General features: G+C 54.6%; 56 protein-coding genes, 3 pseudogenes and 1 riboswitch. Of the genes and pseudogenes, 25 read left to right on the forward strand and 34 right to left on the reverse strand.

Going from position 1 to position 53,080, the window contains the following annotated elements:
* The first annotated feature begins 561 nt into the window (after window positions 1–561).
* The 3 genes from ACIP1X_RS15210 (at window position 562) to ACIP1X_RS15220 (ending at window position 3,672) form a co-directional block, all read left to right on the forward strand.
* Window positions 562–1,668 (forward strand): diguanylate cyclase domain-containing protein, encoded by a 1,107-nt coding sequence (locus ACIP1X_RS15210; RefSeq protein WP_400753255.1) that lies wholly within the window; start codon window positions 562–564, stop codon window positions 1,666–1,668.
* On the forward strand, window positions 1,661–2,596 hold the full coding sequence (locus ACIP1X_RS15215; RefSeq protein WP_400753258.1) for an iron-sulfur-binding ferredoxin reductase: 936 nt from the start codon (window positions 1,661–1,663) through the stop codon (window positions 2,594–2,596). The genes ACIP1X_RS15210 and ACIP1X_RS15215 overlap by 8 nt, the downstream gene beginning before the upstream one ends.
* Before the next feature lie 326 nt (window positions 2,597–2,922).
* A complete protein-coding gene (locus tag ACIP1X_RS15220; RefSeq protein ID WP_400753260.1) occupies window positions 2,923–3,672 on the forward strand; it encodes an enoyl-CoA hydratase-related protein in 750 nt (249 codons plus the stop codon).
* A 121-nt stretch (window positions 3,673–3,793) separates the two neighbouring features.
* Here the strand turns inward: ACIP1X_RS15220 and pyk are convergent, their stop codons facing one another.
* Window positions 3,794–5,245 carry a pyruvate kinase gene (pyk, locus tag ACIP1X_RS15225; protein ID WP_008080434.1) on the reverse strand — a complete coding sequence of 484 codons (1,452 nt, stop codon included), beginning with the start codon at window positions 5,243–5,245 and terminating at the stop codon, window positions 3,794–3,796.
* A gap of 197 nt (window positions 5,246–5,442) precedes the next feature.
* On the opposite strand from pyk, the gene ACIP1X_RS15230 reads away from it, so the two are divergent.
* Complete coding sequence (locus ACIP1X_RS15230) at window positions 5,443–5,829, forward strand: tol-pal system YbgF family protein (protein WP_053123257.1); 387 nt, start codon at window positions 5,443–5,445, stop codon at window positions 5,827–5,829.
* Between the two features lie 230 nt (window positions 5,830–6,059).
* Window positions 6,060–6,419 (forward strand): PilZ domain-containing protein, encoded by a 360-nt coding sequence (locus tag ACIP1X_RS15235; protein WP_053123255.1) that lies wholly within the window; start codon window positions 6,060–6,062, stop codon window positions 6,417–6,419.
* A 70-nt stretch (window positions 6,420–6,489) separates the two neighbouring features.
* Here ACIP1X_RS15235 and ACIP1X_RS15240 read toward each other — a convergent pair whose 3' ends face one another.
* The 8 genes and pseudogenes from ACIP1X_RS15240 to ACIP1X_RS15275 form a co-directional block, all read right to left on the reverse strand.
* A complete protein-coding gene (locus ACIP1X_RS15240) occupies window positions 6,490–6,867 on the reverse strand; it encodes a DUF6124 family protein (RefSeq protein WP_053123253.1) in 378 nt (125 codons plus the stop codon).
* A gap of 496 nt (window positions 6,868–7,363) precedes the next feature.
* A complete protein-coding gene (locus tag ACIP1X_RS15245) occupies window positions 7,364–7,573 on the reverse strand; it encodes a hypothetical protein (protein ID WP_159812550.1) in 210 nt (69 codons plus the stop codon).
* Between the two features lie 143 nt (window positions 7,574–7,716).
* Entirely contained in the window at window positions 7,717–9,048 is a 1,332-nt protein-coding gene (locus tag ACIP1X_RS15250) for a DUF58 domain-containing protein (RefSeq protein WP_400753263.1), read from the reverse strand.
* A gap of 109 nt (window positions 9,049–9,157) precedes the next feature.
* On the reverse strand, window positions 9,158–10,159 hold the full coding sequence (locus ACIP1X_RS15255; RefSeq protein ID WP_053123333.1) for a MoxR family ATPase: 1,002 nt from the start codon (window positions 10,157–10,159) through the stop codon (window positions 9,158–9,160).
* A gap of 432 nt (window positions 10,160–10,591) precedes the next feature.
* Window positions 10,592–11,590, reverse strand: a complete 999-nt coding sequence (locus ACIP1X_RS15260) for a DUF4238 domain-containing protein (RefSeq protein ID WP_400753266.1) — start codon at window positions 11,588–11,590, stop codon at window positions 10,592–10,594.
* A 67-nt stretch (window positions 11,591–11,657) separates the two neighbouring features.
* Window positions 11,658–13,199 carry an LA2681 family HEPN domain-containing protein gene (locus tag ACIP1X_RS15265; RefSeq protein ID WP_400753268.1) on the reverse strand — a complete coding sequence of 514 codons (1,542 nt, stop codon included), beginning with the start codon at window positions 13,197–13,199 and terminating at the stop codon, window positions 11,658–11,660.
* 63 nt (window positions 13,200–13,262) lie between these two features.
* Window positions 13,263–13,559 carry a hypothetical protein gene (locus tag ACIP1X_RS15270; protein ID WP_053123246.1) on the reverse strand — a complete coding sequence of 99 codons (297 nt, stop codon included), beginning with the start codon at window positions 13,557–13,559 and terminating at the stop codon, window positions 13,263–13,265.
* Between the two features lie 304 nt (window positions 13,560–13,863).
* Window positions 13,864–14,119: pseudogene (locus tag ACIP1X_RS15275) on the reverse strand (hypothetical protein).
* 779 nt (window positions 14,120–14,898) lie between these two features.
* Here ACIP1X_RS15275 and ACIP1X_RS15280 point away from each other — a divergent pair.
* On the forward strand, window positions 14,899–15,720 hold the full coding sequence (locus ACIP1X_RS15280) for a hypothetical protein (protein ID WP_400753271.1): 822 nt from the start codon (window positions 14,899–14,901) through the stop codon (window positions 15,718–15,720).
* Window positions 15,721–15,866: 146 nt separating this feature from the next.
* Window positions 15,867–16,961 (forward strand): DUF3800 domain-containing protein, encoded by a 1,095-nt coding sequence (locus ACIP1X_RS15285; RefSeq protein WP_053123240.1) that lies wholly within the window; start codon window positions 15,867–15,869, stop codon window positions 16,959–16,961.
* 350 nt (window positions 16,962–17,311) lie between these two features.
* On the opposite strand, the gene ACIP1X_RS15290 is transcribed toward ACIP1X_RS15285, so the two are convergent.
* From ACIP1X_RS15290 to arsN2, 4 genes are all read right to left on the reverse strand, one after another.
* On the reverse strand, window positions 17,312–17,848 hold the full coding sequence (locus tag ACIP1X_RS15290; protein WP_053123232.1) for a hypothetical protein: 537 nt from the start codon (window positions 17,846–17,848) through the stop codon (window positions 17,312–17,314).
* Window positions 17,841–19,013, reverse strand: coding sequence for a DUF3800 domain-containing protein (locus ACIP1X_RS15295; protein ID WP_400753275.1), 1,173 nt, complete (start codon window positions 19,011–19,013; stop codon window positions 17,841–17,843). The genes ACIP1X_RS15290 and ACIP1X_RS15295 overlap by 8 nt, the downstream gene beginning before the upstream one ends.
* 61 nt (window positions 19,014–19,074) lie before the next feature.
* Window positions 19,075–19,443, reverse strand: coding sequence for a hypothetical protein (locus ACIP1X_RS15300; RefSeq protein ID WP_145256764.1), 369 nt, complete (start codon window positions 19,441–19,443; stop codon window positions 19,075–19,077).
* 72 nt (window positions 19,444–19,515) lie between these two features.
* The gene (arsN2, locus tag ACIP1X_RS15305) at window positions 19,516–19,980 is read right to left on the reverse strand and encodes an arsenic resistance N-acetyltransferase ArsN2 (protein WP_400753278.1); all 465 of its coding nucleotides are present in this window, start codon (window positions 19,978–19,980) and stop codon (window positions 19,516–19,518) included.
* Window positions 19,981–20,109: 129 nt separating this feature from the next.
* Between arsN2 and ACIP1X_RS15310 the strand changes: the two genes are divergently transcribed.
* From ACIP1X_RS15310 to ACIP1X_RS15340, 7 genes are read left to right on the forward strand one after another with little or no spacing between them, the layout of a single operon-like run.
* Window positions 20,110–20,532, forward strand: coding sequence for an arsenate reductase ArsC (locus ACIP1X_RS15310; protein ID WP_055135318.1), 423 nt, complete (start codon window positions 20,110–20,112; stop codon window positions 20,530–20,532).
* Entirely contained in the window at window positions 20,529–20,885 is a 357-nt protein-coding gene (locus ACIP1X_RS15315; RefSeq protein WP_400753281.1) for a metalloregulator ArsR/SmtB family transcription factor, read from the forward strand. Before ACIP1X_RS15310 ends, ACIP1X_RS15315 begins: the two co-directional genes overlap by 4 nt.
* 24 nt (window positions 20,886–20,909) lie before the next feature.
* Window positions 20,910–22,193, forward strand: coding sequence for an arsenic transporter (locus ACIP1X_RS15320; RefSeq protein WP_400753284.1), 1,284 nt, complete (start codon window positions 20,910–20,912; stop codon window positions 22,191–22,193).
* 16 nt (window positions 22,194–22,209) lie between these two features.
* Complete coding sequence (locus ACIP1X_RS15325; RefSeq protein ID WP_192062247.1) at window positions 22,210–22,680, forward strand: arsenate reductase ArsC; 471 nt, start codon at window positions 22,210–22,212, stop codon at window positions 22,678–22,680.
* Window positions 22,681–22,727: 47 nt separating this feature from the next.
* The gene (arsH, locus tag ACIP1X_RS15330) at window positions 22,728–23,441 is read left to right on the forward strand and encodes an arsenical resistance protein ArsH (RefSeq protein ID WP_096143209.1); all 714 of its coding nucleotides are present in this window, start codon (window positions 22,728–22,730) and stop codon (window positions 23,439–23,441) included.
* Window positions 23,442–23,461: 20 nt separating this feature from the next.
* Window positions 23,462–23,884: an arsenate reductase (glutaredoxin) gene (gene arsC / locus ACIP1X_RS15335; RefSeq protein ID WP_400753288.1), complete on the forward strand. Its 423-nt coding sequence runs from the start codon at window positions 23,462–23,464 to the stop codon at window positions 23,882–23,884.
* 29 nt (window positions 23,885–23,913) lie between these two features.
* Window positions 23,914–24,987 (forward strand): ArsO family NAD(P)H-dependent flavin-containing monooxygenase, encoded by a 1,074-nt coding sequence (locus ACIP1X_RS15340; protein ID WP_400753291.1) that lies wholly within the window; start codon window positions 23,914–23,916, stop codon window positions 24,985–24,987.
* A 33-nt stretch (window positions 24,988–25,020) separates the two neighbouring features.
* On the opposite strand, the gene ACIP1X_RS15345 is transcribed toward ACIP1X_RS15340, so the two are convergent.
* From ACIP1X_RS15345 to crcB, 3 genes and pseudogenes are all read right to left on the reverse strand, one after another.
* Window positions 25,021–25,572, reverse strand: a complete 552-nt coding sequence (locus ACIP1X_RS15345) for an arsinothricin resistance N-acetyltransferase ArsN1 family B (protein WP_400753293.1) — start codon at window positions 25,570–25,572, stop codon at window positions 25,021–25,023.
* A 330-nt stretch (window positions 25,573–25,902) separates the two neighbouring features.
* A pseudogene (locus ACIP1X_RS15350) lies at window positions 25,903–25,992 on the reverse strand (DUF190 domain-containing protein); the annotation flags it as partial.
* 10 nt (window positions 25,993–26,002) lie between these two features.
* Window positions 26,003–26,386, reverse strand: coding sequence for a fluoride efflux transporter CrcB (gene crcB / locus ACIP1X_RS15355; RefSeq protein ID WP_400753295.1), 384 nt, complete (start codon window positions 26,384–26,386; stop codon window positions 26,003–26,005).
* A gap of 137 nt (window positions 26,387–26,523) precedes the next feature.
* Window positions 26,524–26,585, reverse strand: a riboswitch (Fluoride riboswitch).
* A 314-nt stretch (window positions 26,586–26,899) separates the two neighbouring features.
* Here crcB and ACIP1X_RS15360 point away from each other — a divergent pair.
* Both ACIP1X_RS15360 and ACIP1X_RS15365 read left to right on the forward strand, forming a co-directional pair.
* Complete coding sequence (locus ACIP1X_RS15360; protein ID WP_400753324.1) at window positions 26,900–28,342, forward strand: ATPase domain-containing protein; 1,443 nt, start codon at window positions 26,900–26,902, stop codon at window positions 28,340–28,342.
* 23 nt (window positions 28,343–28,365) lie between these two features.
* Complete coding sequence (locus ACIP1X_RS15365) at window positions 28,366–28,728, forward strand: response regulator (RefSeq protein WP_053123225.1); 363 nt, start codon at window positions 28,366–28,368, stop codon at window positions 28,726–28,728.
* A gap of 203 nt (window positions 28,729–28,931) precedes the next feature.
* Here the strand turns inward: ACIP1X_RS15365 and ACIP1X_RS15370 are convergent, their stop codons facing one another.
* Window positions 28,932–29,264, reverse strand: a complete 333-nt coding sequence (locus ACIP1X_RS15370; protein WP_169873786.1) for a hypothetical protein — start codon at window positions 29,262–29,264, stop codon at window positions 28,932–28,934.
* Between the two features lie 468 nt (window positions 29,265–29,732).
* On the opposite strand from ACIP1X_RS15370, the gene ACIP1X_RS15375 reads away from it, so the two are divergent.
* Complete coding sequence (locus ACIP1X_RS15375; protein WP_400753297.1) at window positions 29,733–30,176, forward strand: hypothetical protein; 444 nt, start codon at window positions 29,733–29,735, stop codon at window positions 30,174–30,176.
* A 23-nt stretch (window positions 30,177–30,199) separates the two neighbouring features.
* On the opposite strand, the gene ACIP1X_RS15380 is transcribed toward ACIP1X_RS15375, so the two are convergent.
* Genes ACIP1X_RS15380 through ACIP1X_RS15390 form a run of 3 tightly spaced genes read right to left on the reverse strand, consistent with a single transcriptional unit; the run spans window position 30,200 to window position 31,498 of the window.
* Window positions 30,200–30,586, reverse strand: coding sequence for a hypothetical protein (locus tag ACIP1X_RS15380; RefSeq protein WP_400753300.1), 387 nt, complete (start codon window positions 30,584–30,586; stop codon window positions 30,200–30,202).
* A gap of 2 nt (window positions 30,587–30,588) precedes the next feature.
* The gene (locus ACIP1X_RS15385; RefSeq protein ID WP_400753303.1) at window positions 30,589–31,059 is read right to left on the reverse strand and encodes a hypothetical protein; all 471 of its coding nucleotides are present in this window, start codon (window positions 31,057–31,059) and stop codon (window positions 30,589–30,591) included.
* A 43-nt stretch (window positions 31,060–31,102) separates the two neighbouring features.
* The gene (locus tag ACIP1X_RS15390) at window positions 31,103–31,498 is read right to left on the reverse strand and encodes a DUF6957 family protein (protein ID WP_400753325.1); all 396 of its coding nucleotides are present in this window, start codon (window positions 31,496–31,498) and stop codon (window positions 31,103–31,105) included.
* Between the two features lie 161 nt (window positions 31,499–31,659).
* Here ACIP1X_RS15390 and ACIP1X_RS15395 point away from each other — a divergent pair, with 161 nt between their 5' ends.
* The gene (locus ACIP1X_RS15395) at window positions 31,660–32,115 is read left to right on the forward strand and encodes a helix-turn-helix domain-containing protein (protein WP_400753306.1); all 456 of its coding nucleotides are present in this window, start codon (window positions 31,660–31,662) and stop codon (window positions 32,113–32,115) included.
* A gap of 112 nt (window positions 32,116–32,227) precedes the next feature.
* Here the strand turns inward: ACIP1X_RS15395 and ACIP1X_RS15400 are convergent, their stop codons facing one another.
* The 6 genes from ACIP1X_RS15400 to ACIP1X_RS15425 all read right to left on the reverse strand — a co-directional run bounded on the left by ACIP1X_RS15400 (window position 32,228) and on the right by ACIP1X_RS15425 (window position 38,344).
* Window positions 32,228–32,962, reverse strand: a complete 735-nt coding sequence (locus tag ACIP1X_RS15400; protein WP_053123207.1) for an NADPH-dependent F420 reductase — start codon at window positions 32,960–32,962, stop codon at window positions 32,228–32,230.
* Between the two features lie 188 nt (window positions 32,963–33,150).
* The gene (locus ACIP1X_RS15405; protein WP_053123205.1) at window positions 33,151–33,582 is read right to left on the reverse strand and encodes a MarR family winged helix-turn-helix transcriptional regulator; all 432 of its coding nucleotides are present in this window, start codon (window positions 33,580–33,582) and stop codon (window positions 33,151–33,153) included.
* A 177-nt stretch (window positions 33,583–33,759) separates the two neighbouring features.
* On the reverse strand, window positions 33,760–34,746 hold the full coding sequence (locus ACIP1X_RS15410) for a D-glycerate dehydrogenase (RefSeq protein WP_053123203.1): 987 nt from the start codon (window positions 34,744–34,746) through the stop codon (window positions 33,760–33,762).
* Between the two features lie 26 nt (window positions 34,747–34,772).
* Window positions 34,773–35,645, reverse strand: coding sequence for an oxaloacetate decarboxylase (locus ACIP1X_RS15415; protein ID WP_053123201.1), 873 nt, complete (start codon window positions 35,643–35,645; stop codon window positions 34,773–34,775).
* Between the two features lie 119 nt (window positions 35,646–35,764).
* The gene (dctA, locus tag ACIP1X_RS15420) at window positions 35,765–37,072 is read right to left on the reverse strand and encodes a C4-dicarboxylate transporter DctA (RefSeq protein ID WP_053123199.1); all 1,308 of its coding nucleotides are present in this window, start codon (window positions 37,070–37,072) and stop codon (window positions 35,765–35,767) included.
* 102 nt (window positions 37,073–37,174) lie between these two features.
* Entirely contained in the window at window positions 37,175–38,344 is a 1,170-nt protein-coding gene (locus tag ACIP1X_RS15425) for a mandelate racemase/muconate lactonizing enzyme family protein (protein WP_053123197.1), read from the reverse strand.
* Window positions 38,345–38,443: 99 nt separating this feature from the next.
* Here ACIP1X_RS15425 and ACIP1X_RS15430 point away from each other — a divergent pair, with 99 nt between their 5' ends.
* Complete coding sequence (locus tag ACIP1X_RS15430; protein WP_053123195.1) at window positions 38,444–39,337, forward strand: LysR family transcriptional regulator; 894 nt, start codon at window positions 38,444–38,446, stop codon at window positions 39,335–39,337.
* 114 nt (window positions 39,338–39,451) lie between these two features.
* Window positions 39,452–39,817, forward strand: a complete 366-nt coding sequence (locus ACIP1X_RS15435) for a histone-like nucleoid-structuring protein, MvaT/MvaU family (protein ID WP_053123193.1) — start codon at window positions 39,452–39,454, stop codon at window positions 39,815–39,817.
* 215 nt (window positions 39,818–40,032) lie between these two features.
* On the opposite strand, the gene ACIP1X_RS15440 is transcribed toward ACIP1X_RS15435, so the two are convergent.
* The 8 genes from ACIP1X_RS15440 to galB form a co-directional block, all read right to left on the reverse strand.
* Complete coding sequence (locus ACIP1X_RS15440; protein ID WP_053123191.1) at window positions 40,033–41,262, reverse strand: OprD family porin; 1,230 nt, start codon at window positions 41,260–41,262, stop codon at window positions 40,033–40,035.
* A gap of 90 nt (window positions 41,263–41,352) precedes the next feature.
* Window positions 41,353–42,666 (reverse strand): dicarboxylate/amino acid:cation symporter, encoded by a 1,314-nt coding sequence (locus tag ACIP1X_RS15445; RefSeq protein WP_053123190.1) that lies wholly within the window; start codon window positions 42,664–42,666, stop codon window positions 41,353–41,355.
* Window positions 42,667–42,720: 54 nt separating this feature from the next.
* On the reverse strand, window positions 42,721–43,584 hold the full coding sequence (locus tag ACIP1X_RS15450; protein WP_322149311.1) for an amidohydrolase family protein: 864 nt from the start codon (window positions 43,582–43,584) through the stop codon (window positions 42,721–42,723).
* A 115-nt stretch (window positions 43,585–43,699) separates the two neighbouring features.
* A complete protein-coding gene (locus ACIP1X_RS15455) occupies window positions 43,700–44,584 on the reverse strand; it encodes a LysR family transcriptional regulator (RefSeq protein ID WP_053123186.1) in 885 nt (294 codons plus the stop codon).
* Between the two features lie 26 nt (window positions 44,585–44,610).
* Window positions 44,611–45,534, reverse strand: coding sequence for an NAD(P)-dependent oxidoreductase (locus tag ACIP1X_RS15460; RefSeq protein WP_053123184.1), 924 nt, complete (start codon window positions 45,532–45,534; stop codon window positions 44,611–44,613).
* Window positions 45,534–46,622 (reverse strand): 4-oxalomesaconate tautomerase, encoded by a 1,089-nt coding sequence (locus ACIP1X_RS15465; RefSeq protein ID WP_400753314.1) that lies wholly within the window; start codon window positions 46,620–46,622, stop codon window positions 45,534–45,536. Before ACIP1X_RS15465 ends, ACIP1X_RS15460 begins: the two co-directional genes overlap by 1 nt.
* A gap of 5 nt (window positions 46,623–46,627) precedes the next feature.
* Window positions 46,628–47,344, reverse strand: coding sequence for a 4-carboxy-4-hydroxy-2-oxoadipate aldolase/oxaloacetate decarboxylase (locus ACIP1X_RS15470; RefSeq protein ID WP_400753317.1), 717 nt, complete (start codon window positions 47,342–47,344; stop codon window positions 46,628–46,630).
* A complete protein-coding gene (gene galB, locus ACIP1X_RS15475; protein ID WP_053123179.1) occupies window positions 47,341–48,075 on the reverse strand; it encodes a 4-oxalmesaconate hydratase in 735 nt (244 codons plus the stop codon). Before galB ends, ACIP1X_RS15470 begins: the two co-directional genes overlap by 4 nt.
* A 154-nt stretch (window positions 48,076–48,229) precedes the next feature.
* Between galB and ACIP1X_RS15480 the strand changes: the two genes are divergently transcribed.
* The 5 genes and pseudogenes from ACIP1X_RS15480 to ACIP1X_RS15500 all read left to right on the forward strand — a co-directional run.
* The gene (locus ACIP1X_RS15480) at window positions 48,230–49,453 is read left to right on the forward strand and encodes a LysR family transcriptional regulator (RefSeq protein WP_053123322.1); all 1,224 of its coding nucleotides are present in this window, start codon (window positions 48,230–48,232) and stop codon (window positions 49,451–49,453) included.
* A 133-nt stretch (window positions 49,454–49,586) separates the two neighbouring features.
* Window positions 49,587–50,318, forward strand: coding sequence for a GntR family transcriptional regulator (locus ACIP1X_RS15485; RefSeq protein WP_053123177.1), 732 nt, complete (start codon window positions 49,587–49,589; stop codon window positions 50,316–50,318).
* A 135-nt stretch (window positions 50,319–50,453) separates the two neighbouring features.
* Window positions 50,454–51,743, forward strand: coding sequence for an MFS transporter (locus ACIP1X_RS15490; protein ID WP_053123175.1), 1,290 nt, complete (start codon window positions 50,454–50,456; stop codon window positions 51,741–51,743).
* Between the two features lie 28 nt (window positions 51,744–51,771).
* Window positions 51,772–52,617 (forward strand): amidohydrolase family protein, encoded by an 846-nt coding sequence (locus ACIP1X_RS15495; RefSeq protein ID WP_400753321.1) that lies wholly within the window; start codon window positions 51,772–51,774, stop codon window positions 52,615–52,617.
* Window positions 52,618–52,754: 137 nt separating this feature from the next.
* Window positions 52,755–53,080: pseudogene (locus ACIP1X_RS15500) on the forward strand (gluconate transporter); the annotation flags it as partial.

The following is a 53,080-nucleotide window of genomic DNA, read 5'->3' on the forward strand; positions in this document are numbered from 1 at the left end:
ATCGCTCTGAATCAGGTCGTCTTGCTTGATCTCGGTCATGAGTCGCGCTCCTCTAAAAGACGGGAACATTCAATAAGGTGCCTGCGGCTTGGGTGCATCGGTCGGTCGCAAACACCTTTCAAGGCACGCCGGGGCTGCTGGCGCGACGCTAAAAAGGCGCGGCAGTATACCGCGCATCAAAGGGGCATACACGCGCCGGCAGTCATTCGTTGGTCGCATGGATGGGCGAATATCGGACATCGGGTTAGCACTTCAGAATTTACCCCCTCACCCCAGCCCTCTCCCCCAGAGGGGGCGAGGGGGAAAGGGAGCCGATCTGCGCAGACTTCAAAACCTGAGTTCGGCTCGTTGGTTCAAGTCGGCGTATCTCGAACAGACAACACAGTCAGTCCCCTCTCCCTCCGGGAGAGGGCTAGGGTGAGGGGCTTTTAAGGTCAGGCATTTGACGTCAATTTTCGGGCCCGAAAATCGGTGGTCATTTATCGACTACGCCTCTAAAGTGGCAGCCGGTCTGTAGAGTAGGACACTCAGTCAGCCTCCTATCGCACGGTGAGTCAACGATTGACCCATAACGCCATACAACGTCTTTTGCTCAAACGTTTTGCCCTTGCTGCAGCCACCTATGGATTGGCTCTGCTGCTACTGTGGCTGGCGTTTTTTACCGGGCATTACCAACAATCCCTCAATACAGTGGCCGTCGGCAGCGCCCTCGTGGTGATCAGTCAGGCAACCCTGTTCGTGTTGTTCTGGACCGGGCGCAACCAGCGCTTCGACGATCCGAGCATGACCGAAGTGCAGGTGCTGCTCGGCCTCGGCTGGCAAACCTGGCTGATCGCCCATCTGGATGAGGCGCGTGGCGCCTTTCTGGTTTTTTACGTGCTGATCCTGCTGTTCGGGCTGTTCCATCTCAGTCGACGCGCGTTCATTCGAACGGCGCTGCTGGTGTTCTTCAGTTTCTGCGCCATCACCTTGTGGGACGGTTACAACTTCCGCTTGGCCGAGCCCGCACTGGCCGCGTTGCAAGTGTGCATTCTGGCGATGGTGCTGGCGTGGCTGGTGCTCTACGCACGCTTCGTTCAGGTCTCGCGACAACGCCAGCGCCAGCGCCGGTTTGCCTTGCAGGCGCACCAGGACACCCTGCGCGGGATGATGCGGCAGCTGGAAGATCTGGTCGCCACCGATGAGCTGACCGGGCTTTTCAACCGTCGTCATTTCCTGCGTCTGGCCTCGCGCGAGCTCAATGAAATGGACGAAGACGTGGCGCACGGCCTGGCGCTGATCGACCTCGATCACTTCAAACGCATCAACGACATGCACGGCCATGCCGCCGGCGATCAAGTGTTGCAGGCGTTCTCCGGCGTTGCTCAAGCGTGCTTGCGCGACGGTGATGTGCTGGCGCGCTACGGGGGTGAAGAGTTCGTGGTGTTGCTGCCCAACTGCGATGCCGAACAGTTGACCGCGTGCTGCGAACGTCTGCGCGTTGCGTTCGCCGATGTCGAACTGGTGGGCTTGAATGTGCGCAACCTGAGTCTTTCGGTCGGTATGACTTTGTTGGAAATGGGCGATGATCTGGACGACGCGTTGCATCGCGCCGATCAAGCGCTCTATCGGGCCAAGCGCGACGGGCGTAATCGCTGTGCGGCGGCGTGGGAGAACGTCGATGCCTGAACTTCGCGTCGGTGAACGGCAGTGGTCGGTGGCGTCGGGCACTAATCTGCTCGACGCTCTCAACCAGAATGGCGTTGCCGTGCCGTACAGCTGCCGCGCCGGCAGTTGCCATGCGTGTCTGGTGCAATGCGTGCAAGGCTTGCCTGCTGACAGTCGCCCGGATGCCTTGAGTGCCGAACAACGCCAAGAAGGCTGGAGACTGGCCTGCCAATGTCAGGTGATCGAAGACTTGCAGGTACACACCTTTGACCCGATTGCTGACGGTCGCCCGGCGGTGGTCGAAGCGCTGGACTGGCTCAGCGATAGCGTGCTGCGTCTGCGCCTGACCCCGCAACGTCCATTGCGCTACAGCGCCGGACAGCATCTGGTGCTGTGGGTCAATCACATCGCCCGACCGTATTCGCTGGCGAGCTTGCCGGAAGAAGACCGTTTTCTCGAATTCCACCTTGATTGCCGCCAGCCCGGCGAATTCAGCGACGCCGCCCGGCGTTTGCAGATTGGCGATGCAGTCCGCCTCGGCGAACTGCGCGGCGGCGCTTTGCATTACGACGCCGACTGGCATGACCGACCGCTGTGGCTGCTCGCGGCAGGCACTGGTTTAGGCCCGCTGTTCGGCGTGCTGCGTGAAGCGTTGCGCCAGGATCACCAAGGCGCAATCCGTGTCATTCACCTGGCCCATGACGATCGCGAACACTATCTGGCCAAACCCCTTGCGGCGCTTGCTGCGCAGCGTGAAAACCTTAGTGTCGAACTGTGGACGGCGGCCGAGTCAGCCGCCGCTTTGGCGCAACTGCGCCTTGTCTCCAGACAAACCCTGGCTTTAGTCTGCGGTTCGACGGCCAGTGTCGACGCCTTCGCCCGGCGCCTGTACCTGGCCGGACTGCCGCGCAATCAACTGCTGGCCGATGTGTTCCTGTCCCGCGGTTGAGCGCTAATGCTTATCGGGTTTCATAGGTTCTTTGTGGCCAAGTCTTTATGGTCAGAGGATTTTTTGTGGCAAGGGGATTTATGTGGCAAGGGGATTTTGTGGCCTGGGGATTATGTGGCCTAGGGATTATGTGGCGAGGGGATTTATCCCCGCTGGGCTGCGCAGCGGCCCCAAAATCTTGTGAGCGCTGCGCACTCAAACGGGGATAAATCCCCTCGCCACAAAAATCCCCCTCACCACACCCTTCTGGCCACAGAAGCCCCCTGGCCACAGTAGGCACTATCCCCATTTGACCTTCGCAAGCCCGACTACCGCCGAGACCCACCATGACCGAAGCCATCCTGCTGGAACGTGAACGCGGTTTGCTCACCCTGCGCCTCAACCGCCCGGACAAGAAAAACGCCCTCACTCGCGCCATGTACAGCCGCCTCGCCGAGGCCCTGAAGCGTGCCGATAGCGACCCCGAAATCAACGCCGTGCTGATCACCGGCAGCGCCGAGTGCTTCACCGCCGGCAACGACATCGCCGACTTCATCCAGCAACCGCCCTCCGACCTCGACAGCCCGGTGTTTCACTTCATGCTCAACCTGCTCGAATGCCGCAAACCGGTAATCGCCGCAGTGGCCGGCGCGGCGGTGGGCATCGGCACCACGTTGCTGCTGCATTGCGATCTGGTCTACGTGGCCCGCGATGCACGGTTGCGCATGCCGTTCGTCAACCTCGGTTTGTGCCCGGAGTTCGGCTCCAGCCTGATCCTTCCGCGCTTGCTCGGGCAAGCCAAAGCGTCGGAATTGCTGTTGCTGGGCGAAGGCTTTACCGGTGAACAAGCGGCGCAATGGGGCATTGCCACCGAGGCGCTGGACAATGGCGATACGGCGTTGAGCAAAGCGCGGGAAATGGCGCTACGTTTCGATGATTTGCCGGCAGATGCGGTACGCATCAGCAAGCAACTGATGAAGGCGCCGGACCGTGAGTTGATCCGCAAAGTGATCGAAGAGGAGGGCGTGTTGTTCACCCAGCGCCTGAAGTCGCCAGAGGCATTGGCGGCGTTGACAGGGTTTATCAAACGGCATTGAAATTGTCGGTGACCTGGCTTGCCAGCGATGAGGACCGAATAGGCACCACATCTTCAGGAGCAGAAAACAAAAAGCTCCGCCATTCACATGGCGGAGCTTTCGCTTTTCAACAACCGATCAATCAGACCTGTGGGTCGCCCACGTGCAGGATCTTCATGCCGTTGGTGCCGCCGGTGGTGTGGTAGCTGTCGCCCTTGGTCAGGATGACCCAGTCGCCTTTTTCCACAACGCCGCGTTTAACCAGCTCGTCGATCGCCTTCTGGCTGACTTCGTGCGGTTCCAGCGAAGCCGGATCGAACGGTACGGTGTACACGCCACGGAACATGGCTGCACGCGCCTGAGTTTCACGGTGCGGCGAGAACGCGTAGATCGGCACCGAGGAACGGATGCGCGACATGATCAGCGGGGTGTAGCCACTTTCGGTCAGCGCGATGATCGCTTTAACGCCCGGGAAGTGGTTGGCGGTGTACATGGTCGCCAGTGCGATGCTTTCGTCGCAACGGGTGAATTCCTTGCCGATACGGTGGCTGGAAGTCTTGCCGGTCGGGTGCTTTTCAGCGCCGACGCAGATGCGCGCCATCGCTTGAACCGCTTCCAGCGGATACAGACCTGCAGCGGATTCAGCAGACAACATCACGGCGTCGGTGTAGTCGAGCACGGCGTTGGCCACGTCGGACACTTCGGCGCGAGTCGGCATCGGGTTCTGGATCATCGACTCCATCATCTGGGTCGCGACGATCACAGCCTTGTTGTGGCGGCGTGCGTGCAGAATGATTTTCTTCTGAATGCCCACCAGCTCGGCGTCGCCGATTTCCACACCGAGGTCACCGCGGGCAACCATCACCGCATCGGAAGCCTTGATCAGGCCGTCGAGGGTTTCGTCGTCTGCGACGGCTTCAGCACGTTCGATCTTCGCCACCAGCCAAGCGGTGCCGCCGGCTTCGTCGCGCAGTTGACGGGCGTATTCCATGTCGGCAGCGTCACGCGGGAAGGATACCGCGAGGTAGTCGACTTCCATTTCAGCGGCGAGCTTGATGTCGGCCTTGTCTTTTTCAGTCAGAGCCGGAGCGGTCAGGCCGCCACCGCGACGGTTGATGCCTTTGTGGTCGGACAGCGGGCCGCCGATGGTCACGGTGCAATGCAATGCGTCGTCAGTTTGGGTATCAACGCGCATGACCACACGACCGTCGTCGAGCAGCAGCTCGTCGCCTACGCCGCAGTCTTTAACCAGATCCGGGTAGTCGATGCCGACCACTTGCTGGTTGCCTTCGGTCAGAGGATGGCTGGTGGAGAAGGTGAACTTGTCACCGATCTTCAGCTCGATCTTCTTGTTGGCGAATTTGGCGATACGGATTTTCGGGCCTTGCAGGTCACCCAGCAGGGCGACGAAGCGGCCGTGCTTGGCGGCAATGTCACGCACCAGTTTCGCGCGAGCCTTGTGCTCGTCGGGGGTGCCGTGGGAGAAGTTCAGACGGGCAACGTCCAGGCCAGCCAGAATCAGCTGTTCGAGAACTTCCGGCGAGTTACTGGCCGGGCCAAGGGTAGCGACGATTTTGGTACGACGGACGGACATGCAAAGACTCCTGAGTTCAAGCGCAAGCGAAGGCTACTATGCTCTTAGGGTGTAGTCATTGTTCGAATGCACTACTTTTTGTGAAGGGCTTTGTTAATAGTTTCTTTATTGAACGCCATGAACGCGACAATCGGCACAAACCGTTCTGAAGATTTTCGACGCAAGGTCGATACAGAGCACAAGACAGGAGAACCCCCATGCGATTGTTGCCCATTGCCGCCCTTGCCCTCAGCGTCCTCGCCGTCACGGGCTGCACCCGTTGGTCGATGAACCACCATTTGAACAATGCCTACAGCGCCTACGATCGCGGCAATTGCGAGCAGGTCATGCTTGAGCTGTCCAAGGTCGAACGCGCCAGCCGTGCCCGCCCGTACGTGTGGCCGGAAGTGTCGATGATGCGCGGTCAGTGCCTGGAACGGCAAAGTATGTTTGTCGATGCCGCGCAGACCTATCAGTTCATCATCGCCTCGTACCCCAACAGCGAATACGCCTACCGTGCCCGCGCCCGTTTGGAGACCCTGCAAAGCCTGGGTCATTACCCAACGCGCAGCGCCGCAGCCGTGGTACGTCCAACGCGTTTCTGATGACAGTTGTCATACAAAATCTGGCCGTGCGTACAGGCTGAGCTATAGTCGAATGATCCGGATTTAGAGCGCTGTCTCTGATCCGGGGCAACACCTGCGACTGGCAAGTGGTCAAGTGACGGCGACGTAGCGACCGTCACACCGGAAGCGGGGAGAGCGGGCCTGCCGAACAGGTTCGTTCCGAAGCAAAGGTGCGGCTCTGTGACGGAGCCCTGCATGGCGAACTGCGCATGTTTACCGACCGCCGGATTGAACGGCACCAACTGCCGTACTTCTTGAGAGTGTTCAACAGCGTCACCGACAAACCGATTGGCTTTCTCGGCAACGTTTCAGAAGACGGGCTGATGCTTATCAGCCAGTTACCGATGATGATCGGAGTTGATTTCGCGCTACGTCTGAAAATCCCCATGGGTGATGGTTGCCACCAGGTCATCGACTTTTCGGCGTGCTGTTTGTGGTGTCACGAGGATGCAACCCCGCAACATTACGATGCTGGTTTCAGTTTGCACCGACCGCCTGCCGAGTATGGGCAACTGGTGCGAGCGCTGAAGCAGTACTTCAGTTTTCAGCCGTTGCCGGCGTCTGCCTGATAATGGGGAAATTCAGCCTGCGGTAGCTCAGGGCAGTGCGCATAAATGTGGCTGCCGCAGACTGCAAATTCTAAGTTTTATTAGCAATCGCTCGTTCACTATCCAATGTTTTTTCAGCTAGCAACAATCCCATCTCGCTCAATTGATATATTGCCATTGCCAAATGGCGGGGCTTATCTTCCAAACTGTCCGCTAGATCCAGCAAAAGAATACTCACAGACGAAAACGTTTCATAGGTCTGGATAGCGATAGCTTCGGAATTGATTTCTGGAGAAACCATAAACATTTGCATACCTCGGTCTACGGAGTTACGGGAAGGTATATCAGGTTTTAAATAGTGGTCTAAAGCGCGTTCAGCTGCTTCGTGGAGTTTTCTTGAGTCTTGTGAAGCATACGGGGAAGTATCAGTAGGATCTATTTCAGGTGGATTTGGTGTAATTTTAAACATTGCCTTGTTTCCTTGTTTGATGACACCACACGCTTCGCGACTAAGGGAAGGGTGGCGGCTATGCGCAGGTTAGTCGACCGGTGGAAACAAGGCTTTTCCGGCGCGCCCTAGGGCGCCCTGCACATAGCCACCATCAAGTGCGGGTATGAAAACCCTACGAGATGATGTGATGCACCTTGTTAATCCACCGGGCGACTAAACCCGATCGCTGGTAGTCAGCGACATGCATCAATTTAATGGGCGGCACCTAGCGTGTAAGTCAGTCAGTTCTGATGGGAGTGTAGGGAACGGCGCCAAGCGTTGTAGTCCGAATCCCCCGGCAAGACATGCTCCGAATCATGGAGAGCTATGCTTTTTTAAATCAGTTCGGAAGTTTTAGGGAGGGTGCCAAGTAGCTGTATAGCTACTTGGTATTAAATTATTAGTGGCAGGTCTTGTTTGGGTGTGACTTGAGTGATTTTAAAAACCTTTCATGCTTCTGTTGCAATAAGCGTTGTCATTTTTTTCCTCTGAGTTTGGCGAAGCCCTGTTTAATGTAGCCGGCATTTTCACCAATTATACTCAGTGCACCTCGGATGTTTTCACCAACCTCATTTAAACCCTCCTTCTCTGCGTGCAGCGTCAATTCCATGATGGCGGCCTCTAGACCCAATTGATTCTGATACATCCTTTCCAATAAATCAGACAGCGAATATTCATCTGGCATTGGTTCGACTCCGTTCGAAAAAAGACAAGCATAGCAACGGTTTTCGGGTGCAGCGCTTTGAAAATTGTTTACGTCTTTCTATTGAACAGGCTGTAGATCGGATCAGTAGTCCGTTGAAAATGCTGCGTGGGAATAAACCACCTTCAAAACGTACCAGCCTTCTTCCAGCTCAAGTAACGCGTCACCAACTCAGTCCCTAACGACTGTGGCCGCACATCCAGCGTCTGAACGCCATGTGCGGTCAACCTTTCATGGCTTTCATTGCGCGCATTCAGATAGTCCACGGTGCCGCAATAGGTCAACGCTTCATCCAGTGTCTGAACGGCGCTCTGCTGCACTTGATCAAGTACGCCTTCACGCAGGCTCGCCACCAAAACTCGATGCTGCTGGCTCAAGCGTTTGACGGCGGTGAGCAGTTCCTCGTCGTCGTCATCGCGCAGGTTGGTGACCAGTATCACCAGCGCCCGACGCTTTTGCCGCGACAGCAGTTGGCTGACGGCCGCTTGATAGTCCGCCGTGCGCTGAGTGCTTTGCAGGTCGTAGACACTGTTGAGAACGATATTGAGCTGACCTGCACCTTTAACCGGTGCGAGGTAATGCGGCTGGGCATTGGCCAGGGTACACAAACCCATCGCATCGCCCTGACGCAGGGCCACGTAGCTGAGCAGTAAACAAGCATTCAGCGCATGGTCGAAGTGCGAGAGTTCGTCGTCCTGGCTACGCATGCGGCGGCCACAATCGAGCATGAAGATGATCTGCTGATCGCGTTCGTCCTGATATTCACGGGCAATCGGTGTGCGCTGGCGGGCGGTGGCTTTCCAGTCGATCTGGCGCAGGCTGTCGCCTTCGCGAAATTCGCGCAGTTGATGAAATTCAAGACCCTGACCACGGCGCTGCTTTTGCCGCACGCCGAGCTGACTGAGCCAGTTGTCCACGGCCAGCAGTTCACCGCCGTAGAGGCGGGCGAAGTCCGGGTAGACGCGGGTGTGATCGGTGACGTCGAGCAGGCGTTTGCCTGTCCATAAACCCAGCGGGCTGGGCAGGTTGATTTCGCAGCGTTCAAAGCTGAAATGACCGCGCTGGAGGGGGCGCAGGCGGTAGCCGACTTGGCTGATTTTGCCGGGCTGCAGTTCGACGCTGAGCGGCAGGTTTTCGAAGCTCAAGCCTTCCGGGACATGATCGAAGATGTGCAGGTGCAGTGGCTCGCTGAAGGCGTGTTCAACGTCCAGGCGGATTTCGCTCCAGCGACCAAGTGCGAGGCTGCCGGGCATGTACCGTTTGACGCGGATGGCGGGCAGGCGTTTGAGGCGCAGGGCATCGATGGCGGCCAGAGCCAGCAGGGCGAGGAGCAAGCCCCAATTGATCGCCGGCAGGCTAGGTGGGAGAGCGATTTGCAGTGCCTGCAAGGTGCCTAGGGCGATGCCGATGGCCATGAGCAGTGTTAGCCAGATTAGTAAGAGTTTTGATGGTTTCATGGCTTGGCACCGGGCTGTTTGTTGCAAAGATCGCAGCCTTCGGCAACGCCTACAAATGACCCATGTAGGAGCTGCCGGAGGCTGCGATCTTTTCTGCCCAACACGGATTTCACAGGCGCGGCGCCGGGATCTGGTCGAGCAGTTGCTGCAATACCTGATCGACTTGCAAGCCTTCGATGTCGAGTTCCGGGGCGATGCGTACGCGGTGGCGCAGCACGGCCAGCGCGCAGCCTTTGATGTCGTCGGGGATGACGAATTCGCCGCCGCGCAACAGGGCGCGGGCGCGGGCGCAGCGCACCAGGGCAATCGAGGCGCGCGGCCCGGCGCCGAGGGTCAGCCCCGGCCAGCTGCGCGTGCTGCGCGCCAGTCGTACGGCGTAATCGAGGACTTGATCGTCCAGCGGCAAATCACTGGCAATACGTTGCAGCGCTTGCACGTCTTTGGCTTGCAGCACGGTGCGCAACGGTTGCACATCAAGCATGTCGGCGCGGGTCGAGCGACTGACCTGACGCACCATGTTCAACTCCTGATCGGCGTCGGGGTAATCCATGCGCACCTTGAGCATGAAGCGGTCGAGTTCGGCTTCGGGCAGCGGGTAAGTGCCTTCCTGTTCAATCGGGTTTTGCGTGGCCAGCACCATGAACGGCTGAGCGATGGGCAGGGCGCGGCCTTCGAGGGTGACTTGCCTTTCTTGCATCGCTTCGAGCAGCGCCGCCTGGGTTTTCGCCGGGGCGCGGTTGATCTCGTCGGCCAGCAGCAAATTGGTGAACAGCGGGCCTTTGCGCAATTTGAACTGCTCGGTTTGCAGGTCATAGACGGCGTGACCGGTGACGTCGCTGGGCATCAGATCCGGGGTGAACTGGATACGCGCGAACTCGCCACCGAAGCAGCGCGCCAATGCGCGCACCAGCAAGGTTTTACCCAGCCCCGGCACACCTTCGAGCAGCACGTGGCCACCGGCGATCAGCGCGGTCAGCACGTCGTCGATAACCTGATTCTGGCCAATCAGGGCTTTCTGCAATTCGCTGCGAACCGCTTGCGCCAGTTGGCTGGCGCGCTGGCGTTGCTGGGCGGCGTGGCTGGCGCTGCCGGGCTCGGTCTGTTCACTCATAGCTTCCGGAGCCTCCCTAACTGTTAGTAACGAATTGTCTTCCATAAATCAATCGCTTACCTGATCTAACGGTTTTTTCTGTCCTTCTGGCCAATACGCATTCCTAGTACAGATGCTCATTGAACGAGCAGGCGATATATTGATCGGACGCTTCGTTTTTAGACGTTGGCGGATCGAATAGTGCAGGATTATGGCCGAGTCAATCTCCCACGAATAATCTCGAATCAGTGATGGTAGATGACCGGTGTCCTTCTGCATCGTACCTCCATCCTAATCCATCTCGCTGGCGTCTTTGGCCCATCGTGGGCCTGCGCGCTCCGCTTGCGCTCGATCTACATGTCAAAGATGTCTAAGCCCCACCCCAGTGAGTATGTTCATGGCTGATATCGCCGTGGCTTACCTACCTCGTGAAGCTGCGGCCACTGCTAGAGTTCAGGCTGATTCATCTTTAAGAGGGATCCACTTTGGCTTCGCTACTCGCGAGCCAAAAACGAACCGTCCCATTGAGACTGTCTCGGCGCCAAGTTCCAGTGATAAGTGGTCGAAAACCGGCGACAGCGCGCTATGCGCCTGAATAACTTCCTCCTGTCCTGGTTTTTGGGCAATGACAGCTCCATAGCCGAAGCGACATGTTTGGGTGTTTACATAATGTACCCATTCCAAGCTTGGTATCTCACCATGCATAAGCCCTTCCTTGCAGTATTGCTCTCGGTATTCTTTAACTCCAAATAACATCATATGTGGGCTGATGGGGAACTGGATTGCTATCGGCCCATCCGGGGAAATGGCATAGGGATTCTGGCTTTCGATTGGAATCGATGGGTCGTACCAAACGACTGGATTGTCGCTTGTGAGAAACGGCACGTTTGACGTGTTATGGATGATGGCCAAGCCAACAGTATCGAAAAGCTGGCCGATCTTCTTGATAAGACCAGGCATCGCATGAATGCTTTGATGAGGGTCGATAGACACTTCGACCTTGTCGAGAATGTCTTCAAAACCTAGGGGTGGTGGTGAGAGCTTTCCGTTCCTCACCAGCGCTTTCAACGTGTCCTTAACGGTTGCCGCCAACCCCGCCTCGAACGCATCTCGGGCCGCAGGCACACGAGCTCGCTGAAGCGCCACAAACTGGATGAAGGGCTCAATGTCGTCGTTTATGGAGTCTTTCCGAGCCAGCCTTTCAACAAGGGCTGGCCATGCGGACTCTACCTCACAGAAGATGTCTTCGAGGGTGTTATTGTCCTGACCACCTTCGGGTAGCGGTTGCGAGTAGTAATAGCGCTCGAACTGCGTTGTATCTGGTCTGGCAGGGAGTGCCCGTCCAGGGTTGTCTTTACGGTAAACGAGGACTTGGCCTCCCTGATTCGCGAACGCTTTCAGATACGCTTTGGGGACAAAGTGATGGCGTTTTTTTTGCTGAATAGAGTTCACTCCTCATCTGAATTTCAATAACAAACATGCACCGAGCTGATCATCCCGACTGCTCAATAGCATGGAATCAGAGTTCTTCGTCTTCACCACGAACCCAGTGATGATCAGGAACGACCAGGGTTCCAATCATGCCATTCGTTTGCTTTCTCAGGATTTCTTCGTGCTGAGAAATTGCCAGTGCGAGCATCTGGATCGCAGACCTCGCGACTCGCAGGGCACCGAGGGCCTCAGCGATAAAATCTGAGTGGTTGAGATGTTCGATTTCAGGAGCTTGCCTCGCTCGCAAAGGATCTCCAAAGTCATGAAGCACTACGAATCGGTGCGTACCCGAATTCCGCAGATCCTTTTGTGAGCGGAGAATCCCTTCGCTGCTATCGTAGTCATCAGCCAGTTCGGCCAAGCCGTACATCGCGTACACGCCTGCACGAATCAGTACCTCTACTTTTTTTGTAAGCGCAGTACCTGTTTTCTTGTCTGCGGAATCTCTCCATACCCTCCCAAAACTTACTTTGTTGGGAGCTAATCCCAGCTTGAAATAGTGGTTTGCCGTTACAGCCACCTTGTCGAGCAGATCAAGAGCTGTTCGATGCGCCAGTATGAGTGCCGAGGTATCAGGGCCGTACATTGCGTAGTCGAGCGTGTCCGCATACTGGCCTGTTTTCGGCCAAACGCTTTCATCTCTTGCACGCCATGCTAAATCACGTGCGAGAACAAAATCGCACTTCAGCATATTGAACATGGCAAACAATGCCGGCGGTCTGCTGCCCATTTCTGGTTCACGCTCCAAAATATCTGGAAGCGTAAGCCAATCGAGCTTACCCAAGGATGGATCGACGAGTTCTACCGCAGGGGCAAGCGTAAGACGTTCCTCTTCAACCCACTTGATAAATGGATTGAGGTGCTGGGAGCGCGAGGGAGGATCGCTTAGCTCACTGGCGAGCGCTTCAACCTGAGCTGCGACGCTTTCACTGGCATACTGAACAATCCGCTCTTTATGTCGAAGCGCCTGCCTGGCTAACATCACGGCTTCCAAGTGCGTAAGCTCTGAGCAGCCTCCACGCCTATAAAGCCACATCAGATCCAATGCTGCGCAGAATGCTGCGACGCCGTTTGTTGGATCAACCTTTAGTGCGGAAAGGCGGGCGTCATGAGCCTCAGAAAGCCGGTAGGTTTTTGCGAACAAATTAGCGAGGTTCGTCCAAGCTTTTGTACGTAATTCCACATCGGCATCTACGTCTTGCGCCACATTCCAATAGCATCGTCGGGCTTCGGATCTGTAGGCTCGAGCCTGTTCCTGCTGATCTAACCATTTCGAATCAGCACTCCCACAGTTTGCTGATTCGACTAGCCCGTTTGCCAAGTTGTAAGTGATCTCTACCGTCGGATAGAAGTTGTGAAGTTCGCGGTACAGTTCAACGCCCTCATCAATCGCATCCTTATGACCAAGCGAGGCGCCGGCATTGACCAGAGTGGCCGCACGCAGGGACATCATATTTAAACGATCCCGCCCATCTAGAACGAGGTCACGGGCTTCTTGTATCGCAAGGTTGGGGTCGGCATCCACCAGGTAATTGAGGTGTGATGAGAGCTCCGAAAATTTGCTCAACATACAAATCATCTACCTTCGTAATGGGCGTTATACCTGAGACCCCTTGATAGACATCTAGAGGATCTAAGTCGTCCCTGCGCCCCAAGCCCAATCACCGCCTACAACAACGAAGATCTCAGATTTGAAAAGTCGTGCTCGAAAGGCAGCTTGTACCGCGTTACGTACATCGTTCCGTACAGCCGCCACGCTGGTGCCGTTAAAGAATCCCATCGTAGAGGTGGTAGGAATGACCACATGCTGCCCTTCGTCTCCCTTGACGACCTTCGCTAGGCCGATGCGTTGAAGATCCGCATACGCATTTTCATAATCCTTGGAAGACGCGTTTTTCAGATCAAAAGTGCAATAAACCAAATAGCTCATCACTCAAACTCCTAGAAACCTCATCACCAACTAAATGGGGGCCAGCCCGATTATGTGGCTGGCTCCCTACCAGAGACCTAACGTCCAGCCTCTATCTATTGGGTGTGGCACACCGAGGAACACGTCCGGCAACCGTTCGATTGCCGGTAGGTGTTACGAGCCTGCCGAACAGCAGTCGCACAGGTCGTGTGGTAGCCAAGATCAAGGCGATTGTGAGCTGCCGGCAAATAGATGCACGTACTGGTATGCACTTCGTGGTCACCGTTGGTCTGTGCGTTGCGGTTCACATAATACTGAGCCATTTTTACTTACCCCGTTCTTTATTGGATTGGGCGAGTACCGAGGCCGCGAGGGTCTTGGTGGTGGCGTTGTACTTGTTGCTGTCGAGGACGTGGCTGGCCTTCGTCTCCATTTCCGCACCGGTTTGCTTACCACTAGAGGCCTGAGCCATTTGCCGAGCCTGCCAGTTCTTTCTGAATGGCCGAGGAGCTTTCGCTACGCAAGGTTTTGGAAGCCAGGCTGGCGACCGCAGTCGAGGTTTGTTTAGGGTTTTTAGGCACGATTAGGTGCTCCCGTAACTATATGAACATCAAGTAGGCAGGAACGACCCTTGAGCGGAAACCCGAGCTGAATGGTTGACATCCAAAGTCGGTTTTTCTCTAATACGCGTCCCACCAGTGTTTGCATTGGTTCAGGGATAGGCGGGTATGTGTGCTCGGCGACCAAACTTTGCACGCATATCCGCTGTGTTCACTGAAACCTCAGCCCCTCGCCAAAAAGCACAACATGTAGTGCTGGTGTCGAGATGACCTACAAGATAATGGGGTGAAAATGACATTGCAAGGCAACAGGCCTGTGGATAACTTGTCAGCAAATCATTGGTTGGATCCATTTAATCCCTGTATGTATGCCCAGCCCTTCTAAATCGCGGGTTACGATGGGTTGTCCATGAAACATTCTGAAACACACTCCTTTCGCATGTCCGTGTTCCCCTCTAAAACAGTCATCCTCAGCGTTTAAAAGTGACAATCCAGTGGCGTCACTTCTTCGTCAAATCTAGCTTGTTTAGCAGTCAGTTGCTGTTCCTGTACTCTGTCCACGGTCAGTGGGTGACGCAAAAAAAACATCCATTCAAAACGTGGGCGCGGGGTATTGCGGCGCTATTTACTCTGACCTATGATTCCAGCCAGGCGGTGATGGTCGCCTGGCGCCTGTTTCGCGAAGCAATAGCCCATCGTAGATACACCCTCTCGTTTTACATCGGCATGTCCCTAACTAGACGCTGCCCGGTGAACAGGCAATCGGTCACCTAAGCGTCGTAGATTTAGGAGCTATTGCCATGTCTGATTTTTCCCCGCTAAACATCTTCAAATCTCAAGCTAAACAGCTTGCTCGTGATCAGGGCCTGAAGCTTTCTGTCGCCCAAGAAGCCCTAGTGCAAAAAGCAGGCTTCGCTGATTACCATGAGTTTTATGTAGTCGCCCAAAGGAACCCAAAGGATCCGCGCCTGATGGTGGCTGTGTTTGGGATCAAAGACTTTCCCCAAGCGATCAATGAGGATGATGTCTACGCCGACCTGGATCTAGAGTTGGAGGATCAGCTCTCCGGCGCTATTGCGGATACCAATGCAAGTGGATTCACGATTGATACTCTTGAAGTGGAAGCCGCCGACTACAGCGATACAACCGGCAAGCTTACGTTAGAAGTCTCCTTGACCTACCAAGGGCAGCAAGATCAGGAGAGGATGTATCACGGTTCGGCGTTCTATCTTAAAGCCACGGTCGAATTGCTACGCCGTGATGGTATATGGCTGCTTGCTGAGGAAGGCGTGGTCATCTCCAGCAGTGAGTCTGATGCTGATCGCGACCGTAGGTCTGAATGGGAGCACTGGGCCCAAGTCGAAGAAGCTGAGCGCGGCAACCGCATAACCATGGCCCAAGCCTTGGCGAGCGAATTGGGCATATCTGTCGAAGATGCAGAGCTTCTGTCCGATGCGGAAGTCACGGCTAATGAATCGGATGAGGGGCTCGTATACAGCTACTGGATCAATCTTGAACCTGTAGCAGAGGGTAAGGTGAGAGCAGACCTCCTAGCGCGATTCGGCTCTCTGGAGTACGAGCTAGACCCAAACTTTTTCGATGATGTTGATCACGAGTTCTGAGATTGATGAGGTGGTGGCCAGCTTTACGCTGGCCATTCAAAAGGCTTCGAGATACCTAGACTTCCCAACATAGGCTGCTAGTCCATATTTCCCTCCCTTTGGCTTTAACCTGATACTCCACTAAGGCAGAAACGCAGGGTAGCGAAATGACAACAATCTACTTCGACGAATCAGGTAACACAGGACGTCAGCTGGCCGATCTCGACCAACCATTGTTTATCCTCGGCTCGTGTGACTTCAGCGCTGAAGAGTGCGAGCAGCTTCTCCACCCACTGCGCTCCAGGCAGGCGGCTGAAATCCACTTTAAAAAACTTCGAAAGTCTGGGCGAGGACAAGATCGGATCATTGAGCTATTCCAGTCCGACTTGGTGACGCCTGAGCGTTTCAAAGCACAGGTGTTTCACAAGCGGTTTATGCTGCTGACCAAGGTGATTGATGACCTACTGGAGCCCCTACTTTACTACCACTTCGACTTCAACCTCTATGAGAACGGCCAAAACATCGCTCTGAGCAACATGCTCTTCGCTTGTCTTCCCCTGGCAGTGGGGGATGCCTGCTTCGATCAATTCCTCTCCGTCTACTACGACATGTGTGGCGAAAAGAGCGAGGAAGCAATCACGGCGTTCTACGAGCATTTGGAGGTGATGAAAGAAGCTGCCGCACAGAGCACGCTGCCGATGGAATGGGAGCTCGAAGTGCTGTCCATGACCTCGGAGATTGTCCGGGATGCCCTCGAAGATTTGCCCAAGAGTACCTTCAACCCTGCGATACCGGCTTTCTTTTCGCTGTGTGTTGAGTGGGGAAGGCAGCACGCCCGGTTCGACGCGATATGCGATGACTCGGAGCCACTGGAGCGGCAGGCCGATTTTTTTACCGCAATCGCCGAGCTCGAAGAACAGGCTGAAGAGCAACAAGTGATTGGATTCGGAAACGCCCAGATTGAGTTGCCCCTGAGGCTGAATACTTTGGCCTTCAGTGCCTCACACGATTCTGATGGTATCCAACTTACCGACGTTCTCACCAGCGCGCTTTCGTACTACTACACCAAACGGCAGAAGGGCGAAACGAATGATGAGTTCTTCATGAAGCTAGACGGCCTAGGCTTTCTACATGATTTTGTCAGCGGTTGTGTCTGGCCCACGACAGATGTCACCCCAGAAGCACTTGGGAGGGGGGGGGATGAAGGTGGGCACAATCCTGCGAATGCCTTCGCTGACTTTTTAATGGAGCGAAACAGGTAAGCCTAAAGCGCCGAACGCTCAATGCGTCCGACTGAACCGTTTTCCAATGTCAGTGCTAATGCCTACCTTGGTATGTGCAGTATGAACTGAAATCTCGCTCTTCGATCTCAGTGGTTTAATCGCCCAGACCATCTGTTAGCGTGGAGCATTCAGCGCCAAATCCCTGAGCTAGGGCGCGAGTCAAATGACGCTTTCGTGCCCGTGCAGCAGCAATTGTCATTGGTCGGTGCAATCTGTCTCTCATCGTAATGTGCCCGAATGGGAACATTAAGCCTAAAAATGATGGTTAATGTGCCTTATTGGGGACATTAAATATGTATCTCAGAACGACGTACCAATAGCGCTCGATTCTAGGAGGGAAGTAGATTCTCTGATTCGCTGGGCGAATGGCGAGCCCAGCGCAACGTAGCTATCGACATGAATTGCCTAATCGCCAGCGCTCCCCGCTCATTTCTGGCTTTCGAGCCAGGCAGGGTCAGTGCTGCCTCTACCTTGGCACGACTCGCTTCGTACATTGCAAATGCGTTGAACTCAGAATCAAGCAGCACCAAGAGCACAGTATCGAAGGGTTGTCGTAGATCAATTGCACCCATACGGCCCTTAATCTTTTGCGGGTTCAGGATACATCGCCCCTTGATCTGGATTCTCGCGACGCCATCTTCCAGCATCTCTGTAGCGTCGTAACCTGCCTGCCTTGCAGGATGCAGTAACAGGCCGAGTCGAGTAGCAGCTTCGTACTCTGCCACCTCGCCGGTCACGCCCAGCGGCTTGCCGGTCAAGCGATAGAATCTACGCGCAAGCACCTTGGCTTCTTTCAAGATCTCTAGGATTTCATCCTGGATCATTGCAGCCTGCTGAGGTTCATGGGCATGACTGAGTTCAGTCATCTGCAAATGCCTCGAGCGCAGCGAGCAGCTTGGCTAGCTCAGTCAGGTTGGCTGCAGTCACGATGTCATATTCTCCTCGACTACTCAGCCGATATACCTCTCGAGCCTTTTTGACCCGTTCCAGTAGAGGAACAACAATGCCTGACGCTCTTTCAAGAAATTCGTTAATGTCTGCCCGTGTTTGAGGGATCTTGTAGCCTTTGGCCGCGCTTGTGATGATGACGTCCGCATCCCGAAGCTTGGCAATGCCACTGGATCGGATTCTCTGGTCGTTGACGTCACCGAAGCCGCTATCTTTTAGGTGGGCGACTATTTCTGCGGTCGGCACGTAGTCTTTGGTGATGAATTCGCTTTGGAATCTCAAGAACCGCAAGATGCGGAGCTGCAGGCGCTCATCCTCATCAGGGTGCTCATCAACGCGTTCGCTAAAAAGGTTTGCCTGGCGGAGAGCTTCTTGGTGTACCTGGTAGTCTGCATACCCAGACTCATCCGTCGGCGGTGGCAGAAGAGATTGGTACTTGGATGGCCACTCAAGCATTCCAAGAGTCAGGCTGCGTAGGATCTTTTTGTAGGCAAGAACTGCTTCTTCCGATGCTTTCTCTTCGTAGATCTGAGCGACTGATCCAGCAAAAAAATCTGCAACCTGAACCAAAACGTTGTCCTTACTGGCCATCGTCTGGAACGCATCCTTATCGCCAAATAGGTCGTCCACGAATCGTTCTGCAACGTAGCTTTTGAGGCTCTCCTGAAATTCCTGGCCACCATGCTCGTCAACGATCATCTGGAGGTCAGGGTATGCGCGGAACAAACGTTCATAGAGCAACCCGTTCACGTATTTTATGAACGAGGTCTTGATACGGAGGCCGCCGTCTTTGTGAATTCGGGACTTATCAACGACGGTGAAATAGAGCTTGAATGGCAGCTCGGCTAGCTCATTTAGGATCCGGGCGCGACGATCTGAATCCTTGGGCTTCAGATTGCTGGATTTGATCTCGCCCGTTTGAAAATGGCGCATGCGGAGTACTTCAGCTTGGGCATAAGCAGCTTCCAGGTCTTTCTCTGCCACCAGAATGGAGCACACGATGAAGAAGCCCGAGCTCCCTCCCTTTGACGTATCAAGGTCGGAATTCCCGGACTCATCCACGAAGGCATATGTTCTGTCCATGATCTTGCTCCATCAACAACGTACTGAGCGCGGTGGGTCGCCCAATGGCAAGGTGGCGAACTTAGTTCGTCGCAGTGGTAGTGCCTGGAGCGGGGCCTTCGCTGAACGTGTAATTGATTACCACGTCATTGCGGATCAAGACGTCGAGGGTTTTCTGAGTGCCCGTAGTCGTTACCTTCATGGTGACCACGTAGCTTTGGGCGTGGGCTGAGCCATTGGTGTAGGTGTAGATCCACTTCTCGTCAGTCTCGCTGACCGCGCTCTTGGCGTAGGGCTCGCCAAATAGCGACTTCAGTTCTGAAGTGGTGGTTTTACCTTTGGTGATGCTCGCTACACTAGCCGACGGAAAGTCTCGTCCTGCGGTGTAGTGGGACGTAGCGCAACCGCCAAGTGCGACACAGATCCCAATTACTGCGATGAGCTTTTTCATATCCATCCTTGATCGTAGAAAGTTCCAAATCTAGCTGGCATCGAGGCTAAAAGCCATCACCAAGGTGATCAGCTACTTTCGTGCATTCGCAGATAATGCCTTGCACATGTAGCAAGCCGAGCCAGGGCAAAGCCTCATGAACTGCTCCGTCTGAGAAATCAGAGGCGGCGCAGAGCCTCGTTGGTTTGCTGCATAGCCCTGCTGTTCAAAAAAGCCTGACGCAGTTGTTGTCAGCAAATGAAGTCGAGCGATTCCCAGCTCGGCGGCTTTCGCTTCAATGACCCGAAGCACCGTGACACCGACCCCTCTCGATCTGTGTGTCGAGACTACGACCAGGGAACGCAGCAACCCGTCCGTACCATGCGTTTCGAATCCACCCCATGCGACCGTCTCGCTGTCCAGTGTGAACTCAAAAAATGTTCGGCCCGGAAGATCAATATCGTCTGCAGGAAGGTCAGCAGATTTCAGTGCATCGCGAAAGAGCTGCCATTGCCCTCCGGCTATTTCCGTTGCCTGGATCATCATCTCATTGCCCATCCCCTTATCTCCTTTGTGCCGCTTTGTAGGAACTGTCACGGCTCAAGCCGAAGCAGCAGCCATCATATTCGCTTTACCGAATATTCGCCAAAGCGTATATTCGATTTTCCATATATATCGAGTTTAACCATGAGCCCTGCTATCAAAGTGCTTTTCGTGTGCGTTGCCAACTCAGCCCGATCCCTGCTTGCAGAGGCATTGCTGCGTCACACCGATCAGCGCTTCGAGGCCTTCAGCGCAGGGTCTGAACCGTCTGAGGTTGATCCTCGCACGACTCAAGCATTGGAGGCGGTTGGAGTCGATGCAACGGGCCTGCGCAGCAAATCCATCAGCGAGTTTCAAGCTGATCGATTCGATTACGTAATCACTCTTTGTGATAAATCCGCAAGCGAGTGCCTACCAATGCCCGGCGCAGGTGAAGTCATTGCTTGGGATTTTCCCGACCCAGTAACCAGCGATGATCCTGGCGCATTTCGCCACACGCTCCACGACATCCACGAGCGCATCAAGCTCTTCGTTTTGGTCAAGACCAAACACCTGGAGGATCTATGACAGAACCCTTGAACCCCACCACCTTATTCAAGTGCCTGGCGGATGACACCCGAGCAAAAATTTCGCTGCTTGTCGTGAGTGAAGGTGAGCTGTGTGTATGCGAGCTAACGGTAGCACTCGACCTGAGTCAGCCGAAGATTTCTCGTCATTTGGCGCTGCTGCGCTCTGCCGGTTTGTTGTTGGATCGTCGCCAAGGCCAATGGGTGTACTACCGGCTGAATCCTGATTTGCCCACATGGGTGACTGCAGTTTTGAAGGAAGTGGTAGACGCCAATCAGCAATGGCTGGAAACCGAGGCTAAGCGCCTCTGCGGCATGAACGACCGTCCGATCAATCAAGCCGTGTGTAGCTGATTCACGCCCAACCGGATTAATGAAATGCTGATTGCCGTATTGATCTTTATCGCCACCATCGTTCTTGTCATCTGGCAGCCCAAGGGGCTGGGGGTGGGCTGGAGTGCGATGTTCGGTGCCATCGTAGCGTTGCTGGCGGGTATCGTTACCCTTGCCGACATACCAGAGGTTTGGCGCATTGTCTGGAATGCCACTGGGACTTTCATCGCGGTCATCATCATTAGTCTGCTGCTTGATGAGACAGGTTTTTTCAAGTGGGCTGCGCTGCATGTGGCCCGATGGGGAGGCGGGAGCACCCGCAAGCTCTTCGCATTTATCGTCCTGCTGGGCGCAGCGGTGTCGGCCCTGTTCGCCAATGATGGAGCAGCATTGATCCTCACACCCATTGTGATCGCGATGTTGTTGGCGTTGCGTTTTTCTCCTGCGGCTACTTTGGCATTCGTCATGGCAGCCGGTTTTATCGCCGATACGGCGAGCTTACCGCTGGTGGTTTCCAACCTGGTCAACATCGTTTCTGCCGACTACTTCGATATCGGCTTCAACGAATATGCATCAATCATGGTGCCGGTAAACATCGTCAGCGTGGCAGCGACATTAGCCATGCTGCTGTGGTTTTTCCGCAAAGATTTACCAAAGACCTATGACCTCAACCAACTGGACAATCCGGACGAGGCAATCCACGACCGGGCCACTTTTGTAGCCGGCTGGTGGGTGTTGGCACTACTCCTGATCGGCTTCTTTGTCATTGAGCCACTGGGGGTGCCAATCAGCGCCATTGCAGCGGTCTGTGCATTCATTCTTTACGTCATCGCGGCTCGCGGTCACGCCATCAATACAAGCAAGGTGCTCAAAGAGGCGCCATGGCAGGTAGTGATCTTTTCTTTGGGTATGTACCTGGTTGTTTATGGCCTGAAGAACGCCGGCCTGACCGACCACATTGCGCAGATCCTGAACGTGTTCGCCGGTTATGGCGTTTGGGGCGCGTCCCTTGGTACAGGGCTGCTAACAGCGTTGCTGTCTTCGATCATGAACAACATGCCCACCGTTCTGGTAGGCGCCTTATCCATTCATGCTGCCGAAGTCGATGGTGTTGTCCAGCAAGCGATGGTTTACGCCAACATCATCGGCTGCGACCTGGGCCCGAAGATCACCCCAATTGGGAGCTTGGCAACTCTGTTGTGGCTGCACGTGCTCGCCCGGAAAAACATAACGATCAGCTGGGGTTACTACTTCAAGACCGGGATCGTGCTGACCGTGCCGATCCTCGTCGCCACATTGTCCGCCCTGGCACTGCGCCTCAGTTTTTGAATCAAGGAATCGTCTGATGAAAGTCTTGTTCATGTGCACCCACAACAGCTGCCGCAGCATTCTGTCCGAGGCGCTTTTCAACCACTTGGCGCCCAAGGGTGTAGAAGCCGTCAGCTCAGGAAGCTTTCCCAGTGGCCGGGTGAATCAACGGGCATTGCAAACGCTGGAGGCGGCGGGTATCTCCACGGCGGGCTTGAGCAGCAAGGCTTCGGATGCTTTTGAAGGCTCGCCTCCAGACATCGTGATCACTGTCTGTGACCGGGCAGCGGGTGAGGCATGCCCAATCTTCTTTGGGCCAGCTTTGAAGGCGCATTGGGGTCTGGCCGACCCGTCTGACGCTAGCGGTTCGGAAGCCGAGATCACCGCAGCTTTTGAAACCACACTCGCCAAAATTCACGAGCGCGTGAGCGCATTTCTTGCGCTGCCACTGAAGACCATCAGCGCTGAACAGTTGAAAGCTGAACTGAACCGCATCGGTTCGCTTTAAAGATCAACCGAGGCGGTGCCCAACCTGGCGCCGCCGTAGGAGTTTTTATGCAAGACACATTGCCGAACGTACACGCCGACCTGATCGACATTCCTTCGCTGGAGCAACTGTCGCCTCGTACGCCTTCGCTCCATAAACCTCGCATTCTTCTGCTGTATGGATCAACGCGAGAGCGCTCATTCAGCCGGTTAGTCACGCAAGAGGCGGCACGCCTGCTGAATGAGTTTGGTGCTGAAACCAAAATCTTTGACCCATCGGGTCTGCCGCTTCCGGATGACGCTCCCGATACACATCCAAAGGTCGCTGAGCTGCGCGAGCTGATGCAATGGTCTGAGGGACAGGTGTGGTGCTCCCCTGAGCGTCACGGCTCCATGAGCGCAGTATTCAAAGCCCAAATTGACTGGGTTCCGCTGGCGATAGGTGCTGTACGACCTACGCAAGGGAAGACCCTTGCAGTGATGCAGGTCTGCGGTGGCTCGCAATCTTTCAACGTGGTCAATCAGCTGCGCGTACTGGGCCGATGGATGCGGATGTTCACCATCCCAAACCAATCTTCGGTGGCCAAGGCATTTACCGAGTTCGACGAGGCAGGTCGTATGAAGCCGTCCTCGTACTACGACCGACTCGTGGACGTGATGGAAGAACTGATGAAGTTCACCCTGCTGTTGCGGGATCGCCAGGATTATTTGGTTGATCGGTACTCCGAGCGTAAAGAGTCCGCCGAAGAGCTTTCCAAGCGCGTCAACCAGCGCTCCATCTAACGTCAGCACGAGGAAGCGATATGAGCCAGATCACGATCTACCACAACCCCGAATGCGGCACTTCTCGCAATACCTTGGAGCTGATCCGTAACAGCGGGGAAGAACCGACGGTTATCGAGTACCTGAAGACCCCGCCTGATCGCACCACACTTGTCAGATTGATCAAGGATATGGGTATCGAGGTGCGGGCTCTTTTGCGTATCAAAGGCACTCCGTACGAAGAGCTTGGATTGGGCGATGCATCGCTGACGGACGAACACCTCATCGATGCCATTATGGCTCACCCTATCCTGATCAATCGCCCCATCGTCGTGACGCCTTTGGGGACGCGTTTGTGTCGTCCGTCAGAAGCTGTGCTCGATTTGTTACCGCAAGAACAGCGTGGGAGTTTCGCCAAAGAGGACGGCCAAGTGGTCATTGATGAGAATGGCCGCAGGGTTTAAACCGATGTAAAGCAGATGGGCCTGGAGGGATGCTGGTGAATCAAATCTCGAAATTCGATGTAGTGGTCATTGGCGGTGGCCAATCCGCGCTCACCGTAGCCTATTTTTTGAGGCGTACAGGCCTTTCCTACGTATTACTCGACGCCGAGTCAGCACCGGGAGGGGCCTGGCGGCATGGGTGGAACTCTCTGAGACTATTCTCTCCGTCTGTTTGGAGCTCAATTGCCGGCTGGCCCATGCCAGCAGTACCCGAGGGGACTCCTGGGCGGGACGATGTTGTCGACTATCTAACTCAGTACGAGCGCCGATATGACTTCCCCATCATCCGTTCCACGCGGGTGACCCATGTCGAGAACATCGAAGGCGGGTTGCGCGTTTTTTCCGGGGATACTTACTGGGATGCTAAAGCGGTCATCAGTGCAACAGGCACATGGAGCAGTCCGGTTATTCCAACCTATCCAGGGCAGGAGCTTTTCGAGGGGCAGCAAATCCATTCCGCCCATTACGTGGGGCCGAGAGAGTTCGAAGGGAAGGCAGTGCTGGTCGTTGGCGGTGGTAACTCGGGGGCCCAGATTTACGCCGAAGTTTCAAAGGTGGCTCACGCAACCTGGGTGACTCAGCAATCGCCAAAATATCTTCCAGATGAGGTCGATGGCCGCGTCCTGTTCGAGCGGGCCACTGCTAGATTGAAGGCGCAACAAGATGGGATTGAGCCTCAACAGCCCGTTGGAGGGCTGGGAGACATTGTAATGGTGCCACCGATAAAGGAAGCTCGCGAACGCGGCGTGCTGAACACGGTGCGGCCATTTACGCATTTCACCTCAACAGGTGTTGTATGGCCATCGGGGGCCGAGACGAAGATTGATGCCGTCATCTGGTGTACTGGATTTTCTCCAGCGCTCGACCACCTGAGCAACCTGGGTATCGTTGGCGATGACGGCAAAGTCGCCGTGAATGAAAACCGGAGTGTTGCTTCACCTAAACTGTGGCTGGTGGGCTACGGCGATTGGACGGGGCTTGCCTCTGCAACATTGATCGGAGTAACCCGCACCGCTCGAGATGTAGTCAACCAAGTCCAAAGCTATCTCACTAGCGAATCCTGAATCCTGATGGCTCGCGACGCAAATCGAGTGTGCCTACTGTGATGCGACTTCAAGCTCAGGAAAGAGAATAGGCTCCAGTGGAGGAGTTGCCGGGCACAACCCGAGTCGCCAGTAGCCGACGTCGTGCCATTTCCCAAGCTTGAAGCCTACCTCTGGATACGTCCCTATATGGGTGAATCCTAGCGACTTGTGCAGGCCCACGCTGCCTTCATTGGGCTGCGCAATTCCAGCGTAAGCCGCGCGAAACCGCTGTTTCTCAAGTATTGGAAGTAGAGTCTCGTAGAGTTCGCGGCCAACACCCTGGCGGCGAGCTGATTCAGCTATGTACACTGTCACGTCAACAGCCCATCGGTAGGCTGCACGTGCACGATGCTGGCTTGCGTATGCATATCCCTTGATCTCACCACCTTCTTCAGCCACAAGGTAGGGATATGTCTGAAGTGTCGTCGCTATCCGCTGAGCAATCTCCTCAACGCTTGGCGGGGCGTCTTCGAATGAGATCGCCGTGTTCGAAACTATGGGGGCATAAATGCACTGGATGGCTTCTGCATCTGCTACTGCCGCCGTACGGATTTTCAAAGCCATGTATGTCGTCCCTGATTCGAAAGTTGAACATTACCCTTTTTAGTTTAGCTTTGGACATGTTCGAAATATGAAGTCGTGGGCATTCTTGAAATCGTCGCAATCTCCATTTGGATCAGTGCTGATTAAGACCGTCAAATGTTTTAGCGACATCGCTGAGCATTCACTTTTCATCCATGTCAGGGCTTCTTGGCTATAACAAGTAGCCCTGCGACGATCAGGCCCCCGCCTGCAATCATGCGCAACGTGATGACCTCTCAAAGCACAAGACCGGCGAGCAGCATGGCAACGACCACGCTACCTTTATCAATCAGTGCCACCGTGGCGACATCCCCTAGCCACGTCGACGATCCATTCGCCTAGCATCTTTCCCTGATAACGACGGTTTTGTTGGGTGAAGAAAACGACCATATAGCCTTTCATTTCTATCTCCTCAGCGAGTACCAATCATTTGGTAGGACAGAAGCCCGGCAGCGGTCATCGCTAACGAGCCTGCAACGTGCAATGAAATTGAGCCAAGCGCCCAGACCAGTCTGCCTTCCTGAATCAAGGCAACCGTCTCGGCTGAAAATGTGGAAAAGGTGGTAAGCCCACCACAGAAACCCGTGATGATCAGGAGACGCCACTCTGGACTGAGGGTAGGAGAAGCGGCCAAGAAGGCGATGGCCAGGCCGATGATGTAGCCCCCAACCATGTTCGCGACCACAGTACCTGGAGGAATCGTAGGAAACAGAGCATTCAGTTTCATGCCCAATATCCAGCGCAACCAGGCTCCAAGTGAGGCGCCAATGGCAATGACGATTAATGACTTAAACACAGCAAGCTCTCCTCATCAGACCTGTGTGGTTTGACAGGTAGAGGGATGCATGAAAAGCGGGAGGGAAACAGCGGAGTAAAATCATATCCTGTCCTAAAATGGAGGACAGGGAGACACACCTACGCTCCCTGTCCAGGGTTCACGTAGGCATCATCAGCACGAAGGCGGTTAGAGGAGGAATGCCATCTCCTTTCTTCATCCTATAGCAGCGCCCAGCAATGATTCAAGCTGCTTAAGCAATCCCAGCCCGCTGCAGGCATCCAGCATGTTTTAAGTAAATGCACGCAGCCAGCCACTGCATTTGAATCACTGCGAGATTAGAGGGTCATCTGCTAGCAAGGTTGATTTCACAATAGCGTTAGCTGGATGAAGTTCGAGTAAAAGATAGCCTTGGAACGGGGCGGCCAACTTTCTTAGCCGGCCATGCTTTAGAGCCCAATGGCTCTAGAACGAAAATGGCGTTAGCATTCCGTCCACTAGGCTTAAACAGCCTGTTTTTCAGATCAGGGTCGCATTGTGGAAAAGCTAAAACGCCTCGAAAGTGGAATCGAAGGGCTTGACGCTCTGCTCAAGGGCGGACTGGTAGCAGGCTCTTCATACATAATCCAAGGGCGCCCAGGATCTGGAAAAACGATCCTCGCGAACCAGCTTGGATTTCATCATGCGAGCAATGGAGGCCGGGTACTGGTCGCCACGCTGCTGGCCGAATCGCACGACCGTCTCTTTCAGTTTCTTTCTACCCTGAGCTTTTTCGACTCTTCCAAGGTCGGTGCTGAAATCCAATTCGTCAGCGCATTTGACACTCTGGAAAACGAAGGCCTGGACGAGGTAGTAAAGCTGCTTCGACGCGAGATAAGCCGTCAGAAAGCCACTGTTATGGTTGTGGACGGTTTGCTCAATGCGCGCTCAAAAGCTGATTCACACATCGACACCAAGAAGTTCATCTCTGAACTTCAAGGGCATGCCGCTTTTGCTGGTTGCACGGTGCTGTTTCTTACCAGCTCCCGCCTCGACGACGGTAGTCCTGAGCACACCATGGTTGATGGCGTCATAGAGATGGGTGAAGAGCTGTATGGCACTCGCTCCGTGCGTCGAATTCAGCTGCGTAAAACTCGCGGCAGTGGGGCTATGACCGGTCTTCACGAGTGTGAAATTACCGACAATGGCTTGGTGGTTTATCCGCGACTCGAAAGTCTCTACAGCCACCCGTCTTCTCCCGACAGCGCTGACATGACGCGTATCGCCAGTGGCATTGAATCACTGGACGGCATATTAGGCGGAGGTCTGCACAGCTCTAGTGTATCTCTGGTCATAGGCCCCTCTGGGATTGGCAAAACGACGCTGGGCCTTAAGTTCCTGGCCGAGTCGACTGTGGAAGCGCCGGGACTACATTTTGGCTTCTACGAAAGCCCACAACGGCTGCGGCTCAAAGGCCAATCACTTGGTATCGATATCAAAGGCATGGAAGATAGCGGCGCGTTGAGCATTGCCTGGCAGCCCACCACGGAGGGTCTCCTGGATGGGCTTGGCGCCCGACTGCTGAGCATCGTTGAAGAAAAGGGCATCAAGCGTCTGTTCATCGATAGCCTGAGCGGCATGACGCGAGTCACGACAAATCCGGCGCGGATTACTGACTTCTTCAGTGCTCTGATGAACGAGCTGCGATCTAGGGGCGTTACAGTATTTGCATCCTGGGAAATGCGCGATCTGTTCGGTTCAGAGGTAAGCGCGCCTAACTCTGACCTGTCCAGCATCGTCGACAACCTGATGCTGATGCGATTCTATGAGAATCACTCTGAACTAAGCAGGACGCTTTCCATTCTTAAAGTGAGAGACAGCTCCTACGATCCTTCGCGATTTGAGGTCGTGATCCGTGATCAAGACGTTTTCCTGAAAAAGGCTTCAAGACATGAACCTTCAGTCCCCCCTGAGACATCGCCTGGTTCAAAATCTTAAGCCTTTGTGCGGGTTGAATTAAAATGACCACCATCTTGGTCGTCGACGACGAGTATTTGATCGCTGACATTCTCAGTTTCGCACTGGAGGATGAGGGGTTCATGGTGGTGACGGCCAGCAACGGTCAGAAAGGGCTTGAGGTGCTCGATAGAGAGCGGCCAGCCTTGATCATTACTGACTTTATGATGCCGGTGATGGACGGCCTAGAATTCGCTACAGCCGTCCGAGCGCTTCCATCCGCCCAGCATTTGCCGATCATCTTGATGAGCGGTGCTCAGGCCCATATCGGCATGGAAAGATCGGATCTGTTTGATGCAGTTTTGGCAAAGCCATTCAACATCGACTTGATCATTGCCGAAGTTAAAAAACTACTAGCCTCTGATTAGAAGTGCCCCACGTGCATACCCAGAGCAACCTCAATCCGGGCTCCCCTCTAGTCCGGCGGCAGCTTAGCGACTGGGATGAGCGCAATAGCTCATCTGCAACATAAGTGGCGTGACTGTGATGGTGCGACCGTCAAACGATTTAGATACGCGCAGCGTTGAAGCCACTTATAAGAGCCTTGGAGGGAGAGCGAACCTGGGCGTGGCTACATCGACTTTACCGAGACGACGTCCACATACTTGTACTTCTTCCTAGCGGCTTTCACGGCCTCTTGCTCAGCAAGCAACGAGCTCAACGTGTCAGCCTCGTGAATCAACTCGTGCATTTTTCCCTCAAATTCGTTTCCAACCCTGAGAGTGACCTTCAGCCTAGGCGTAAAAGCTTTTGCCGCTTTCTTCTTCACCTGGGGAGCTGCTGGCTTTGTAGGCAATACTTCTGGCACATGCTCCTGTACTTGAGGAGCAGACACATGCTCTTCGGGCTGAGGCGTACCGAATAGAGCACGACGCATTTCTTCTTCAGTTAATTCAGAGTTCATAGAACATTTCAGAGGGACGCATTTCGCTGGGCAAGTTCTAACAGGATTGTTGCTGACCGGTGTTCGGGGAGCCGGCGGGGACGTCAAATCCCCAATTCGATTTCAATACAAGAGCCTCGCAAGGCTCGCGAAAGCTGTGCCTTTGGCAGCAGTGTAATGAGCCCATCAACTAAGTTGCTAGCGTGACGAGCGTATAGCGTGACTGTGCCTGCATCAGGCGTTCGGCCTGGCACGATGGCACCTACCCGCTGCTGGGCAATTTTCAGTATGCTCAAGACGTCCTGACTCACCTCATTGGTGGACAGGTGTTCAACCAATGGTCTGGGCGGAGGGGCGGCGCGGCTCCACATTTCTATGACCGCTTGGAGGAGCCCGTCTGAACCAAGATGCTCGAGGGCCATTTCCCATAGTTGACCTTCCTGCGCCATATCCAGGCGAGCCCTAGCCATTGCGGAGTTCTAACAAAATATGAGGCTCTTTCTTGATTGCGAGTTTACCCATCTATCAGCAGCAGCGAAGCTGATATCACTCGCATTGGTGGCTGATGACGGGCGCGAATTCTACGTCGAATTGCTCGATACTTGGCAAGAAGAAGACTGCAGTGATTTCGTAAAGAAAATCGTGCTTCCGCAGCTGTGGGGTGGCAGCTACGCGCTGCCCATTGTTGAAGCCAGGATGGCGCTGCTCAGGTTTCTAACGTCGTTCAAAAATGAGGTCGAGATCGTCACGGATGCTCCCCAGTACGACTGGGAGCTTTTTTGCGATCTAGTCTATGACGGCGGGCGATGGCCCAGAATCGTTCGTAATTTCCCTACAGATGCAACGACCCTCTCTCCAACTAGCGAGGGTGAAGAGCTGCCTCACCACGCGCTGCTCGACGCCAGGATTATTGCCGGCATGTTTGCTCAGTGATGCCAGGGTACTGTTGCGGATCGCTACCTGTCTCCCGCTATGCGCATGAACTCTCGAAGACTACGCCGTCCGACATCACGCCTGAACGTCGCAAAGACGTACTTCGAGTTGACCGTGTTAATCACCGAAAACCTGCCTTCCTTCGTCACAGATTGAATGTCGGATGTCCTAATCAACCGACCATTGGCAAATCGTCGATAAGGCCCTGGGCAAATGTGACTGAATACAACGCCAACGCCAACGCCAACGCCAACGCCAACGGCACTGCATCCATGAATATGGACATTCACCAGGTAGGCCGTGACCAGCCCGTCGTAGTCTTGAGTCACTGCTTTGGCGATGCGAAGGAGATCGAAGTCCAAGTAGCGCTTTTCGTGTAAATCGACCGCGACGGTATTAATGTCATTCATGGCTACACAGGCTCCGACGCTGAGGCTACGCCCGTGGTCGCAGCACTGCGCCGATATAGCTCCCTGACCCCAACCAAGGCATCAACATCCAAGTCGCGTTGATGGGTATTGACATACACATCACCACTCTCGACCTCCAAGACGCAGATCGGCACCTCGGCCTGGTTGAATCCCATTGAGAGCGAAGTCAGCATCTCCATCCTCCAACTCGCCCCCTTGTTCATCCAGCCTGGGGTGACGACTTGAACATCCTCAACAATCACGCTCTCACTTTGAGAGATCAACAACTCAACCAGACGAGGCTCGTCATTGAACATCTCCTCGTAGGCTACATACCGGCCTTCGTGCCGGCGTTTCAGACTTACGTGATACCAATGGGTAGCTAGGGATCGCGACACTGCGTGGAAGTGAGCTAGGCCATCCCCGAACATACCTACGGGGCCGGATTGGTCTTGCATGCTAATACGGAACATCATGCATCTCGTATGAGGCAGGCCCGTCTGGTGGCACCTGCAATTAACATAAACCGAATATTGTCTTGAGCGAGGCTTTCATCTCGCGTCCCTGCCCCACCAAAACGTAGACCGTATTTCGCGTCTCGAACAAGCAAACGCCATCGAATGACTTGCATAGGGTCGAGCGCACCCAACCTCCTAGCGGAAACCGGCCATGCCCGTCATGGATAACGCAATGGGCATACATGAACATTGGCTCAAGGCCTGTTGCTCGCACTCGGGCAAGCGATTCAGCCGGTTCGTCCACGTGGAGGATGAGCCAATCCTCTACGGTGCAATACGCCTTGCCAGGGAAGCGCTCGGCCACTAATGCCTCTACCTCGGCGTGAGATAGCGACGTGCCTGCGGAGGATATCCGGCCTTCCTGGAGCAACTCATGCTCAGGACAATTACCCATAAATTGATGATCCTCACATGGCGCTAACAAAAGTTTCGGGTGCGCCGAACGCATTAATTATTCGATGATACAGCCAAAAATCCCACGACAATGACTATATACATTTGAATGGGATCGATCAAACCCTGCATACCGTCTTCTTTTTGGAGAGGACTGCCTGGATGTCTTTGCGCAAGGCATACGCAGCAACATTGCAGTGGCTAAGAATGAGGCGGGGCTTATCGCAAGCAGAGCTTCAAACCCAGACCGACCAAGCTCACATCAGCAGATTGGAAGCATCAAGTAGATCTGCCAGCGTCGACCTCAGTGCCGACCTCGCTCAGGCTCTGGGCGTAAAGCCATTGTCGTTTTTCACACTGGTGGCTGCCGCCCATGAAGGAAAGACTGCGCGCGCAGCATTGAATGAAACGCTCGCAGAATTGGAGCGACTGGGAGTTTTAGACGATGAGCTCCCAGGCGAACCTCAACAGCTCATTCCGCCAAGAAAACTTGCAGCGGACGAAAAGCTGAAGGCGATACGCAAGCTGAGGGAGAAGGGGGTTACTCAAAAGGAAGTTTCCCGACAGTTGGAATTGCCGACAAGCACTGTTGGGCGACTTTGGCACCTTGATGATTGATCAGAACGTACGCGGGCTCGTTATGACATGGGCCCGGTCTAGAACACTCGCCGGTAGCTACGCGATCAATAAGGGTGGGACACTAGATTCAGATCCCACCTAATCCGAAAAGTCAGGCCGTCATAGCCCGATTGGAGGCAACAATTTGCTCGTGAGTAAACTGACTCCCGGGAGTCATGAACGTAGCGATCAGTGCGTCGCGGTTTTGAGGCGCACGTGCCTTGTCTGCCGCTTTCAATGCCAATTTGAGTTCCGGCAAGGTCAGCTCAGTGCAGTAAGCAGGTGTACCTGGTTGCTGGCGCCACGAGTCTTCAAGGGGGCCTGAGGCAAGCGCTATAAAGCCCGTATCCTCAACAAGATCCTGCGCGATTGTTTCAGCCCTGGTATCTCCCCCAGCTACGGGAATGGCTATGCGTGCTAAAGAACCGGCTGGTTGACCTTTGTCGGCAAGGGTCGCAGCAAGGACTGCATTCCATGCCTTTACGACCGGGTGGCCGATCTGCCCGACGACCCAGACGCTCTCAGGCATCCCGTCGTCAACTTCCTTGATTGCCCCGTCGCGTCCCGGATAGTAATTGGACGTGTCAATGATGACGGTTGTCTCCGGCACATTGCTCAAGGTCTGTTTGAGATCAGGGTAGCTTGCGAAGGGGATCGAGAGGATAACTACGTCTACCTCCGACACCGCCTCTTCTTTAGTAACCGCTCTTGCGCCAATTTCATTGGCAAGGTTCTGAATGCTTTGCGGGCCCTTCGAGTTTGCTAGTTTAACTTCGTGGCCGCACGCCGCGAGCTTGCGGGCAAGGGTAGCGCCAATGTTACCTGCGCCGATAATTCCGATGTTCATAGAGATTCCTCATTTTTGGAGCTTAGGTGTGCATGACATGTGGATCAGCGCGGGGAGCTTCACGGCAAGGCGTTCCCCTTCGCTAACTCTTCTACAAGCGCATCGCGGCTCTGTGTGCTTGTGTCTAATCTGCAACTGCCAATCCGCTGATAAAGCTATGTCTTTGCTAGCCGCTTCTGGTGGAGGTACTAGGTGGTAGGCGGTCGCGCCAAGCCCTCAAGCGTGCACCGAAGCTCCTCAAGATCTTCCGTCGTGAGCTTGCACGCAGTTCTGATCTTGTCGGTGATGCTGCGAAGCTCATCCTCCATGGCACGGCTGCGCTCTGTGAGATCAATAAGCACTCGTCGTTCATCGGAGGAATCACGTGTGCGTGTAATCACTCCAGCAGCTTCAAGCCTCTTCAGTAGTGGCGTAAGCGTGCCGGTCTCCATGTCGAGGCGATCACATAAATCGCTCACAGAAAGAGGCGAACCGTTCAAAAGCTCCAGCGTGACCAGGTACTGCGAGAAGGTGAGGCCAAGCGGTTCGAGAAACGGTTTGTGTAATCGAACCATCCGGTTCGCAGCTGCGTTGAGCGCAAAGGACAGTTCTGTAGCCACGCTGCGTGATGCCGAATCCATATGTGTAGTCTACTATTGTATAGTGTGCTACATAAAGTATGTGTAGAGCCCCCTTGTGTCAACCTCTACCGAGGCTAGTAGTAGTTTTCGGATGAGGTACCACTACGCGGGAGATTGATAAATTATTTCCAGAAAAGACAAATCTGTGCGACGACCGCGCGGCCAGCGTCCTTGGCGTCACTGCGTCCATCTGTGTCCTAGCTCGTGAGTATTCACGAGGTCTCTCGGTTGCCGTCCTTCGAGACCCGTAAGCAAATTTTCCAGTGCACGCAGTGCCATCGCATTGCGTGTATCGCTTGTTGCAGAGCCGATATGAGGCACAGTGACAACATTCTTCAATTTGAAAAGACCTGAACTCACAAGCGGTTCTTTCACATAAACATCTAAACCCGCTGCTCGTATCGTTTTCTCCTCAAGCGCTTGAAGGAGTGCGTCCTGATCAACCACAGGGCCGCGAGAAACGTTAATCAAAATACTCTCCGGGCCCATCAACGCTAGCTCCTTACGTCCGATGAGGTTTCTCGTGCCGTCCGTCAACGGCACGACCGGACAGACAAAATGAGACTCGCTTAAAAGCTTCTCCTGCGGGACGAACTGCGCACCGAGTTCTTTCTCAAGTTGCGGTTTACGATTGTTGCCGCTGTAGAGGATGTTCATACCAAAACCGAAACGCCCTCTGCGTGCGATGGCCTCTCCAATTTTGCCTAAACCAATAATGCCCAAGGTCTTTCCATGCACATCGCATCCAAAGTGGGATGCTTCGATGGTCTTTGTCCAATCGCCGGCTTTCGTCCAAGCATCAAGCTCAGGGATGCGTCTCGCTGTGGCCAGGATCAGGGCGAAAGCCAGATCAGCGGTGGTTTCATTCAAGACATCTGGCGTGTTGGTCAACATGATCCCTCGGCCATTGAGATAGCTGAGGTCATAGTTGTCGTAGCCAACCGATATGCTCGAAATGATCTCAAGGTTTTTAGCCGATGAGAGCTCAGCTTCACCTAGGCGCCGATTCCCGCCGATCAATCCATGAGCGCTGGGAATGGCATCTTCGAACTGAGCATCCATGTCACCAAGCTCTGGACGCATGACGATGATGTTGTACGTATCTTTGTAAGGCTCAAGCAGCGTGGGTGAGACGCGGCTGAAGGCCAGGATTGTCTTTTTCATGACGCTTTATGGCACCTTTTTCAAACTCAATTCGAATCGTGTTCAGACTTCAAATAGGTCTTTGCCCACTCTCGGTAATTGTCCGAGAGCGTGTATTTAGAAAGCAGCTCAGGGAGGGATAACTCGCTCCCCTCTGTGCCGCTCTGTTCGCGCAGCGCCTCGTAAGTCGCTTTGATTGCGGACAGATAGGGTGCATGCCCATTGACCACAATCCGCACGTTGGCTGCACTCAGTTTCCCAACATCGCTCAGAGCAGGATTTCCATAATTGATCAGCATGATCGGCACGCTGAGGTGTGCTGTGAGTGCTTCCAAGTGTTGGAAATCTTTTACTCCGACGAGGCAAATCGCGTCGGCCCCGGCTTTTTCATAGGACGTAGTGCGTGCAATGGAATCTTCCAAGGTAGTAACGGCCACATTCGTTCGGGCGATGATGCTGAGCGCATCATCTGAACGGGCAAACCGCGCAGCGTAAATCTTGCTCGCGGCTTCTTCCCTCTCGATAAGCACATGCGACTGCTCGTCGTACTTGGCCGGGAGGTGGGTGTCTTCTAGGGTTAGGGCAGCGACACCGGCTTTCTGCAGCTCGGTCACTGTTCGCATTACATTCAGCGCGTTTCCGAATCCATGGTCAGCGTCACCAATGATTGGGATTTGGCTGGCCCGTCCGACTCTGGAAACCTGCTCGACATACTCATCCAGCGTAAGCAGTGCGATGTCCGGCGCCCCGAGTACCTGAAGCGAGGCGACGGAACCACCTTGAATGGCGACCTCAAAGCCAAGGTCGGAAGCCATACGAACCGAGATCGGGTCGAATACAGAAGCAGCAAATTTGCAGACGGTTCCCTGGAGTAAATCACCAAACGCCTTGCGCAGTTCATGATGTGATCGCTCAATCATTTTTGGCTCCATCAAATTCTTACAAGTAATTTGTTGGTCTCATTCGATTTGAACGAAACCTGGAAGGCACTACCGGTCACAACCTTTTCTAAGGCGAGATGACCGGCTCCCTTTGCAGATTATTTCTGCGCGAGCAATGCCTTCCTGGCCGCTTTTTCGTGTTTCATAGCGGCGATTTCACGCTCGCAGGCCTCGACATCGAACGAGTTGTCCCACTTGGCAATGGCGATGGTGCCGATGCCGTTACCAATCAGGTTGGTCACGGCCCGTGCTTCGTTCAGGAATCGGTCAATGCCCAGTAGCAAGACGAGGCCCACCAGAGGAATGGAGTGGATGGTTGTTAGCGTTGCCGCAAGGGTTATGAACCCGGCACCTGCGACGCCAGCGGAGCCTTTTGAGGTCAGCAGGAAGACGCCCAACAGAATCATCTGATCCATAAACGTCAGTGGCGTATTGGTTGCCTGTGCGATAAAAATCGCCGCCATGGTGAGGTAAATGCAGGTGCCATCTGCATTGAAGGCATATCCAGTGGGTAGCACCATGCCTACCACTGACTTCTTGCACCCCAGCTTTTCAAGTTTCACCATCATTCGCGGAAGCACGGCTTCGGTTGAGCAGGTGCCAAGCGTGATGAGAATTTCATCTTTGAAATAACGAAGAAATTGCATCAGCGGCATGCCCGACCATCTGGCAACCGTACCCAGCACTACCACGATGAAAATCAAGGTGGTGATGTAGAGCGCGACCAGCAACTGGCCGAGCGACAGCAAGGTACCAATGCCGTACTTGCCTATAGTGAAAGCCATCCCGGCGCCGGCACCAAGGGGAGCAAGGCGCATCACCATTGCCACGATCTTGAAAAGCCCTTGCAGAAACAAGTCGATGGTATTGATCAGCGGTTTGCTGGTTTCGCCCATCTGGACAAGGGCAACGCCCATCAATACCGAAATCAGAATGACCTGAAGCATGACGCCATTCGAGAATGCGCCAATGAAGGTGCTCGGGATGATGTTGAGAAAGAAATCGATAGTGCCGCCCTGTTCCGTGGCGGCTTGGCTGTACTTGGCGATAGCGCTGGAATCAAGCGTGGTAGCGTTGATATTCATCCCGGCGCCTGGCTTTGCGATGTTGACCACAATAAGGCCGATGACTAGCGCAATGGTTGAAAGGATTTCAAAGTAGAGCAGCGCCTTGACACCGATCCGCCCAACTTCCTTGATGCTGCCCATCTTGGCGATACCAACCACGACGGTACCGAAAATAATGGGCGCCAAGAGCATTTTGATGAGTTTGATAAAGCCATCGGCAAAAGGTTGAAGCTTGGCTCCAAATTGTGGTTCAAAGTGACCAATCGCAGCGCCGATGACGATGCCGATCAGCACCTGCACATATAGCTGGCTGTACCAGCGGGACTTGGAAATTTCCACGGAAGCACCTCATTTTATTTTTGTGATGGGCATGTGGTTTGGCGTCAACGGATGACGCCTGAGTCTGCGGTCTCTTTAAAAGAAACCGCAGATCGAGGTTGATCAGCCTTCGCCTAGCTCGCGCATAACTGCGTACAAGGCGGACTTGGCTTCGAAGCCAACACCTGGAATATCTGGCAGGCCGACATAACCATTTTCCACCTTGATTCCGTCGGCGAAGCCGCCGAAAGGCTGGAACACGTCAGGGTAAGATTCGTTGCCGCCGAGGTGCAGACCGGCTGCGATGTTCAGGGACATCTGGTGACCGCCGTGCGGTACTACGCGGCGGGAAGACCAGCCCATCTCTTCCATCACTTTCAAGGTGCGCATGTACTCCACGAGCCCGTACGACAGCGCACAGTCGAACTGGAGGAAGTCGCGATCCGGACGCATGCCGCCGTGACGCAGCAAGTTACGAGCGTCCTGGTGGGAAAACAGGTTTTCCCCGGTCGCCATGGGCAGTTCATAGTGATTGGCAAGCTCAGCCTGAAGTGCGTAATCGAGCGGGTCGCCGATCTCCTCGTACCAGAAGAGGTTGTACTTCTTGATGGCTTCCGCGTAAGCAATACCGGTCTGAAGATCGAAGCGTCCGTTGGCATCGACCGCCAGTCGACGACCGTCCCCAACTACTTCGAGCACTGCTTCGATGCGACGGATATCTTCGTCCAGTGGCACCGCACCGATCTTCATTTTGACAACGTCGTAGCCACGATCCAGGTAGCTCTGCATTTCTGCCTTGAGTTTGGTCTGGTCTTTACCTGGGTAGTAGTAGCCACCTGCTGCATAGACCCAGACTTTGTCATCGGCCACGCCGTTACGGTAACGATCAGCCAGCAGACGATAGAGAGGTTTGCCTTCGATCTTGGCGACGGCATCCCATACAGCCATGTCGATAGTGCCAACTGCTACTGAACGCTCACCGTGACCACCAGGTTTTTCGTTGGTCATCAGGGCTTTCCAGATGGCAAACGGATCCAGATTGTTGTTTTCGTGGTCGACGAGCGTATCTGGATCAGCTTCGGTGATACGCGCCAGGAAGCGATCACGCATCAGAGCGCCTTGACCATAACGACCGTTGGAGTTGAAACCGTAGCCGATGACAGGTTTACCATCGCGAATCACGTCCGTGATAACGGCTACGACCGAGCAGGTCATTTTGGAGAAATCGATATAGGCGTTGGCAATTGGGGAGGCAATAGAAACAGTTTTTTCACGGATGTCTACGATACGCATGACGGGTTCCTCTTGTTGTTTGTGGCCCCACGTTATGCTTTGCGTGGAAACCCGCCCAATGCTATTAATGCCGCGCCCTATGCACAGGAGGCATTGCCCTTGGAACTCGTTTGGCTTGAGGATTTTTCAGCGCTTGCGGAATACGGCAGCTTTGTTCGGGCGGCTGAAGCACGCCACGTAACTCAGCCTGCCTTCAGTCGCAGAGTCCGTTCTTTGGAGAATTGGATGGGGGTCGAATTGTTCGTACGCACCCCACAAGGAGCGACCTTAACCGAGGCTGGAAGACAGATTTTGCCAAGCGCTCAAGAGGCCGCCAGACGTTTGTACCGGATGCGGTCTGATGCTCAGGAAGTGGCAGGGATGGCCGCAAAAACACTGCAATTTGCAGCCACTCATTCCTTATCATTCACCTTCTTCCCAAGATGGTTGAGAAGCGCGGAAAATGGCGCACCGATAGATGCGGTACGTCTGCATTCCGACAGCATGGCTGTTTGCGAACAGATGCTAATTCATGGTCAGGTTGAGTTTCTGCTTTGCCACCGGCACCCAGATGTGCCGCCTTTGCTAGCCCCTGATCAGTTCACTGGAAAGAAGATTGGTGAGGATGTACTCGTTCCACTGGCGAGCCCCTCTGCCAATTTCGGCACATCCCCTGAAACACTGCCTTACTTGGCCTACACGCACGAATCGGGCCTTGGCCGAATAGTCGCTCACCGACTCCATGGCAAAGAAGACTATCTTCATCTCAAGCCTCTTTTCAGCAGCCATCTTGCTGCCGTTCTGATGTCTATGGCATTGGAGAGCAAGGGGGTCGCCTGGTTACCTAAGAGCCTGACGGAGCAGGAGATGACTGATGGACGTCTGGTTCGGGCGCTCGACGAAAGTTGGGATATTCCTCTAGAAATTCACCTCACTCGTCCAACTGCCCCCATTAGCCCGTCAGCTGAAGAATTCTGGGCCCGAGTAGGAAACGATAAGCCGCGTTCCTTATGACACGTTGCGTTGATACGCCCGGCGAGGCAAATAGCGGGTGCAATTAATTCATCCATGTAAATTCAGGGTATGATTTTGACATAACCTTCTCATACAAATCACATCGAGAATTTCATGTCCAAACTTGCCGAATTCCGCCAACTCGAAAAACATCTCGCCGAACAACTTCAAGCACTTGAAGCCCTCAAGGGCGACGCTGGCCTTAAGAAAGAAATCGAATTCGAAACTAAGCTGCGCGATTTGCTCGCAAAATACGGCTATAGCCTTAAGGACGTGGTCAATCTTCTTGATCCGCAAGCAGGTCGTCGCGCTCCAGCCGCCGAGTCCAAAACCGGTAGTCGCAAGCCTCGCCAGTTGAAGGTTTATAAAAATCCGCATACCGGCGAAGTCGTAGAAACCAAAGGTGGCAACCACAAGACGTTGAAAGATTGGAAAGCAGAGCACGGCTCCGCGACCGTTGAGTCCTGGCTGGCCAAGTGATTTTGCTTTGAATACAAAAGGGCCCTTCGAGGGCCCTTTTTTGGTTAGAGAATAGAGTATCTCTTGGCTGCGGACTGCGATCAAAATGCAGCTAATGACAAGGAAGTAGTCTATCGGTCATCGAAAGTGGGTCGCACCGCTGGAGTTAATCCAGGAGGCGTTTGTGAGGGTGTTACGCATCAAAAGGGTTTCTTCCAATGTCGCTCAATTGCTGTTTAGAAGGACGTGAACAAGTAGCTTGCGATCAAGCGTGTCTCGTCAATATCTCTGGCGGCGTCACTTCGATAGGTTGCGTTCCGTAGTCGCACAGAAAACCCCCTCAACGACCCCTGGAAGGCGTAGTTTACGTCCACATCACGCTCCCACTCTTTCTCGGCACCGACCGTCTTCAGACCATCCCCCCGGATATACGCAGTGAAAAAGCTCAAACCTGGAATACCCATGGCTGCGAAGTCGTAACCATACCGTAGCTGCCAGCTACGTTCGCCTGCGCTTCCGAAGTCGTGGTATTGAACGTAGTTGGGTAGGTAGGGGTTATTGATGTAAGGAAAACCCGTAGCACCGCCCATGACTTGGTAGGTCGCCATGACGCTATGCCCATTGTCCAAGACGTAGCCGAGCGCGGCAGCATAGGCGCGGTTATCAACTTCTCCTGCTTTGGCTGCGCCGACGTCACGACTTGAAAAGGTGCGCAGATCAGTGGTCAACATGCCTTTGCCGATACGCGTGTTGTGTATCAATCCAGCGAACTGCTGACGGTATACGTCATCAAGCTCGCCATAGAAGTACGTTGCACTCAACTGTGACGTTAGCTTGTATGTCCCACCGCCATATCGGTAGTTGTCGCCGACGCCCGTTGCACGGTAGCGACCGTCTTTCACTGCCAGGGAGATGTCCTGAAGGTCGGTAGAGTCCGGTGTAATCGTCTTGTCGAATTGAGCCAAGTTCAGAGTCAGGCGATCCACGTCGGTAGAGTTGATCTGCCAACCTTGGAACGTCTGAGGAAGCAATCGGCTGTTGTTGTACTGAAGCACTGGAACCTTTGGCAATGACATACCATAGCGCAGTGATGTGTGAGATATCCTGAGTTTGGCGCCATATCCCGCTTTTGAGTATTCATCAGCGGCCTCTCCGGAAGCCCGCTTTGGAAGCAGGCCACTTCCGGAACGATCCGGGCTCGAATCCAGTTTGTAACCTGCAAACACCATCGCGTCGGCGCCGAAGCCGATGATTCCCGGTGTGTATCCCGACTCGTAGTTGAGCAAAAAGCTTTGGGCCCATTCTTCCCTTTTGGATACGCCTGTCCCTTGGCGGAAATCTCCGTTGTAATAGAAGTTTCGGGCTTCCAGACGAATTTTACTGTCCGTTATAAACCCATCGGCCATGGACATGTCGATGGACATAAACACTGACGCGAGCAGAGCAATATATGAGGCGCGGTTCATTTTTATTATTTCCTGACGCAGGAAGCCGCTGTTCGGTACAACACCGAACAGAGACTTTTTAGATATATTGTGATGGGTGGAGCTGGGGTGTTACTGCTTGGTGCCAAGTTCCAGGGCGAGCTTGTCGCGATCCAGTTCTTTTTCCCACGCGGACACGACTAGCGCGGCGACACCGTTGCCCACTAGGTTAGTCATGGCAAGTCCGGTACCCATGAAGCGGTGGATGCCTAGAATCAGTACCATGCCAGCCACAGGTACAAGCGGCACCACCATTAAGGTGCTGGTCAACATGACAAAGGCTGCACCGGACACGCCGCTCGCGCCTTTAGAAGTGAGCATGGCCACGATGACTAATGTGAGTTGCTGCGAAAGTGACAGATCAATGTTTAGGGCTTGAGCGATGAATAGCACCGACATGGTCAGATAGATGTTGGTACCGTCGAGGTTGAAGGAATAGCCCGTGGGAATTACCAGCCCGACGACGGGTTTTGAGCAGCCCAGTCGTTCCATTTTTTCCATGATCTGAGGCAGTACCACCTCCGACGAACTGGTACCTAGTACGACCAACAACTCCTCTTTGATATAAGAGATAAAGCGCAGGATGCTGAATCCGCAAATTTTCGCGACTCCACCCAGCACCACAATCACGAACAACGCACACAGGATGTAGAAGCTGCCTACCAGTTTCATGAGAGGGAGGAGTGCGCCTACACCGTAAGTACCGACGGTGAAAGCGATGGCGCCGAATGCACCGATGGCGGAGAGCTTGGCGATGATGTGCACGATGCGAAAGAACACGCCGGATAGACCTTCGATCATGTCGTAAACCGGTTTGCCTTTTTCTCCCATGGCTGACAGGGCGCACCCGAAGAGCACGGAGACCAGCAATATGCAAAGCACGTTACCTTCGGCAAAGGCCTGCACAAACGTCGAGGGAATGATCCCCATCAGAAATTCGACCATGTGCATGTGCTGAGCCTTCTCAGCGAACCCGGTGACCGCCGACGCGTCCAGCGTATTGACGTCAATGTTGAAGCCCGCTCCTGGATTGAACAGGTGACCGCCGATAAGACCAATCAGCAGAGAAACGGTCGAAATGACTTCGAAGTAGAGCAGCGCTTTCCCACCGACTCGCCCCACCTTTTTCAGATCGCGCATCCCTGCGATGCCAGTGACGACGGTGCAAAAAACCACGGGCCCGATGATCATCTTGATCAGCTTGATGAAGGCATCGCCCAGTGGTTTGAGATCGGCGGCAAAGGTGGGCCAGAAGTGGCCGACGGCGACGCCTGCGATAATTCCCAGGAGCACTTGAAAGTACATTGCGCGATAGAAGGGTGGCTTGGTCTTCACCTTGATGGGAATGGATACTTCGACCTGAGCAGGTGCAGGACTGGAGTTCATAGCGGTCACTCACTGAAAGTCTTATTTTTGGAGGCGCAGCAAAGGTTGTAGCGGCTAGCGTCCGTAAAGCTTCATCGGGTTATCGATCAGCAGTTTTCGACGAAGCAGAGGATCGGTACAGAAGTCGAACATCAGATCAACCAACTCGCCGTCGTTGGGCATGTCTTTACTGATGTTCGGATGCGGCCAATCAGTGCCCCAGAGGACGCGATCTGGAGCAATCTCAATCAGTCTCTCTGCGAAAGGAGCGGCATCATTGAATGGTCGGCGGCCCGCTGATACTCGCTCTGCGCCACATACCTTCACCCACGCCAGCGGGTTTTCCATCAGTTGCTGTAACGCAAGGAAGGACTGCTGCTCAATGCCATCCTGAGCTTTAACCCTACCCATATGATCGATGATGAAAGGTACGGGTATACGGCTCAGTCTGTCCGCATAGGTAAGAATGTCTTGTGCATCAAGGTGCAGGACGACATGCCATCCCAAATCAGCAAGTCGATCCACAGTGCTGTCAAAGACGTCCAGATCTGGCGCGCCACCAAGATGTGCAACGAAGTTGAATCGCACGCCGCGAACGCCGCCAGCATCCATCTCAGCAAGTTGCTCGTCGGTTTCACTACCATCAACGATTGCTACGCCTCGATACCTACCTTCACTTCGCGCGATAGCATCCAGCATTGCGCGATTATCACTGCCGTGGCAGCTGGCCTGAACAATCACACCTCGAGTGAACCCCAAGTGGTCGTGCAATGACCGCAAAGTTTCAAAGGGAGCGTCAGGTGGTGTGTAGCTACGATCTTCGGCATAAGGAAATTCAGCCGCAGGGCCAAATACATGGCAGTGAGCATCCCAAGCACCCACAGGAAGTATCTGCGTGGGTTTTGTAGGATTAGAGTCAGGTGCGAGGCAGGTTTTCATCTCGTGTCCTTTAGTCATTGTTAGTGGAAGCGATAGCCCCGATGGTGGCCGTCTCTACGCACTACAACAACCGGATGCAGGCTCTAGCAGTTATGCTCATTTTGCATGCATATCTTCAGGCTATGCAGATCTCGCGAACCAATAGCATTGTCTGTTCTGCCAGACGAGACAGCGGACGCTGCTCATATGTGGCTATAAATAGGTGTGTCTGAATCGATGGGTCAACGATTTGGGCAGCTTTCAAACCTTCCATTTTTCCGTCGGAATTTGCCAAGGCCGAGCGAAAAAGTACGCCGTATCCCATGTCTAGATTGATGAGTTCCAGTAGGGACGGGATGCTATCGATCTCCAGACAAACGTTCAGATGCACGTCATGCCGAGACGCTTCACTTTCGATGAGACGGCGTATGGAGTGAGGTTCGCTAGGAGTGATCAAGGGGTAGTGCCCCAAGTCTTTCATGGCTACCTGGGAGGAGAGATTAGAGTGCTGGCTACCGATGAGCATCAGCGGCTCTGAGTGGATGTGCTCATATTGTAGTTGTGCGCTGTGACCGGGATTGAAGAGCAAAGCAAAATCCAGGCGACCCAGCAGCAACCATTCACGCATCGAATGTGTGAGACCTTCCTTGATCCCTAATATGCAGTTGGGAAAACGCTCACGAAAGGTAGAGACCAGGGCCACGGTGTGACGTCGGGAAATACTAGGGGGGAGTCCGATGACGACTTTGCCAGACAATGTATCGCGTTGTTCGCGCAGATCTTCACGAGCCACTTGCACCTGTCGCAAGATGCCTTTGCCATGATCGAACAAGCGTTGCCCGGAAGTGGTCAGCAAGACCCCCCGGCCATTTCGCAGTAGCAGATGCTCCTGCAGTTCGACCTCAAGCTGCCTGACTTGGCGGCTGACGACCGATTGAGAAATGTTCAGTACAGCGGCAGCTTTGGTGAAGCTTCCGAACTCGGCCACCCTGACGAAACATTCGAGCTGTTTTAGATCCATGAGTGCGACTCTGGGAAAAGGCTATGTTACCGCTTTTCCTCTATAGTGCTTTCCCGAGCAATTGGACTGCCATACAACGTGTCTATCAGGTTTAACCAGTCGAATGGCTCAAGGTTTGGGTAATCAATATCGGCATCAAGCATGGCATCGACAAGCCCTAGCTGAGCGCTGACGATGGCTTGGCTCATGTTAGGAACAACGTCAACATCGCGAGCGGTTTTTGCCACTTCCTTCATTTCCTCTGAACGACGCCGACCGTGCTCTGCTACGCGGCTTATCAAGTAGTTGGGGAGTGCACCATCCCAACCCATCTGCGGAAAACTCTGGTGCAATGATGCCAGCACCTCGTCTTCAGCATGGTATTGGCGAGCGGTGCTCAAGCATTCGGTGGTTAGTGCTTCCAGGCCTTTGATCATGATGCTCCGACACATCTTAATCGCCGACGCTACGCCAATCACCTCAGCCACTACCCGCACGTTCATTCCGAGCCCACTTAATCGTTCGGCAACCAGGTTAGCGTGTTGGCCACCTAACAGAATCGGTGTTTTCAAGCGTTGTGGTGGAACCGGCGCCATGACTGCCGCATCGATGTAATCAACGCCATACTGTTGCATCGCTGTAGCTGCCGCACGCTTAGTAGAGGGGGCGACGGAGTTGATATCGATGAACAGTTGACCACGCCTCATCAGTGGCGCCGCGTTCAGTGCGACCTCGAGTGCGTTATCCGCTGTGACTGCTGAAATGATCCACTCGCCAAGCGCTATTGCTTGAGCCGCACTCTCGCATAGCTGAACGCCACACCTGAGAGCGCGCTCCTGCAGTGCTGCTCGTTTGGTGGGGTCTTCAAGGAGTCGATCATAGGCGAAGATCTTCACGTCCAGCGCGGCAAGATCCTGGCCCAGAATGGCACCTGCTTCGCCGAATCCGATCAGAGAAAAGGTAGTGCTCATTAGGGTTTCACCGTGTTTTGCCAGACATCCCCAGGAATGAGCACGTTGCCTTCGAACAATAAACGTGTCGTGCGTACCAGCCCGCAACCGGATAACTGACCGTCACTCAAACGCAGCTCGACCGTAAACTCTCCGGTTGGATGCTCGACAGACAGCCGTATTCGTTCACCCGTGTCCACTTGGGCCAAACTGCTCGCTACTGTCCCTTTAACCTGGCAGGCCGAGGCGACACTGACAGCGCCGAACACCCCAATCGATGTGTGACAGCGGTGAGGAATGAAGGTACGACTGCAAATTGCGCCTCCATTGCGGGGTGCTGCTATCAGAGATATTTTCGGTACCGTGCGCTCGCGGACATCCCCAAGATTCATCAAGGGGCCAGCCTGCAGCCGGATCGATTCCAACAACGCTTTGAGGTCGATGTTGGCGTCCAGTTGCGCAGGGGTTTCATCGCCCGTGCACCCCACATCAGTAGCCCTGATCAGCACTACAGGCATACCATTGTCGATACACGTCACTTCAATGCCATCGAAGCGGTCAATGGCATTTCCGGTAGGCAAGAGCGCTCCGCAACTGGAGCCGGCAATGTCTTCGAACTCGACAATCAATGGAGCGCTGGTGCCCGGAACGCCATCAATGCGGGTATCACCAGCGTACTCGACGATGCGACCTGGTGTAGGAACGTTAGCCACAGCAATCTGGCCAGTATTCATCATGAAAATCCGCACGGTCGTCAGCGATTCGTCTGCGCTGATCAGCTCCCGCTCAAGTGAAAAGGGGCCGACACCTGCGAGGATGTTTCCACAATTCTGGCCGTAATCCACTTGAGCGTGTTCGACTGAAACCTGAGCAAACAGATAATCGACATCAGCGTCTGGGCGATTTGAACGACTGATAATGGCGACTTTACTGGTCAGCGAGTTCGCACCACCGATGCCATCTATCTGGCGCGCATCGGGTGATCCCATAACGGCCAGTAATACTTGATCACGCAGCTTGCCTTCGGGCGGCAGGTCGTCGGCCAGAAAGTAAGCGCCCTTGGATGTTCCTCCACGCATCATAAGACACGGAATTCGGGTCTGGCGCATGAAAGTCATCCTTGCACGTCAGTGAGGCTGTCGTAATAAGTGAGGCCCCGGTCGATAAGCTTTTGACGCATCTCGTAGATATCGAGGCCCAACTCGCCAGCAGCCAGGCGAACGCGTTTCTCCTCTTCGATGCGAGCGCGTTTTCGGCTTGTTTCAAACACGCCGGGTAGTTCTTCGCGGCGAACAATGACCACGCCGTCATCGTCAGCGACTACGACATCCCCGGGCTCGACCAACTGGCCAGCGCAGATGATGGGCACGTTGACTGAACCCAGCGTTTCCTTGACGGTGCCTTGGGCATGAACCGCCCGCGACCATACCTTGAAGCCCATGTCCCTCAGCGTTCGGGTATCGCGTACCCCCGCGTCAATAATCAGGGCGCGTACCCCTCGGGCCATCAACGAGGTGGCGAGTAAGTCGCCGAAGTAGCCATCGGTGCAGGGCGACGATGTCGCGACCACGAGGATGTCGTCCGGTTGGCATTGTTCGACTGCCACGTGAAACATCCAGTTGTCGCCCGGCGCGACCAGCACGGTCACCGCCGTTCCGCTGATGCTCTGGTTCTGCTGAATGGGACGAATGGCAGAATTCAACAGACCTTTACGCCCTTGCGCTTCATGCACGGTAGCCACGCCAAAGCGATCCAGTTCGTCGATCAACGCCGCGTCAGCACGCGGGATGTTGCGCACGACAATGCCGGTTTTTCCGATCAGTGTGCTCATGCCAGGTTCTCCGTCACCCGTGGGAAGATGCTTTGATAGCCCTCGGCATAAACGATGTTGCGGGTGGAGGCGATACCCACATTGCGCTTTGCCTGAACGCCGCGTTGCAGTGCGACGCGTGTGTAGTATTCCCAAAGATGCTCTTGGCCTGCCATGCACTGGATGGCGGCGTATTTCTTGTCCCAGACCTCGGTGATATCCAACAGTACATCCGGGCGCCATTCGCATTGCTCAGGCTGATGGGGTTCGAAGCTGTAAACGGGAGGGGCACCCACAATTTTTTCGCCAGGCTTGTAGCCCTCAGCTTGGGCGATGATGCGCGCTTCCTGGGTCAGGTTCATCGCTAACGGGTGATCGTAGTTGTACGGATCTTTAATCGAGTGGCTGAGGACGAACTCCGGCTGTACTCGACGAAACACATCGGCCAGGCGGAACAGCGTCTCTTTGTCGGCACGCATCGGGTAATCACCGATGTCGAAGAATTCCACGCTCGCGCCAAGGATCTCCGCTGCGTCTTCAGCCTCGCTGCGACGCGCGGTTTTGACCTTGTCTTCAGACATCTCGCCTTTGCGCCAGAGCTTGGCCGACTCACCTCTTTCTCCGTAGGAAAGGCACACGATGTGAACGGCGTGACCTTGTTGGGCGTGCAGGGCGATGGCACCACCTGCGCGCCAGACGAAATCGGCAGAGTGGGCGCTGACTACAAGTGCAGTTTTTGTTTTATTGATCATGGGAGGGCTCTTCTTGCGGCTGTTTGATAGAGCCCACATTCGCATTTGAGGTGAGTGATGAATAATGCGTTTGGCGGAAGGAGGTATGCGTTTTACTTATCGGGATGGGTTCTGCATGCTGTACGGTCAGTTCCTAAAAAGCCGACAGTTGAATATGCAAAGTCCTGAGTTGCCCAATCTGATGCAGGTTCGAGCATTCCTTCGTGTTGTCGAACACGGCAGTGTATCTAGGGCCTCCGCCGTGCTTTTCCGGGCTCAGCCCGTTGTGACTCGCGCCATCCTGTCCTTGGAGAAGCGCCTCGGCGTGGCGTTGTTTGAACGCAACGTCAATGGTATGCGTCTGACCGATTATGGTGAGAGAGCACTGCCTCGGGCTCGTCGGGCCATGGATGAGTTGCTCGCCTTACCGCCTTTATTCGGGCAGGCGTTGGGTCAGGCCGCCGAGCCGCTTTACTTATTTCAGACCAGGCGGCTGGAAGCGTTTGCGAAGCTCTGCGAAACCCACCATATGCAAACGACCGCCAGCATCCTGGAGGTCACCCAGCCAGCGATCAGCGCCGCTATCAAAATACTTGAGCAGGGTAGCGGCTGCAGCCTGTTTGAACGCACCCCCCACGGCTTGCTGCCGACTCGTCTATGCCTGGCAATGTTGGTGCGGGTACGCCGAGCCCTGAATGAGCTGCGTCACATCGATGCGGACATCGCTGCGCAGGGTGGTTCCCTTCAAGGCGTCGTGCATGTAGGGGCCCTGCCTCTTGGGCGCACGGGGATATTGCCTGAAGCCATAGTGCGCCTGACCCTGGAACACCCTCATGTACGAATCGTCACCAACGAAAGTCCGTTCGACTTGTTGGCCAGCGAACTGCGCGCAGGCGATGTGGATTTTGTGCTGGGCGCTCTACGTCCGTCGGCCTACGCCAGCGACCTGCATGGCGAGGCGTTGCTGCAGGAAGAAATGGCGATCCTTGTACGCCACGACCACCCTTGGTTGAAACGGAAGCCAGTCTATGAAGACTTGAGTGCCGCCCGCTGGATCCTGCCTCGTGCCGGTTCCCCGGCGCGACAACTGCTGGAAGCATTTTTTTTTCACATCGGTATCGCCGCACCCAGCCCCGTGATTGAAACGGGCGACCTCGCAATTTTGCGCGGTGTGTTGCTTCGCTCAGACATGCTCGCCGCTGTTTCAGCACACCAGTTGGAGTACGAAATGCTCAGCGGTGATCTTGTTCAGCTGCCGCTTTCCCTAAGCCATACCACGCGGCCAATTGGTTTTATCTCAAGGACGGGAGCGCTTCAATCACCGGCTGCGCAGGCGTTGATGGACAAGATTCGGGAGGTGGTAGGGGAGACAGCGACGAGAATGATACAGTCGACCTGACGCAGATTGGCTGCGGCTTGGCGCCACCATTCGTCAGCAAAGTGCCTTAACTCTTATTGACAGCCAAGCTGTCTGGGCAAATACTCGATTCAATATTCATATAGATGACTAGATAACAAGGTGAATAAAGTCGATGAATTCTCTATCCAGTGATGTTCGCCTGCCGCTTTATCAACGCCTGCGTGACCACTTGGCTGAGCAAATCGCCAACAATCGCTGGCGCCCGGGAGAGGCCATTCCCACCGAAGCGGCGCTTTCAGCGGAGTACCAACTGTCCACTGGCACCGTCCGCAAAGCAGTCGACGCATTGGTCAGTGAGGGCATTCTGGAGCGTCAGCAAGGCCGAGGAACTTTCATTCGCCGTCCTCAGTTTCAATCGTCGCTGTTCCGTTTCTTCCGTTTTCAAACCGCTGCCGGCGAACGCCAGGTGCCGGAGAGTCGCATCCTGTCCATAGAGCCGGTGTCCGCGCCCTCGGCGGTAGCCCAAGCGTTGGGGCTGCCACTCGACGCGCCGGTGATTCGCATTGTTCGTGTGCGTCTGCTCGATGTTCAGCCGGTGCTCGCCGAAGAAATCTGGTTGCCGCGCAACCGCTTTCAACCGCTATTGGAGATCGACCTGAGTCGCGAAGGGCCGCTGTTGTATCCGATCTACGAAGAGGTCTGCGGTCAGGTCGTCGCCTCGGCCGAAGAAACGCTTACTGCTGAATCGGTGAATGACGTGCACGCGCGATTACTGCAACTCCCGATCAACAGCCCGGTGGTGGTGATCGAGAGGCTGGCGCGTGATTACGCCGGCACGCCGCTGGAGTGGCGTCGTTCTCGTGGGCATGCCGAGCACTTCCGTTACAGCGTGGATATTCGCTAACCCGTGCCAGGGTAGCGGATCGTCAAGCGGTGAGGCGCTCGCCGCTGGTTTCAGCGTCTTGTTTTTCATGACTGGCCCCGTAGCGGTGCGGTTCGCTCTCGGCTGCCTCACGTTCCACTTATAAGGATAAGAATCATGTTTAGCTGGTATCGCCAAGTCACTCCTCGGGAGCGCAAAACGTTTTGGGCCTGCTTCGGCGGATGGTCGCTCGACGCGCTGGAAGTACAAATGTTTGGCTTGGCGATTCCGGCTTTGATCGCCGCGTTTGCCCTTACCAAGGGAGACGCGGGGCTGATCAGCGGAGTGACTCTGGTCACTTCAGCCATCGGTGGCTGGGTAGGGGGGACGTTATCCGACCGCTACGGCCGAGTGCGTACGCTGCAGTGGATGATTTTGTGGTTCTCCTTTTTTACTTTTCTCTCCGCGTTTGTGAGCGGCTTCAACCAGCTCTTGATCGTCAAGGCGCTCCAGGGTTTCGGCATCGGCGGCGAGTGGGCGGCAGGTGCCGTATTGATGGCCGAAACCATCAATCCGCAGTATCGCGGCAAAGTGATGGGCACCGTACAAAGTGCCTGGGCCGTGGGTTGGGGGCTGGCCGTCGGAGTGTTCACACTGATTTATTCTTTAGTGCCGCAGGACATGGCTTGGCGGGTGATGTTCCTGGTCGGATTGCTACCGTCGTTCCTCATCATCTGGGTACGTCGCAATGTCGAGGAGCCCGACAGCTTTCAGCGTCTGCAAAAAGAAAACGCCATCCCGCAAAGTTTTTTCAAATCCTTGGCCGGCATCTTCCGTCCCGAGTTGATCCGCGTGACGCTGTTTGGCGGTCTGTTGGGCTTGGGTGCGCATGGCGGTTACCACGCGGTGATGACCTGGCTACCGACGTTCCTCAAGACTGAGCGCAATCTGTCCGTACTGAACTCGGGCGGCTACCTGGCGGTGATCATCTTCGCGTTCTGGTGTGGGTGCGTGGTCAGCGGCTTTTTGATCGACCGTATTGGTCGTCGCAAAAACATCGTGCTGTTCGCGCTGTGCTGTGTCGTCACGGTGCAGTGTTACGTGTTCCTGCCGCTGACCAATACCCAGATGCTGTTCCTGGGGTTCCCGCTAGGTTTTTTCGCGGCCGGTATTCCCGCGAGCCTTGGCGCACTGTTCAACGAGCTGTACCCGGCGGATGTACGCGGTGCCGGTGTCGGTTTCTGCTACAACTTTGGCCGGGTGCTCTCTGCAGTATTCCCGTTCCTGGTCGGTCACATGAGCGACTCCATGTCCTTGGGTTCGGCGATTGGCATCGACGCAGGGATTGCCTACGGCGTGGCGGTGATCGCGGCACTTTGTCTGCCGGAAACCCGTGGACGCGGTCTCGAAGCTTCGAGTGCATCGATGCCAGCAACGATCAACGGCAACGAAAGTGCGCGGGCCTGATGCCCTTTACCTTCTATAGATGAACGCTATGACTGACACCTGTTCTACGCCGATCACTGGCATCGACTCCCATGCTCATGTGTTTAGCCGTGATCTAAATCTGGTCGGTGCACGGCGCTATACCCCTGATTACGACGCCACGCTTGAGCAGTATCTGACGCACCTGCACGCTCATGGTCTGAGTCATGGCGTACTGGTGCAACCGAGCTTTCTCGGCACCGACAATAGCTACTTGCTGGCGGCGTTGATGCAAGCGCCGGGTCAGTTGCGAGGCGTGGTCGTGCTGGAACCAGGCATCAGTCGCGCCATGTTGAATGACATGAATCACCTGGGCGTGGTTGGCGTTCGCTTGAACCTGATGGGTAAGGCATTACCTGATTTTCGTCAAAGTGCCTGGAAAGCGTTTTTCAGCCACATTGCTGATCTGGACTGGCATGTCGAGTTGCATCGGGAGGTAAAGGATCTGCCGGGACTGATCCATCAATTGACGCCGTATGGTTTGAAGTTGGTGATTGACCACTTTGGTCGGCCAGATGCCAATTCGGGCGTCGATCAGCCCGGGTTTTGCGAGTTACTGGAGTTGGGATCGAAAGGTTCGATCTGGATCAAGGTATCGGGAATCTATCGTTTAGGAGGTACGCCGCAACAGAACATCCATTTCGCTCGAATGGCATTACCGCTGCTGGAACAAAGTTTCGGCCTTCGCCAGTTGGTGTGGGGCAGCGACTGGCCGCATACGCAGCATGAGCAAAGCATTGGTTTCAGCACCGTAGTCGATCAGTTGCAAGCTCTGGAGTGTTCGACGCAGGTTAGCTATTCATTGCTGGTGCAAGCCCCTAGAAGGTTATTCGGTTTTGCAACAGGCGAAAGCTGAAATTTACGCCTGCATTTGCAGATGACCATTTATCTCACCCATTTAACGTTATCGCGTGCGCCGACCGGCATTACGGTTTCAAACTTCTCTTTCAAATATGAGTGCAGTTTGAGCGCCAGCCCAACCGAGATCCTTTCATGACTCCCTTAGATATAGACCTCTTACTGACCGCATTGGTGAGCGTTCTGGTGCTGGTGGCGCTCATCGTGTCGCGTCTCAAAATGCACCCGCTCCTGGCCTTGTTAGTCGTTTCCGTTGGCGTTGGCTTTGCAACCAGTATGGAGCCGGAAAACATCGTCTCCCACTTGATGACCGGCGCCGGGAAGACACTGGGGGCAGTGGGGGTCGTAATTGCGCTTGGAGCGATGCTAGGCAAAATTCTTGCTGACGCAGGCGTCACAGAGCAGGTCGCCGAGGTCATCCTCAAGCGAACATCGGATCGGATGATTCCTTGGGCCATGAT

The organism is Pseudomonas sp. NPDC088885 (genome assembly GCF_044750025.1).
GTDB lineage: Bacteria > Pseudomonadota > Gammaproteobacteria > Pseudomonadales > Pseudomonadaceae > Aquipseudomonas > Aquipseudomonas rustica.

Bases quoted from the DNA above. Each gene is read 5' to 3' on its own strand.
- ACIP1X_RS15215 (WP_400753258.1), top strand. From the start codon at position 1,661: ATGCCTGAACTTCGCGTCGGTGAACGGCAGTGGTCGGTGGCGTCGGGC.
- ACIP1X_RS15220 (WP_400753260.1), top strand. From the start codon at position 2,923: ATGACCGAAGCCATCCTGCTGGAACGTGAACGCGGTTTGCTCACCCTG.
- pyk (WP_008080434.1), bottom strand. From the start codon at position 5,245: ATGTCCGTCCGTCGTACCAAAATCGTCGCTACCCTTGGCCCGGCCAGT.
- ACIP1X_RS15230 (WP_053123257.1), top strand. From the start codon at position 5,443: ATGCGATTGTTGCCCATTGCCGCCCTTGCCCTCAGCGTCCTCGCCGTC.
- ACIP1X_RS15235 (WP_053123255.1), top strand. From the start codon at position 6,060: ATGTTTACCGACCGCCGGATTGAACGGCACCAACTGCCGTACTTCTTG.
- ACIP1X_RS15240 (WP_053123253.1), bottom strand. From the start codon at position 6,867: ATGTTTAAAATTACACCAAATCCACCTGAAATAGATCCTACTGATACT.
- ACIP1X_RS15245 (WP_159812550.1), bottom strand. From the start codon at position 7,573: ATGCCAGATGAATATTCGCTGTCTGATTTATTGGAAAGGATGTATCAG.
- ACIP1X_RS15250 (WP_400753263.1), bottom strand. From the start codon at position 9,048: ATGAAACCATCAAAACTCTTACTAATCTGGCTAACACTGCTCATGGCC.
- ACIP1X_RS15255 (WP_053123333.1), bottom strand. From the start codon at position 10,159: ATGAGTGAACAGACCGAGCCCGGCAGCGCCAGCCACGCCGCCCAGCAA.
- ACIP1X_RS15265 (WP_400753268.1), bottom strand. From the start codon at position 13,199: ATGTTGAGCAAATTTTCGGAGCTCTCATCACACCTCAATTACCTGGTG.
- ACIP1X_RS15270 (WP_053123246.1), bottom strand. From the start codon at position 13,559: ATGAGCTATTTGGTTTATTGCACTTTTGATCTGAAAAACGCGTCTTCC.
- ACIP1X_RS15280 (WP_400753271.1), top strand. From the start codon at position 14,899: ATGTCTGATTTTTCCCCGCTAAACATCTTCAAATCTCAAGCTAAACAG.
- ACIP1X_RS15285 (WP_053123240.1), top strand. From the start codon at position 15,867: ATGACAACAATCTACTTCGACGAATCAGGTAACACAGGACGTCAGCTG.
- ACIP1X_RS15290 (WP_053123232.1), bottom strand. From the start codon at position 17,848: ATGACTGAACTCAGTCATGCCCATGAACCTCAGCAGGCTGCAATGATC.
- ACIP1X_RS15295 (WP_400753275.1), bottom strand. From the start codon at position 19,013: ATGGACAGAACATATGCCTTCGTGGATGAGTCCGGGAATTCCGACCTT.
- ACIP1X_RS15300 (WP_145256764.1), bottom strand. From the start codon at position 19,443: ATGAAAAAGCTCATCGCAGTAATTGGGATCTGTGTCGCACTTGGCGGT.
- arsN2 (WP_400753278.1), bottom strand. From the start codon at position 19,980: ATGGGCAATGAGATGATGATCCAGGCAACGGAAATAGCCGGAGGGCAA.
- ACIP1X_RS15310 (WP_055135318.1), top strand. From the start codon at position 20,110: ATGAGCCCTGCTATCAAAGTGCTTTTCGTGTGCGTTGCCAACTCAGCC.
- ACIP1X_RS15315 (WP_400753281.1), top strand. From the start codon at position 20,529: ATGACAGAACCCTTGAACCCCACCACCTTATTCAAGTGCCTGGCGGAT.
- ACIP1X_RS15320 (WP_400753284.1), top strand. From the start codon at position 20,910: ATGCTGATTGCCGTATTGATCTTTATCGCCACCATCGTTCTTGTCATC.
- ACIP1X_RS15325 (WP_192062247.1), top strand. From the start codon at position 22,210: ATGAAAGTCTTGTTCATGTGCACCCACAACAGCTGCCGCAGCATTCTG.
- arsH (WP_096143209.1), top strand. From the start codon at position 22,728: ATGCAAGACACATTGCCGAACGTACACGCCGACCTGATCGACATTCCT.
- arsC (WP_400753288.1), top strand. From the start codon at position 23,462: ATGAGCCAGATCACGATCTACCACAACCCCGAATGCGGCACTTCTCGC.
- ACIP1X_RS15340 (WP_400753291.1), top strand. From the start codon at position 23,914: ATGCTGGTGAATCAAATCTCGAAATTCGATGTAGTGGTCATTGGCGGT.
- ACIP1X_RS15345 (WP_400753293.1), bottom strand. From the start codon at position 25,572: ATGGCTTTGAAAATCCGTACGGCGGCAGTAGCAGATGCAGAAGCCATC.
- ACIP1X_RS15365 (WP_053123225.1), top strand. From the start codon at position 28,366: ATGACCACCATCTTGGTCGTCGACGACGAGTATTTGATCGCTGACATT.
- ACIP1X_RS15370 (WP_169873786.1), bottom strand. From the start codon at position 29,264: ATGAACTCTGAATTAACTGAAGAAGAAATGCGTCGTGCTCTATTCGGT.
- ACIP1X_RS15375 (WP_400753297.1), top strand. From the start codon at position 29,733: ATGAGGCTCTTTCTTGATTGCGAGTTTACCCATCTATCAGCAGCAGCG.
- ACIP1X_RS15380 (WP_400753300.1), bottom strand. From the start codon at position 30,586: ATGAATGACATTAATACCGTCGCGGTCGATTTACACGAAAAGCGCTAC.
- ACIP1X_RS15385 (WP_400753303.1), bottom strand. From the start codon at position 31,059: ATGTTCCGTATTAGCATGCAAGACCAATCCGGCCCCGTAGGTATGTTC.
- ACIP1X_RS15390 (WP_400753325.1), bottom strand. From the start codon at position 31,498: ATGGGTAATTGTCCTGAGCATGAGTTGCTCCAGGAAGGCCGGATATCC.
- ACIP1X_RS15395 (WP_400753306.1), top strand. From the start codon at position 31,660: ATGTCTTTGCGCAAGGCATACGCAGCAACATTGCAGTGGCTAAGAATG.
- ACIP1X_RS15400 (WP_053123207.1), bottom strand. From the start codon at position 32,962: ATGAACATCGGAATTATCGGCGCAGGTAACATTGGCGCTACCCTTGCC.
- ACIP1X_RS15405 (WP_053123205.1), bottom strand. From the start codon at position 33,582: ATGGATTCGGCATCACGCAGCGTGGCTACAGAACTGTCCTTTGCGCTC.
- ACIP1X_RS15410 (WP_053123203.1), bottom strand. From the start codon at position 34,746: ATGAAAAAGACAATCCTGGCCTTCAGCCGCGTCTCACCCACGCTGCTT.
- ACIP1X_RS15415 (WP_053123201.1), bottom strand. From the start codon at position 35,645: ATGATTGAGCGATCACATCATGAACTGCGCAAGGCGTTTGGTGATTTA.
- ACIP1X_RS15425 (WP_053123197.1), bottom strand. From the start codon at position 38,344: ATGCGTATCGTAGACATCCGTGAAAAAACTGTTTCTATTGCCTCCCCA.
- ACIP1X_RS15435 (WP_053123193.1), top strand. From the start codon at position 39,452: ATGTCCAAACTTGCCGAATTCCGCCAACTCGAAAAACATCTCGCCGAA.
- ACIP1X_RS15440 (WP_053123191.1), bottom strand. From the start codon at position 41,262: ATGAACCGCGCCTCATATATTGCTCTGCTCGCGTCAGTGTTTATGTCC.
- ACIP1X_RS15445 (WP_053123190.1), bottom strand. From the start codon at position 42,666: ATGAACTCCAGTCCTGCACCTGCTCAGGTCGAAGTATCCATTCCCATC.
- ACIP1X_RS15450 (WP_322149311.1), bottom strand. From the start codon at position 43,584: ATGAAAACCTGCCTCGCACCTGACTCTAATCCTACAAAACCCACGCAG.
- ACIP1X_RS15455 (WP_053123186.1), bottom strand. From the start codon at position 44,584: ATGGATCTAAAACAGCTCGAATGTTTCGTCAGGGTGGCCGAGTTCGGA.
- ACIP1X_RS15460 (WP_053123184.1), bottom strand. From the start codon at position 45,534: ATGAGCACTACCTTTTCTCTGATCGGATTCGGCGAAGCAGGTGCCATT.
- ACIP1X_RS15465 (WP_400753314.1), bottom strand. From the start codon at position 46,622: ATGCGCCAGACCCGAATTCCGTGTCTTATGATGCGTGGAGGAACATCC.
- ACIP1X_RS15470 (WP_400753317.1), bottom strand. From the start codon at position 47,344: ATGAGCACACTGATCGGAAAAACCGGCATTGTCGTGCGCAACATCCCG.
- galB (WP_053123179.1), bottom strand. From the start codon at position 48,075: ATGATCAATAAAACAAAAACTGCACTTGTAGTCAGCGCCCACTCTGCC.
- ACIP1X_RS15480 (WP_053123322.1), top strand. From the start codon at position 48,230: ATGCAAAGTCCTGAGTTGCCCAATCTGATGCAGGTTCGAGCATTCCTT.
- ACIP1X_RS15485 (WP_053123177.1), top strand. From the start codon at position 49,587: ATGAATTCTCTATCCAGTGATGTTCGCCTGCCGCTTTATCAACGCCTG.
- ACIP1X_RS15490 (WP_053123175.1), top strand. From the start codon at position 50,454: ATGTTTAGCTGGTATCGCCAAGTCACTCCTCGGGAGCGCAAAACGTTT.
- ACIP1X_RS15495 (WP_400753321.1), top strand. From the start codon at position 51,772: ATGACTGACACCTGTTCTACGCCGATCACTGGCATCGACTCCCATGCT.